General features: G+C 72.7%; 43 protein-coding genes and 1 pseudogene (2 of these 44 cut by a window edge). 22 read left to right on the forward strand and 22 right to left on the reverse strand.

All coding sequences use genetic code 11. The annotated features are described in order from the left end of the window. On the reverse strand, positions 1-1,137 hold the 5' portion of the coding sequence (bioA, locus tag CcI49_RS17915; protein WP_054570342.1) for an adenosylmethionine--8-amino-7-oxononanoate transaminase. 177 nt of this gene lie to the left of the window's left edge; the window shows 1,137 of its 1,314 coding nt (coding positions 1-1,137); it begins with the start codon at positions 1,135-1,137; the stop codon falls past the left edge of the window. Positions 1,138-1,282: 145 nt separating this feature from the next. On the opposite strand from bioA, the gene CcI49_RS17920 reads away from it, so the two are divergent. From CcI49_RS17920 to CcI49_RS17930, 3 genes are all read left to right on the forward strand, one after another. Next, the gene (locus CcI49_RS17920; protein WP_241840127.1) at positions 1,283-2,137 is read left to right on the forward strand and encodes a 4'-phosphopantetheinyl transferase superfamily protein; all 855 of its coding nucleotides are present in this window, start codon (positions 1,283-1,285) and stop codon (positions 2,135-2,137) included. A 141-nt stretch (positions 2,138-2,278) separates the two neighbouring features. Beyond that, positions 2,279-2,773, forward strand: a complete 495-nt coding sequence (locus CcI49_RS17925) for an SRPBCC family protein (protein ID WP_235498340.1) — start codon at positions 2,279-2,281, stop codon at positions 2,771-2,773. A 312-nt stretch (positions 2,774-3,085) separates the two neighbouring features. Continuing rightward, entirely contained in the window at positions 3,086-5,683 is a 2,598-nt protein-coding gene (locus tag CcI49_RS17930; RefSeq protein ID WP_241840131.1) for an AAA family ATPase, read from the forward strand. Between the two features lie 375 nt (positions 5,684-6,058). On the opposite strand, the gene CcI49_RS17935 is transcribed toward CcI49_RS17930, so the two are convergent. Then, a complete protein-coding gene (locus CcI49_RS17935; RefSeq protein ID WP_054570141.1) occupies positions 6,059-6,301 on the reverse strand; it encodes a hypothetical protein in 243 nt (80 codons plus the stop codon). 239 nt (positions 6,302-6,540) lie between these two features. Between CcI49_RS17935 and CcI49_RS17940 the strand changes: the two genes are divergently transcribed. From CcI49_RS17940 to CcI49_RS17955, 4 genes are all read left to right on the forward strand, one after another. After that, the gene (locus tag CcI49_RS17940; RefSeq protein WP_116437434.1) at positions 6,541-9,183 is read left to right on the forward strand and encodes a DEAD/DEAH box helicase; all 2,643 of its coding nucleotides are present in this window, start codon (positions 6,541-6,543) and stop codon (positions 9,181-9,183) included. A 932-nt stretch (positions 9,184-10,115) separates the two neighbouring features. Beyond that, positions 10,116-10,964: a LuxR C-terminal-related transcriptional regulator gene (locus CcI49_RS17945; RefSeq protein WP_076827901.1), complete on the forward strand. Its 849-nt coding sequence runs from the start codon at positions 10,116-10,118 to the stop codon at positions 10,962-10,964. A 748-nt stretch (positions 10,965-11,712) separates the two neighbouring features. Beyond that, on the forward strand, positions 11,713-14,949 hold the full coding sequence (locus CcI49_RS17950) for an MMPL family transporter (protein WP_241840128.1): 3,237 nt from the start codon (positions 11,713-11,715) through the stop codon (positions 14,947-14,949). 285 nt (positions 14,950-15,234) lie between these two features. After that, positions 15,235-16,056 (forward strand): acyl-CoA thioesterase domain-containing protein, encoded by an 822-nt coding sequence (locus CcI49_RS17955; RefSeq protein ID WP_054570142.1) that lies wholly within the window; start codon positions 15,235-15,237, stop codon positions 16,054-16,056. A 40-nt stretch (positions 16,057-16,096) separates the two neighbouring features. Here the strand turns inward: CcI49_RS17955 and nagA are convergent, their stop codons facing one another. Both nagA and CcI49_RS17965 read right to left on the reverse strand, forming a co-directional pair. Continuing rightward, a complete protein-coding gene (gene nagA / locus CcI49_RS17960) occupies positions 16,097-17,317 on the reverse strand; it encodes an N-acetylglucosamine-6-phosphate deacetylase (RefSeq protein ID WP_076827903.1) in 1,221 nt (406 codons plus the stop codon). A 46-nt stretch (positions 17,318-17,363) separates the two neighbouring features. After that, a complete protein-coding gene (locus CcI49_RS17965) occupies positions 17,364-17,792 on the reverse strand; it encodes a cold shock domain-containing protein (RefSeq protein ID WP_054570144.1) in 429 nt (142 codons plus the stop codon). 527 nt (positions 17,793-18,319) lie between these two features. On the opposite strand from CcI49_RS17965, the gene CcI49_RS17970 reads away from it, so the two are divergent. Beyond that, complete coding sequence (locus tag CcI49_RS17970) at positions 18,320-19,030, forward strand: SnoaL-like polyketide cyclase (protein ID WP_076827905.1); 711 nt, start codon at positions 18,320-18,322, stop codon at positions 19,028-19,030. A gap of 63 nt (positions 19,031-19,093) precedes the next feature. On the opposite strand, the gene CcI49_RS17975 is transcribed toward CcI49_RS17970, so the two are convergent. Continuing rightward, positions 19,094-21,502, reverse strand: a complete 2,409-nt coding sequence (locus CcI49_RS17975) for a PAS domain-containing protein (protein ID WP_076827907.1) — start codon at positions 21,500-21,502, stop codon at positions 19,094-19,096. 249 nt (positions 21,503-21,751) lie between these two features. Between CcI49_RS17975 and CcI49_RS17980 the strand changes: the two genes are divergently transcribed. Both CcI49_RS17980 and larC read left to right on the forward strand, forming a co-directional pair. Beyond that, positions 21,752-22,675 (forward strand): aminotransferase class IV, encoded by a 924-nt coding sequence (locus CcI49_RS17980; RefSeq protein WP_083749573.1) that lies wholly within the window; start codon positions 21,752-21,754, stop codon positions 22,673-22,675. An 83-nt stretch (positions 22,676-22,758) separates the two neighbouring features. Then, positions 22,759-24,039, forward strand: a complete 1,281-nt coding sequence (larC, locus tag CcI49_RS17985) for a nickel pincer cofactor biosynthesis protein LarC (protein ID WP_076827912.1) — start codon at positions 22,759-22,761, stop codon at positions 24,037-24,039. Between the two features lie 39 nt (positions 24,040-24,078). Here the strand turns inward: larC and CcI49_RS17990 are convergent, their stop codons facing one another. Next, complete coding sequence (locus tag CcI49_RS17990; protein ID WP_054570149.1) at positions 24,079-24,300, reverse strand: hypothetical protein; 222 nt, start codon at positions 24,298-24,300, stop codon at positions 24,079-24,081. 389 nt (positions 24,301-24,689) lie between these two features. Here CcI49_RS17990 and CcI49_RS17995 point away from each other — a divergent pair, with 389 nt between their 5' ends. Next, positions 24,690-26,267: an ABC transporter substrate-binding protein gene (locus tag CcI49_RS17995; protein WP_076827914.1), complete on the forward strand. Its 1,578-nt coding sequence runs from the start codon at positions 24,690-24,692 to the stop codon at positions 26,265-26,267. 72 nt (positions 26,268-26,339) lie between these two features. On the opposite strand, the gene CcI49_RS18000 is transcribed toward CcI49_RS17995, so the two are convergent. Further along, positions 26,340-27,332, reverse strand: coding sequence for a ParA family protein (locus CcI49_RS18000; protein WP_076827995.1), 993 nt, complete (start codon positions 27,330-27,332; stop codon positions 26,340-26,342). Between the two features lie 338 nt (positions 27,333-27,670). Here CcI49_RS18000 and CcI49_RS18005 point away from each other — a divergent pair, with 338 nt between their 5' ends. Further along, positions 27,671-28,786 (forward strand): DUF2637 domain-containing protein, encoded by a 1,116-nt coding sequence (locus CcI49_RS18005; RefSeq protein WP_241840129.1) that lies wholly within the window; start codon positions 27,671-27,673, stop codon positions 28,784-28,786. A gap of 24 nt (positions 28,787-28,810) precedes the next feature. Here CcI49_RS18005 and CcI49_RS18010 read toward each other — a convergent pair whose 3' ends face one another. Then, complete coding sequence (locus tag CcI49_RS18010; RefSeq protein WP_083749567.1) at positions 28,811-30,217, reverse strand: selenium-binding protein SBP56-related protein; 1,407 nt, start codon at positions 30,215-30,217, stop codon at positions 28,811-28,813. A gap of 260 nt (positions 30,218-30,477) precedes the next feature. Between CcI49_RS18010 and CcI49_RS18015 the strand changes: the two genes are divergently transcribed. Beyond that, the gene (locus CcI49_RS18015) at positions 30,478-31,914 is read left to right on the forward strand and encodes an FAD-binding oxidoreductase (RefSeq protein WP_076827920.1); all 1,437 of its coding nucleotides are present in this window, start codon (positions 30,478-30,480) and stop codon (positions 31,912-31,914) included. A gap of 40 nt (positions 31,915-31,954) precedes the next feature. Here the strand turns inward: CcI49_RS18015 and CcI49_RS18020 are convergent, their stop codons facing one another. The 3 genes from CcI49_RS18020 to CcI49_RS18030 form a co-directional block, all read right to left on the reverse strand. After that, on the reverse strand, positions 31,955-33,664 hold the full coding sequence (locus tag CcI49_RS18020) for an ABC transporter permease subunit (protein WP_076827922.1): 1,710 nt from the start codon (positions 33,662-33,664) through the stop codon (positions 31,955-31,957). Then, entirely contained in the window at positions 33,661-34,779 is a 1,119-nt protein-coding gene (locus tag CcI49_RS18025; RefSeq protein ID WP_076827924.1) for an ABC transporter substrate-binding protein, read from the reverse strand. Before CcI49_RS18025 ends, CcI49_RS18020 begins: the two co-directional genes overlap by 4 nt. Positions 34,780-34,986: 207 nt before the next feature. Then, positions 34,987-36,066 carry a 2-oxoglutarate and iron-dependent oxygenase domain-containing protein gene (locus CcI49_RS18030; RefSeq protein ID WP_076827926.1) on the reverse strand — a complete coding sequence of 360 codons (1,080 nt, stop codon included), beginning with the start codon at positions 36,064-36,066 and terminating at the stop codon, positions 34,987-34,989. A 322-nt stretch (positions 36,067-36,388) separates the two neighbouring features. Between CcI49_RS18030 and CcI49_RS18035 the strand changes: the two genes are divergently transcribed. The 3 genes from CcI49_RS18035 (at position 36,389) to CcI49_RS18045 (ending at position 40,025) form a co-directional block, all read left to right on the forward strand. Next, positions 36,389-37,165 carry an XRE family transcriptional regulator gene (locus CcI49_RS18035; protein WP_158230779.1) on the forward strand — a complete coding sequence of 259 codons (777 nt, stop codon included), beginning with the start codon at positions 36,389-36,391 and terminating at the stop codon, positions 37,163-37,165. 179 nt (positions 37,166-37,344) lie between these two features. Beyond that, positions 37,345-38,427, forward strand: coding sequence for a 2OG-Fe(II) oxygenase family protein (locus tag CcI49_RS18040; protein ID WP_198955559.1), 1,083 nt, complete (start codon positions 37,345-37,347; stop codon positions 38,425-38,427). A gap of 401 nt (positions 38,428-38,828) precedes the next feature. Further along, positions 38,829-40,025 carry an endonuclease/exonuclease/phosphatase family protein gene (locus CcI49_RS18045; RefSeq protein ID WP_347280129.1) on the forward strand — a complete coding sequence of 399 codons (1,197 nt, stop codon included), beginning with the start codon at positions 38,829-38,831 and terminating at the stop codon, positions 40,023-40,025. Positions 40,026-40,079: 54 nt separating this feature from the next. Here the strand turns inward: CcI49_RS18045 and CcI49_RS18050 are convergent, their stop codons facing one another. Continuing rightward, the gene (locus CcI49_RS18050; protein ID WP_347280127.1) at positions 40,080-41,024 is read right to left on the reverse strand and encodes an NAD(P)-dependent oxidoreductase; all 945 of its coding nucleotides are present in this window, start codon (positions 41,022-41,024) and stop codon (positions 40,080-40,082) included. 40 nt (positions 41,025-41,064) lie between these two features. Further along, a complete protein-coding gene (locus tag CcI49_RS18055) occupies positions 41,065-41,628 on the reverse strand; it encodes a MarR family transcriptional regulator (RefSeq protein ID WP_235498342.1) in 564 nt (187 codons plus the stop codon). Between the two features lie 126 nt (positions 41,629-41,754). On the opposite strand from CcI49_RS18055, the gene CcI49_RS18060 reads away from it, so the two are divergent. Continuing rightward, positions 41,755-43,269 carry an MFS transporter gene (locus CcI49_RS18060; RefSeq protein WP_076827928.1) on the forward strand — a complete coding sequence of 505 codons (1,515 nt, stop codon included), beginning with the start codon at positions 41,755-41,757 and terminating at the stop codon, positions 43,267-43,269. 231 nt (positions 43,270-43,500) lie between these two features. Here CcI49_RS18060 and CcI49_RS43385 read toward each other — a convergent pair whose 3' ends face one another. The 3 genes from CcI49_RS43385 to CcI49_RS18075 form a co-directional block, all read right to left on the reverse strand. Next, a complete protein-coding gene (locus tag CcI49_RS43385; protein ID WP_235498343.1) occupies positions 43,501-43,659 on the reverse strand; it encodes a hypothetical protein in 159 nt (52 codons plus the stop codon). 191 nt (positions 43,660-43,850) lie between these two features. Then, positions 43,851-44,258 carry a nuclear transport factor 2 family protein gene (locus CcI49_RS18070; protein WP_076827930.1) on the reverse strand — a complete coding sequence of 136 codons (408 nt, stop codon included), beginning with the start codon at positions 44,256-44,258 and terminating at the stop codon, positions 43,851-43,853. Between the two features lie 126 nt (positions 44,259-44,384). Further along, entirely contained in the window at positions 44,385-44,699 is a 315-nt protein-coding gene (locus CcI49_RS18075) for a hypothetical protein (protein WP_054570162.1), read from the reverse strand. 92 nt (positions 44,700-44,791) lie between these two features. Between CcI49_RS18075 and CcI49_RS18080 the strand changes: the two genes are divergently transcribed. The 4 genes from CcI49_RS18080 to CcI49_RS18095 all read left to right on the forward strand — a co-directional run bounded on the left by CcI49_RS18080 (position 44,792) and on the right by CcI49_RS18095 (position 50,087). Beyond that, complete coding sequence (locus CcI49_RS18080) at positions 44,792-46,006, forward strand: amidohydrolase family protein (protein WP_076827932.1); 1,215 nt, start codon at positions 44,792-44,794, stop codon at positions 46,004-46,006. Between the two features lie 7 nt (positions 46,007-46,013). Continuing rightward, on the forward strand, positions 46,014-46,469 hold the full coding sequence (locus CcI49_RS18085; RefSeq protein ID WP_076827934.1) for a zinc ribbon domain-containing protein: 456 nt from the start codon (positions 46,014-46,016) through the stop codon (positions 46,467-46,469). Beyond that, the gene (locus CcI49_RS18090) at positions 46,466-47,656 is read left to right on the forward strand and encodes a lipid-transfer protein (protein ID WP_083749569.1); all 1,191 of its coding nucleotides are present in this window, start codon (positions 46,466-46,468) and stop codon (positions 47,654-47,656) included. Before CcI49_RS18085 ends, CcI49_RS18090 begins: the two co-directional genes overlap by 4 nt. Positions 47,657-47,750: 94 nt before the next feature. Continuing rightward, on the forward strand, positions 47,751-50,087 hold the full coding sequence (locus tag CcI49_RS18095) for a CoA transferase (RefSeq protein ID WP_076828004.1): 2,337 nt from the start codon (positions 47,751-47,753) through the stop codon (positions 50,085-50,087). A 45-nt stretch (positions 50,088-50,132) separates the two neighbouring features. Here CcI49_RS18095 and CcI49_RS42595 read toward each other — a convergent pair whose 3' ends face one another. Both CcI49_RS42595 and CcI49_RS44185 read right to left on the reverse strand, forming a co-directional pair. Beyond that, entirely contained in the window at positions 50,133-50,264 is a 132-nt protein-coding gene (locus CcI49_RS42595) for an aldehyde dehydrogenase family protein (RefSeq protein WP_116437435.1), read from the reverse strand. A gap of 71 nt (positions 50,265-50,335) precedes the next feature. After that, positions 50,336-50,567 (reverse strand): annotated as a pseudogene (locus CcI49_RS44185) (aldehyde dehydrogenase family protein); the annotation flags it as partial. A 70-nt stretch (positions 50,568-50,637) separates the two neighbouring features. Here CcI49_RS44185 and CcI49_RS18105 point away from each other — a divergent pair. Then, entirely contained in the window at positions 50,638-51,762 is a 1,125-nt protein-coding gene (locus CcI49_RS18105; protein ID WP_076827938.1) for an NDMA-dependent alcohol dehydrogenase, read from the forward strand. 214 nt (positions 51,763-51,976) lie between these two features. Here the strand turns inward: CcI49_RS18105 and CcI49_RS18110 are convergent, their stop codons facing one another. From CcI49_RS18110 to CcI49_RS18125, 4 genes are all read right to left on the reverse strand, one after another. After that, positions 51,977-53,443, reverse strand: coding sequence for a histidine kinase dimerization/phosphoacceptor domain-containing protein (locus CcI49_RS18110; protein WP_076827940.1), 1,467 nt, complete (start codon positions 53,441-53,443; stop codon positions 51,977-51,979). Then, positions 53,440-55,368: a histidine kinase gene (locus tag CcI49_RS18115; protein WP_083749576.1), complete on the reverse strand. Its 1,929-nt coding sequence runs from the start codon at positions 55,366-55,368 to the stop codon at positions 53,440-53,442. Before CcI49_RS18115 ends, CcI49_RS18110 begins: the two co-directional genes overlap by 4 nt. 221 nt (positions 55,369-55,589) lie before the next feature. After that, positions 55,590-56,885 carry a homoserine O-acetyltransferase gene (locus tag CcI49_RS18120; protein ID WP_076827944.1) on the reverse strand — a complete coding sequence of 432 codons (1,296 nt, stop codon included), beginning with the start codon at positions 56,883-56,885 and terminating at the stop codon, positions 55,590-55,592. Further along, on the reverse strand, positions 56,882-57,671 hold the 3' portion of the coding sequence (locus tag CcI49_RS18125) for a bifunctional o-acetylhomoserine/o-acetylserine sulfhydrylase (RefSeq protein WP_054570354.1). 506 nt of this gene lie beyond the right edge of the window; only the last 790 of its 1,296 coding nucleotides appear in the window; its start codon lies beyond the right edge, outside the window; its stop codon occupies positions 56,882-56,884. The genes CcI49_RS18120 and CcI49_RS18125 overlap by 4 nt, the downstream gene beginning before the upstream one ends.

The following is a 57,671-nucleotide window of genomic DNA, read 5'->3' on the forward strand; positions in this document are numbered from 1 at the left end:
CGCCATGTCGACCGGTTCACGGGTCTCGATCACACCGATCGCGCCGAGGGTGCGTACCTCGGCCACCCCGGGCAGGTCGGCGGCCGCGGCGAGGCCGTCGGCCAGCGCGTCGTGCACCCCCCGCACCCGCTCCCGCCACGGCGAGGAGAGCAGAAGCTCGATGCTCGCCCGGGAGACGGCCGCCGCCAGCGGATTGCCCATGAAGGTCGGGCCATGCATGAACGCGCCCGCCGCGGAGGCGCACACCCCGTCGGCGACCTCCTCGGTGCACAGGGTGGCGCCCATGGTCAGGTAGCCGCCGGTCATGGCCTTGCCGACGCACATGATGTCCGGTGTGATCCCGGCATGGTCGCAGGCGAACAGCTCGCCGGTGCGCCCGAAGCCGGTCGCGATCTCGTCCGCGATCAGCAGGACCTGGTAGCGGTCGCACAGATCACGCACGCGCGTGAGCCAGCCGGGCGGGTAGAAGCGCATCGCCCCGGCCCCCTGCACGACCGGTTCGCAGATGACCGCGGCGAGCTCGCCGCGGTGGGCGGCGAGCAGCCGCTCCACGTCGGCGAGGTCGCTGTCGGTCACCGGGTCGCTGTAGCCACTGGTCGGGGCGGCGGCGAACAGGTGCTGGGCGAGCAGGCCGGTGAACAGGTGGTGCATGCCCGTGTCCGGGTCACACACCGACATCGCGCCGGAGGTGTCGCCGTGGTAGCCACGGCGGATCGTGAGCAGCCGGGTGCGCCCGGGCCGGCCCCGGCCGGCCTGGTACTGCAACGCCATCTTGATCGCGACCTCGACGGAGACCGAACCGGAGTCGCAGAAGAAGACCCGGTCCAGGCCCGGCGGGGTGATCCGGACGAGCAGCTCGGCCAGGGCCACCGCCGGCTCGTGCGTCAGCCCGCCGAACATCACGTGGGCCATCCGGTCCAGCTGGTCGCGCACGGCCTGGTCCAGGACCGGGTGGCGGTAGCCGTGGATCGCCGCCCACCACGACGACATTCCGTCCAGCAGCTCACGGCCGTCGGTCAGGGTCAGCCGCACGCCGCGGGCGGACGCGACGGCGAACAGCGGCGCATGGTCTCCCACCGAGCCGTAGGGATGCCAGACGACCGCACGGTCACGCGCGACGAGGTCTGAACCGTCCATGCCCTCACCCTCTCCCAGCAGGGGCATGATGTTGCCCGCAGGTGTCGCAAGAGCCACAGGTGTCACAGAAGCCACCAGCAGAAGCCACCACCGGCGACGTGTGTGCCACCGGTGACGCCCAGTGCAGCAGAGGAGTCGTGCGCCCATGCCGTCCACAGGCCGTAGCGACCGGGTAAGTGGCGCCGTCCCCCCCGCCGCCGCCATCGCCGGGGGGGCGGTGCTGCTGGGCGCGGTCCTGCCGGCGCCCGGGCCGTCGGCGGATTCAGCCGGCCCCGGCGACCCCGCGCTCGCCGCGGTGGAGAAGTACGACGACGACTTCGGGGGCGACCCGGACGCGGCGCTGTTCCCGACGGAGGCGGCCGTCCTGACCCGCGCCGTCGACAAGCGGCGCCGCGAGTTCACCACCGGGCGGATCTGCGCGCACCGGGCGCTGCGGGCGCTGGGAGAGGCCGCGGTGCCCATCCTTCCCGGTGAGCACCGCGAACCACGCTGGCCCGACGGGGTGGTCGGCAGCATCACCCACACCGCCGGATACCGGGCCGCGGTCGTGGCGCGGACGGTCGCGGGCCGGGCGGTCAGCGTGGGTATCGACGCCGAGCCGAACGAGGCGACCCCCGGCGGTGTCCTGCGGGAGATCTCACTGCCCGACGAACGGGACCGGCTCACCGAGCTGGGGCGGGCACATCCGGCGGTCGCCTGGGACCGGCTGCTGTTCAGCGCCAAGGAATCGGTCTACAAGGCCTGGTTCCCCCTCGCCCGCCGATGGCTGGGTTTCGCCGACGCCGACCTGACCCTCACCGTCGAGGGCGACCACAACCACGACGACGGCGGCCCGGGCTTCGGGGCCGGCGGCGACGGCCTGGTGGCGCGGGGCGGGTTCCAGGCCAGGCTGCTGGTCGCGGGCCCGGTGCTGCCCACCGGCGAGGAGCTGACCGGGTTCACCGGGCGGTGGGTCGTCGGCCGGGGTCTGCTGGTGACCGCCATCGCCCTCGGCTGCTGACACCTCCGGCTGCTGACCACGCCGGGCACAGCCGGGCTCGCCACCACCTCGATGGCCATACCGACGTTACGTCCACAGGTGGATGCGCAGGGTGCGGGCGGCGGATGAAGTTCGGGCGCACCCGGCCTACCGTGGGTAGGTGTGAGCGTGCTTTTCCTGGACGTGTCCGGGCCGGCGCCGCCGCAGGTGTGCTGGGAGCGGTATGCCGTGCCGGCGGCCTGGCCTACCTGGGCGCCGCAGATCCACACCGTCACGCTGGCGGACGTCCCCGTCGGCATGCGGCGCCGGACGGCCGTGCCGGTGGGCTCCGGCGCCGGTGGCGCTCCCTCTCCCCCGGGCTGGCCGGGCGCCCGGGGGGCGCCGGCCACCGAGGTCCGGATCTTCCCCGGGCTGCGTGGTCGGATCCGCGGGCTCTTCCCGCCGACGGTGCGGTTCGTCATCACCGCGGTCGACGAGACGGACCGCACCTGGAGCTGGCAGGTGGGAGTCGGCCCGCTGCGGCTCGAACTCGACCACGGCGTGGACGCCTGCCTGGACGGCGGGACCTCGGCGTGGCTGCGGATCACCGCGCCCGCGCTGGCGATCCGCGCCTACGCTCCGATCGCCCGCGCCGCACTGCGCCGCCTCGTGCGCTGAGACCACCGCCGCCCGGAGACCACCGCTGGTGGATCAGCCCGCGCGGGGCCGAGCGGCGGCCTGCCTGCGCGGGGTGTGGCTACGGGAAAAGAACGACCCTGGGCTAAGCTGAGAGCCGGGACGCGGGCGCACGAAAAAGAACGCGCCACGCGGGATAGTAACCGGAGAGGGCTGGGGTTGTCAAAGGAAACGGTGCCGGCCAGGTCGGCCGACTCACTCGAACCCCGCGACGAGCCCCGGGTGAACCACAACGAGACCCGGGTGGACCAGAAGGCGGATGACGAGCGGGCCCTGGAACAACGCTACCTGACCATGCTGCACGAACGGCTCGACGGCCTGCGCGCCACAGCCGCGGCCGGACTGGCCGAGGCGCTCCTGCGTGACGATCCCGAGCCCGGCGCCCGAGCCGACCGCGACGCGGTCGCCGCCCGCCACGCCGACCAGCTCACCCGGGTCGACGCCGTCCGCGACCGGCTGATGTTCGGCCGGCTCGACCTGGCCGACGGCGAGCGGCGCTACATCGGCCGGATGGGCCTGCTCGATCCCGACGCCGACTACGACCCGCTGCTCATCGACTGGCGCGCGCCGGCCGCGCGCCCGTTCTACCTGGCCACCGGCGCGACGCCGCTGGGTGTCGCCCGCCGGCGCCACATCCGCACGGTCGGGCGCCGGGTGACCCACCTCGACGACGAGACTCTCGACACCGGCGCGCTCGGCGACGGTGTCCTGGGCCTGCTCACCCTCGACGGCCTGGGCGCCGCCGAGGACACAGCCGAGGAGGCGGCCGAGGACAGGGAGGTGGCCTGGGCCACCGTGGCCGCGCCCCCCGCGACCGCACAGACCCCGTCCGGGGAGGTGGCCCGCGGCACCCTGGTCGGTGAGGCCGCGCTGCTGAACACCCTCGCCGCGCACCGCACCGGCCGGATGCGGGACATCGTCGCGACCATCCAGTCGGAGCAGGACCGCATCATCCGCTCCGACCAGGACGGAATCCTCGTCGTGGACGGCGGCCCGGGCACCGGGAAGACCACGGTCGCGCTGCACCGGGCCGCGTTCCTGCTCTACTCCCGCCGCGAGCACCTCGCCCGCCGCGGAGTGCTGATCATCGGACCGAACCCGGCGTTCCTGCGCTACATCGAGCACGTGCTGCCCTCGCTCGGCGAGACCGGGGTGCTGCTGTCGACGATCGGCGACCTGTTCCCCGGGGTCCGCGGCCGCCAGCCCGAGAGCACGCTCGCCGCGGCGGTCAAGGGCCGGTCGGCGATGGTGGACGTCCTGACCGCGGCGGTGCGCGACCGCCAGCGGCTGCCCGACATCCCGCTGGAGATCACCGTCGCGGACGGGATAGCGCGCCTCGACGAGACGATCGTCGTCCCGGCCCGCGCCGCGGCCCGGCTCACCGGGCGGCCGCACAACCTGGCCCGGCCGGTTTTCGTCCGCGAGGTGATCGCCGCGCTGACCCGCCAGATCGCCGACCGGTACGAGTCATCCATCGACGAGGTCGACATCCCGGACTTCGTCGACGACTTCATGCTCTGGCCGGACACCGACGCCGCCCGTGACAACCTCGACGACAGCGAGGCCAACGACGCCGACTGGGCGAGTGCGGCCCGGGCCGCGGCGACCGCGGCGGCCAGCCAGCCGGTCCTCGACGCCGCCGACCTCGCCGACCTGCGCCGCGACCTGAGCTCCGACCCGCGCCTGGCCGCTGCGATCGACGGCCTGTGGCCGCTGCTCACCCCGCAGGACCTGCTCACCGACCTGTTCGCCGACGACGACGCGCTGCGCCGTGCCGCGCCGGACCTGACCGACGCCGAGCGCGCGGCCCTGCGCCGCGAGCCGGGCGGCGGCTGGACGCCGGCGGACGCCCCGCTGCTCGACGAGGCCGCCGAGCTGCTCGGCGACGACCCCCGGCTGGCGATCGACGCCGCGGTGGCCGAACAGCTGGAACGGCGCGAACGGGCCGAGTACGCCGGCGGGGTCCTCGACATCCTCTCCCGCGGGGACACCGAGGACCCCGACAGCGAGGTCCTGATGGCCACCGACCTGATCGACGCTGACCGGTTCGGCGAACGCCACGCCGAGATCGACACCCGCAGCACCGCCGAGCGCGCCGCCGCCGACCGTGGCTGGACGTTCGGGCACGTCATCGTCGACGAGGCGCAGGAGCTGTCCGCGATGGCCTGGCGGATGGTGATGCGGCGCTGCCCGAGCCGGTCGATGACGATCGTCGGGGACGTCGCCCAGACCGGCGACGCGGCCGGGACGTCCTCGTGGGCACGGGTGCTCGCCCCCTACGTCGGCACGCGTTTCGCGCTGGAGCGGCTCACGGTGAACTACCGCACCGGCGCGGAGATCATGGCGGTGGCCGGCGACGTCCTGGCCATGCAGGGGCGGGGGCTGCGCGCGCCGCGATCGGTGCGCCGCTCCGGGCACGTCCCCTGGCGCCTCGCGGTCCCCGAGGCCGATCTGGAGCGGCGGCTGGCCCGGCTGGTGGCCGACGAGCACGCCGCGTGCGGCGGGGGGCGCCTGGCGGTGATCGTCCCGACCTCACGGCGGGAGCAGCTGGCCGGTGTGGCGGGGGTGGCGGGCGCCGCCTCGGCCAGCCCGGTTCGTGCCGTCGGGGAGCCGGGCACCGCTGCCGTAGCCGTAGCCGCAGACGCAGGCACCGGGGGCGCAGCCGGTGGGGACGCGGCCGCGGAGGACCCGGTGGTGGTGCTCACGGTGCGGGAGGCCAAGGGGCTGGAGTTCGACGCCGTCATCGTGGTGGAGCCCGAACGGATCCTCGCCGAGTCCCCGCGGGGAGCCGGCGACCTGTACGTGGCGCTCACCCGGCCGACGAACCAGCTCGGTGTGGTGCATGTCGAGGAGCTGCCGGCGGTACTCGACCGGCTGCGGCCCCGCGGCTGACCGCCACCGGCGGCCCGGCTGGCGAGTGGCAAGAGCGGAGGATTTTGGTCGTTCGAACGACCAAAATCCTTCTTCCTTGCGGGCCGCCAGGCGAAACGGCGCCCGTTTTGCGGTGACTTGGGGGGTGGCTCGCGGTGTGGGATCGCCAGTAGGTGGCTGTGCGGACGGGTTCGCGTCCACCCGGCCTCGACCCTGCGGGCTCCGGCAGATCCTCGCGCGCGTGGATCGGTCCGTCCCGGGGCGGGGCACCAGGGCCGCACCCCGGGACGGAGAGGAAAGTTCAAGATCATCTATGGTCACACGGCGGCGTCAACACCGTTGACTATCTTGTGCCGGGTGGACGCACCGGCGGCCGGACGGTCAGCCCACCGCCGATCACCCGCCCCGCACGGTCGAGGCGAGCAGGCGATGCCACCGGTCGGGCTCCAGGTTCAGCCACCGGTCGACGTCCTCACGCCACCAGATCCGGGTCCCGTTCCAGGCGGAGGTCCGGTTCACGACCCCCGCGGCCGCGGGCGCCGCCGGATCACTGCGCAAACGGTGATCGACAGCCTGTCGGGTCACGCCCAGCGCGCGGGCGATGTCACCCGACCCGACGAGCAGAGGGAGCTCATCCACCTCGCAGACGCTAACCGCAAACAGGACATAGCGGCCTGTCGTCGGACGCCGGTAGGTGGGGCGGCAATCTCACGCCAGGACCAACGGACGGTACACACCGAGACACAGACCCTGGTCGCCGGGGACCTCCGCCCGTAGCTGGGACGAGCGTGACGACTCCGTCACAGCCAACCCGTCCAGCGCCGGCAGGCACGCCGCCGCCCCGGCCAGCCGGTCCGTACGGCACGATCGAGAGCACCATGACGCAGCACAGCCAGCCACCCGTCGCCGCCTCGCCCGCCGCCTCGCCCGCGAGCGACCCGCCCGCCAGCACCTCGCCCGCCACAGAATCGACGGTCGCGGCGTCCACGACGCTGACCTCGCGCCTGCCGGCCGGTTGCGATGCCGACACGCCCGCGGACGCGGACGCGCTGTTCGACGCGTTCGGTGCCTGGGTGGCTGACCAGGGCCTGACCCTGTACCCGGCGCAGACCGAGGCGCTCATCGAGGTGGTCAGCGGCTCGAACGTCATCCTGGCGACACCGACCGGCAGCGGGAAGAGCCTGGTGGCGACCGGCGCGCATTTCGCCGCGCTCGGCTGGGGCCGGCGCACCTTCTACACGGCGCCGATCAAGGCGCTGGTGTCGGAGAAGTTCTTCGCGCTGTGCGCGGTGTTCGGCGCCGCCAGCGTCGGCATGATGACCGGCGACGCATCGGTCAACGAGACCGCGCCGATCATCTGCTGCACCGCCGAGATCCTGGCGAACATCGCCCTGCGCGACGGCGCGGAGGCGGACGTGGGTCAGGTCGTCATGGACGAGTTCCACTACTACGCCGACCCCGACCGGGGCTGGGCCTGGCAGGTGCCGCTGATCGAGCTGCCGCACACCCAGTTCCTGCTCATGTCGGCGACGCTGGGCGACGTCACCAGGTTCGAGGGGGACCTGACCCGGCGCACCGGCCGGCCGACGGCGGTCGTGCGCTCGGCGCAGCGGCCCGTCCCGCTGTTCCACCGGTATGTCACCACGCCGCTGCACGAGACGATCGAGGAGCTGCTCGAGACCCGGCAGGCCCCGGTCTACGTCGTGCACTTCACCCAGGCCTCGGCGCTGGAACGAGCCCAGTCGCTGATGAGCATCAACGTGTCGACCCGCGCCGAGAAGGACGCGATCGCGCAGATGATCGGCGGGTTCCGGTTCGCCTCCGGGTTCGGCAAGACGCTGTCCCGCCTGGTCCGGCATGGCATCGGCGTGCACCACGCCGGGATGCTGCCGAAGTACCGCCGGCTCGTCGAGCTGCTCGCGCAGGCGGGGCTGCTCAAGGTCATCTGTGGGACGGACACCCTCGGGGTCGGCATCAACGTCCCGATCCGGACCGTGGTGTTCACCGCGCTGTCGAAGTACGACGGCACCCGCACCCGGATCCTGACCGCGCGGGAGTTCCACCAGATCGCCGGGCGAGCCGGGCGGGCCGGTTTCGACACGGTCGGCAACGTCGTCGTGCAGGCCCCCGAGCATGTGGTGGAGAACGAGAAGGCGCTGGCGAAGGCCGGTGAGGATCCGAAGAAGCGGCGCAAGGTCGTGCGGCGCAAGCCACCGGAGGGGTTCGTCTCCTGGGGCGTCCCGACCTTCGACCGGCTCGTCGCCGCCGAGCCGGAGCCGCTGGTCTCCCAGTTCGCCGTCAGCCACTCGATGCTGCTCAACGTGGTCAGCCGGCCGGGTGACGCGTTCACCGCCATGCGCCATCTGCTCACCGACAACCACGAGCCGCGCCCGGCGCAGCGCCGGCACATCCACCGCGCGATCGCGATCTACCGGGCGCTGCTCGCCGCCGGGGTGGTGGAGAAGCTCGACACGCCGGACGAGACCGGCCGCACGGTTCGGCTCACCGGCGACCTGCAGCTGGACTTCGCGCTCAACCAGCCGCTGTCACCGTTCGCGCTGGCCGCGATCGAGCTGCTCGACCGCGACTCCCCCGGCTACGCCCTCGACGTCCTGAGCCTGCTCGAGTCGACGCTGGACAACCCGCGTCAGGTCCTGTCGGCCCAGCAGTTCCGGGCCCGCGGTGAGGCGGTGGCCGCGATGAAGGCCGAGGGCGTGGACTACGACCGGCGCATGGAGCTGCTCGACGAGGTCACCTGGCCGAAGCCCCTGGACGAGCTGCTGCACGCCGCGCTGGCCACCTACCGGCGCGGGCACCCGTGGGTGGACGACTACGAGCTGGCACCGAAGTCGGTCGCCCGGGACATCTTCGAACGGGCGATGACCTTCGCGGAGTACGTCGACTTCTACGGTCTGGCCCGCTCCGAGGGGCTGCTGCTGCGCTATCTGGCGGACGCGTTCAAGGCGCTGCGCCAGACGGTGCCCGAGGAGGCCCGCACCGAGGAGCTCGGTGACCTGACCGAGTGGCTCGGGGAGCTGGTGCGCCAGGTCGACTCCAGCCTGCTCGACGAGTGGGAGGCGCTGCGCGATCCGACCGCCGCCCCCGACGCCTCCGCCGGCGCGGCGATCGCGCTGGTGGAGCGCACCACGGCGGTCACGGCGAACCTCCGTGCGTTTCGGGTGCTGGTGCGCAACGCGCTGTTCCGCCGGGTGGAGCTGGCCGCGTTGCGCCGCCACGACCTGCTCGGCGAGCTCGACGCCGCCGCCGGTTTCGACGCCGACGCCTGGCAGGAGGCGTTGGAGCGCTACTACTCCGAGCACGACGAGATCGGCACGGGGCCGGACGCGCGTGGCCCGGGCCTGCTGCTCGTCACCACCGCCGCCGACCGCTGGACGGTTCGCCAGATCTTCGACGACCCGGCCGGTGACCACGACTGGGGAATCAGCGCCGAGGTGGATCTCGCCGCCTCCGACGAGGCGGGAACGGCCGTCGTGCGCGTGACGGCGGTCGACCAGTTGTAGACCTTCGGGTGCGCGGGCCCCGCGGGCCCCGCGGGCCCCGTGAACCCACGGGGTCAGCGCACCCCCATCTCGACAAAAGGCAAAACGGGCATGGCACCGAAGTGTTCACGCCCGTTTCGACCAGTCGATAACCGGCACTTTTGTTCCAGCCCTCCCGCGTAGGTCGCGCATTCGGCGTGTGTGCCCTGTGGGGTGGTGCGGTGACCGAGCGGAACGGACCGGCCGACCGGCAGGCCGGCGCACCCTCGCCCGCCTCGGCCGACGGACCGCACCGACGATCGCCCACCGGCGCCCACCCACGACCAGGGGTGACGACGACTACGTCGGCACCACCCCGGTCGCGGACACACCGAACCGGTTTTTACCCAACCGCACCGGCGCACATTCCCACACTTCGATCATCGGAAACACAACTGACGACCGCTCGACCCGCGAGAACGGCCATCGGCCGACGAGGGAGCGGATCAATATCAACGGAGGACGAACGTCCGATCATCGTCTTCCCGGTCCACCGGGAAGACGCGGCGACCGGGCGCGGCCCGATCCGCCGAACCACCACCGGCCGGCCACCGCCTCCGGCGCCACCCCCACCCGCCGGGTCACCACGGGTCAGCGCCACCGGGCCACCCCCTACACCCGCGGCCGATCACAACCCTCACTGCCCGCGTTCGGCACCACGGTGCACAATGCGCGGATTGCCGGGACGAAGATCCCCTTGCTAGTCTCAATTCCCGGCAAGGAGATTTGTCTGCCGTAAAGGGCCACGCCGACCCGGCTGCGTGGACACCGCACGGCACGACGCCGGTTTCGCTGTCCCGCCTTGCCTTCGGTCGTCTTCAGACCGCGGAAATCGGGCGGGCCGGCGGCACCATTTGCCGTTTCGGAGTTTTGTTCGTTCTTAGTCCGCGAGACCCCCGGACGAGAGGAAGACGATGACATCGGGCACTACCGATGGCTGCTCGGTCGAGGCGATGCTGCCTCGGGCCGTCACCCGGCTGCGCGCCCGTACCGGCGCCGATCTGGCCTATGGCGGATCGGTCGACCCCCGCTCGCGCTACCTGACCATCAGCGCGCTCGACGGGAACCGCACGAACGCGTTGCGCGGAATGTCCCTGCCGCCGGGCCACGGCGTGGGCGGACGGGTGGTGGCCCTGGGCCGGCCCGTCGTGATCGACGCGGGCACCCGCCCGCGCTACACCGAGGACCAGCGCGACTGGGCTGTCCTGGGTGAGGACATCTCCTCGGTGGTCGCCGTGCCGGTGCGCGCCGGCGGCATCGTGCACGCGGTGCTGTACTGCGGGGTGCGGGCCGACAATCCGGTGCCGCCGGCCGCGGTGGAGACCGCGCTCGGTGTCGCCCGCCGGTTCGAGGCCATGCTGGCCGATCGCACGACGACCGCCCGGGCGGACGGCGCCGCGGCCACCCCGGGCGCGTCCCGGCTGCGGGYGCTGTGCCGGGTCGACTCCGAGCTGGAGGAGCTGACCTACCAGACCAGCGACCAGGCGCTGCGGGAGCGGATCATCGCGGTACGCGACCTGTTGGAGGACCTGTTCCCCGACACCGCGCCGCCGACCCGCGCCCAGCCGTTCGGGCTGTCCCCGCGTGAGCTCGACGTCCTGCGGCTCGTCGCGGAGGGCATGTCCAACGCCGAGACGGCCCGCCGGCTCGCGGTCAGCCCGGAGACGGTGAAGGCGTATCTGCGCAGCATCATGAACAAGCTCGGTGTGCACAACCGCACCGCGGCGGTGAATGTCGCGCGCCGCTCCAGCCTGCTGCCGTGAGCACCGCCGCCGGACCAGCCACAGGCTTCTCCGGCGGCGCTCGCCCAAGCTTTCCCGGCCGTGCCGGCCGGCACCCGCGCGGGCGGCGCAGGAAACATCCGAAAATACCGACGGGGTGCGGGCGTGGAGATCGCCCGCACCCCGTTCTGGATTCGCGTGGTCGAAAGTTCCCGTGCAGCCCGGGACCGAATGCGCGCCGTCCCGGGACGGATATCACCGCCGATGTGTCGGCCTGGGGCAGAAGGTGCGCCCGACCGGTGCCCGCCGGGGGCTGGTCGCGGCCGCGCCCGGCGCGGGCAGCGCCAGCGGGCCGGTGGACGCCGGAGAGGCACCGCCGCCGGTCTCGGCCGCCCCAGACTGCTCCTGCCCTGGTGGCGGCGGCGATCCCGCCCCGCCACGGGACGATTCGCCCCCGGAACGCCCGCCGCCGGCGGCTGGGCCCGCAGGCCCGCCGGCCCCCTCGGAACCCTCCGGACGACCCGCCGACTCGGCCGGTCCACCCCCGCGTGGCTGTGCCCCGTACTGCGGCCGGGGGCACCTCTCCCGCTGCGATGGCGATCCGCCGTTGTTGTGCCGTTCGAACTTGTCTGTCACGACGAACTCCCCCTCCTCCGGATACCCGACTGGCGTGACTCACGACGTCATCGGGGTACTGGCGCCATCGGCGTGAACATTAAAGAGGTATTCACGACTTTGGTACCCCTCTACGGGGGTATCACCCAATCTTTCGCACTTCTACGTTGAAGGCATGTCATTTCCCGTCGAAGTCACGCGGCGGTTCAGGGGCTCGACGGGGCGCCCCGACAGCCACCGGTCACCCGCCCACGCGGGAACCGTGGCCGCGTCGGCGACGGTGTCGTCGCCGCCACTGAGCCCACGCGCGATGCCACCGCCCACCAACCGCCTGCTGCCGGCACCGCCGGAAATCCGCCCGAAAGGGCCAGCCGCGCTCCCGCCGGCCCGGGCCCGGCTGGTGCGGGCGAGCGCGGTCGCTCCCGCCGACGAGCAGGCGAGCCGCGTGCCGGGACATCCCGGTGACACCGGTAACACCGGTGGCGCGGGAAGCGCGGGCGGTATGGGTAACGCGCGCAACAGCGGAAACCGGGGAAACCCGGGAAACACCCCCAGCGCCGGAAACGCCGGGAACTACGGCAGCTCCGGGAACTCGGGCCGGCACGGCGGCACGGGTGGTTCGCCGGGGCCGGCCAGCATCCCCGCCGGCGGTCGCGGCGGGCTGTTCGCGCTGCTGGCCCGGATCGCGATCAATCGCCCGGGCCGGGTGCTGACCATCACCGGGCTGGTCATCGCCTGCCTGCTCCCCTGGGCCGGCGGGGTCTTCGACCGGCTCGCCACCGGCGGCTTCTACGCGGCCGGCGACTCGGCCACCCGCGCCGAGGCGATGCTCGACGCCGAGTTCCCCGGCGCGCCGCCCAACGTCGCCATCATGGTCACGGCGCCGGGCACCATCGACGGGCCCACCGCACGCCGCCTCGGCGAGCACGTCACCGGGGAGCTGCGCCGCGAACCGGGTGTCAGTGGAATCGTCTCCTACTGGTCCCAGGAGCCCACCGCGGGCCTGCTGCGCTCCGAGGACGGCCGCAGCGGTCTCGTGCTCTTCCGGCTCACCGGCACCGAGGACGCCATCGCCCGGCACATCGAGGCGCTGCACGACCGGTACGCCCACGACGGCCCGGGAGTCACGGTGCGCTTCGGCGGCGCACCGGCGGTCATGCGCGACGTCACCGAGCAGAGCCGCTCCGACCTCGAACGGGCCGAGCTGGTCACCGCGCCGCTGGTGTTCGTCGTGCTGCTGTTCGCGTTCGGGGGCGTGGCCGCGGCGCTGCTGCCGATCGTCGTCGGCGGCACCGCGGTCGTCGCGAGTCTCGCGCTGCTGCGCCTGCTCTCCGAGATCACGCACATCTCGGTGTTCTCACTCAACCTGACGACGGCGCTCGGCTTCGCCCTCGCCGTGGACTACTGCCTCTTCCTGCTGCGCCGGTTCCGGGAGGAACGGGCCGGCGGTGCGCCGGCTCCCGTCGCGCTGCGCACCAGCCTGCGCACCGCGGGCCGCACGGTGCTGTTCTCCGGCCTGACGGTCGCGCTGTCGCTGACCGGTGCGCTGCTGTTCCCGCTGCCCTACCTGCGTTCCTACGCCTACGCGGGTATCGCGGTGGTGATCACTTCGGAGCTGGCGGCGCTGCTGGTGCTGCCGGCGGCGATCATGCTCCTGGGCGAACGGGTCGAGCGTGGCCGCCGGTGGTCACCACGCCGGCGCCCGGCACGCCCGCGCACATCGCACCAGCGCACAGCGGACCAGCGGACGTCAGGAAAGCAGCCGGCGGGCCGGCGGCCGGCGTGGCGGCGCGAGCCGGGAGCGGCGTGGATGGGCCTGGCACGGCGGGTGATGGCCCATCCGGTGCTGTTCGGCGGGGCCGCGGTCGCGCTGATGGTGCTGCTGGCGCTGCCGCTGGGCAACCTGCGCGTCGCCCTCGCCGACGACACCGTGCTGCCGACCACCGCGGACTCGCATCTGGTGAACGACGCCATGCGCGACGACTTCACCGTCTGCCTGCCCTGCCAGATCCCCGTCGTGGTACCCGGGGTGGACGCCCGGGAGCCCGCGGTGGTCGCCGAGCTCGGCGGGTACGCCGCCCGGCTGTCGCGGGTGCCCGGAATGGCACGGGTGGACACCGTGGCCGGCAGCTACACCGACGGCGCGCTCGTCGCCGCCGTGTCCGCCGAGGCCGGCCAGCAGTTCGTCGGGACCCACGGCGGCGCCTGGCTGTCGCTGTGGCCGACCGAGCCCGACCCGATCTCGAGCGCGACCCAGCGCACGGTGAACCTGGTGCGCGACATCCCCACCCCGTACCCGGTCGAGATCGGCGGGCTGGCGCCGCATCTGGTGGAGACCCGTGACACCGTCCTGCGCGGCCTGCCGGGGGCGATCGCCGTCGTRGTGACCGCCACGTTCGTCCTGCTGTTCCTGTTCACCGGCAGCATCCTGCTGCCGCTCAAGGCGCTGGTGCTCAACGCGCTCAACCTGGCCGCGGTGATGGGCGTGATGGTGTTCGTCTTCCAGAACGGGCACCTGCAGAACCTGGTCGGGCACTTCCAGGTCTCCGGGACGGTCGAGCTGACCAGCCCGGTGCTGATGTTCTGCATCGCCTTCGGCCTCAGCATGGACTACGAGATCTTCCTGCTCGCCCGCATCCGGGAGGAGCACCTGCGCGGGTCCGRCAACCGCCGTGCCGTCGCTCGCGGGCTCGCCGCGACCGGCCCGCTGCTGACCTGCGCCGCGCTCGCCCTGATCGTGGTCATGGTCGGGGTGGCTACGTCCGGCATCAGCCTCATCAAGATGATCGGGGTCGGACTGGCGCTGGCCGTGCTGCTCGACGTCACCGTGGTCCGCGCCGTGCTGGTGCCCGCGTTCATGGCCCTGGCGGGCCGCTACAACTGGTGGGCGCCCGGGCCGCTGCGCGCGGTGCACGAACGCCTCGGCCTGCGCGAGGCCGGCGGGGAGGCGGCGGGCGAGCCCGCGGACGCGCTGGCCGTCCCCCGCGGGGTCTTCCCGGCCGTGCTTCCGGTGACGTCGGGACGGCTGGGGGTTCCCGTGCGGCCCGACGCGACGCCGGTGCGGCCCGACCTCGGACCGCCCCGGACAACCCCGGCCGGCCCCCGCACCGGTGCGCCGAAGGCCCTCTTCTCCGCCAGCACCTACGGCCGCGCGGAGGACGGGCTGTTCGATCCGGACGGCTACGGGCCCCCCGCCACCACCACGCCTGCCTCAACCCCGCTGCCGGCGTCAGCGGGTCCGCACCCGGACCCCGACGGCGCCCACGACCCGGCCGACACCGTGGACGGATCCGCCGGTCATCATCTGCCCACTCTCGGCGAACGACAGCCCGTCGACGGCGGCTGGTCACCGGACGCCTGGTTCTCCCCGCACGGCGACACCCGCCGCGACGACCCCCACCGGGACGGCTGACGCAACACCGCCGGGACGGCTGGCGGGACGGCTGGCGAAAGGTGTGCTGGGGCACACCACGGGGTGCCGGGCCGAGCAATGCAGTATCCCGGATCTGCGGCGGGCACAGCGCCGCGATCAGGGCAGTCCCGCCGCGCCGGGGCCCGGCGGGACCGGGAGCGCGGGCGGGCACGGGTCCGGGTCGGGGCGACCCGGACCCGCGGCGGAGGGCGAGGGCGGAGCATGCGACCAACAGCCGACAGCAGGTCGGTCAGCGATTTCAGACCGGCAAGCGACATCAGGCCGGTGAGCGTCGATCCGGCCGGGTCCACGCTCCTGGGTCTGCTGGACCTGGAGGAGATCGACCGCGACCTGTTCCGGGTCCGGCAGGTGTTCGACGACCGCTACGCCCTCTACGGCGGCCAGGTCGCGGCCCAGGCGCTGCTCGCCGCCGGGCGCACCGTCGCCGAGGGCCGGGTGCCGCACTCGCTGCACGGCTACTACCTGCGCCTGGGCGACGCGTCCCGACCGACCGTGTTCCGGGTCGACCGCGACCGCGACGGCCGGTCGTTCTCCGCCCGCCGGGTCGTCGCCGTACAGGGCGGCAAGGTGATCTTCAACATGTCGGCGTCGTTCCAGGTACCGGAGCCGGGGGTGGACCTCACCAGCGATCCGATGCCACCGCTGGCGGCCCCCGAGGGCCTCGACGAGTTCGTTCTCGCGCGCCCGATCTCCTTCGAGGCGCGCGCCGAGCCGCTCGCGGCCGGCACGGACTTCCCGATCCGGCTGTGGGCCCGGTGCACCGACCCGCTGCCCGACGACCCGCTGGTCCACGCGGTCGTCCTGACCTACCTGTCGGACGGGCTCGCGGGCCTCGCGCCGTACCACACCGCGCAGGCCCGGTCAGGTTCCAGCCTGGACCACGCCGTCTGGTTCCACCGGCACATCCGCCTGGACGAATGGGTGCTGATGGATCATGTTCCGCGCACCGTCGCGGGCGGCCGGGGCTGGTACACCGGCACCATCCACGCCCGCGACGGCCGCCTCGGCGCGAGCCTGGTCCAGGAGGCGCTGTTCCGCCCACCGCTGGATCACCCACGCCGCCTCCCCGGCGAGAACGAGGCCTGACGGGCGTCTCACGGCACCGGACGTCACCCGGCAGCGGACGTCACCCGGTGCCGGGCGGCCCGGCACCGGCCCACCGCCCGCCCGCCAGGACGCCGGTGACGGCCAGGTCGGCGTCGAGCACCACCAGGTCGGCTGCCAGACCGGGCTCGATCGCCCCGCAGCTGCCCCGCAGGCCCAGGACCCGGGCCGGGGTGGTCGCCGCGGCGGCGACGGCGGTCTCGATCGGCAGACCGGCCCGGACGGCACGGCGCACCGCGGCGTCCATCGTCAGGGTGCTCCCCGCGAGCGCGCCGTCGGCGGCCAGCCGGGCCTCGCCGCCGCGGACCCGGACCGGCTGGCCGCCGAGCCGGTAGTCCCCGTCGCCCACCCCGGCCGCGTCGACCGCGTCGGTGACCAGCACGAGCCGGTCCGGCTGGGCGGCGACGAACCGCAGCAGCGCCGGGTGCACGTGCACACCGTCGTTGATGAGCTCGCAGACGACCCCGGCGTCGAGCGCCGCGCCGGCGGCCCCGGGCTCGCGGTGATGCAGCGGACGCATGCCGTTGAACAGGTGCGTCGTGAGCGTCATACCGGCCGCGAAGGCATCGGTGGCCTGGTCGTAGGTCGCGTCGGTGTGGCCGACCGCGGCGATCACGCCGTCGGCGAGCGCGGCGGCGACGACGTCACCGGCGCCGGGCAGCTCGGGGGCGACGGTGACAACCCGCAGCGTTCCGGCCGCCGCGGCGGCCAGCTCCGCGTACACCCCCCGGTCGGGCCGGCGCAGGTGCTCGGCCGGCTGGGCGCCGCGGCGGGCCGCGGCGAGGAACGGGCCCTCCAGATGCGCGCCCACGACATGGCCACCCGGGCCGGGTCCCGCCGCGGCGAGGGCGGCGATCCAGCCGAGCTGCTCGGCGAGGCGCGCCACCGGCGCCGTCACGAGGGAGACCAGCGTGCGGGTCGTCCCGTGGGCGCGGTGGAAGGCTACCGCTGCCGCCAGGTCCGCCGGGGAGGCGGTGACGTCGTGGCCGCCGCCCCCGTGCACGTGCAGGTCGATGAAGCCGGGTACGAGCCATGCCCCGCCCAGGTCGACGACCTCGGTGGGCACGGCCGCCGCCGCGGCGGCGACCTCGGCGTGCACCTCGACCCGCCCCCGCCCGACACCGGCGATCAGGCCGCCGCGGACCCGCACCCAGCCGGGGTCGAGGATCCCGGCCGGGGTGATCACCCGGGCGCCGGTCAGCACGGTCACCGCCTGCTCACCGGCCGAAAGTCCGGACGCCATGCCTGTCGAGGGCCCTGGTTCCCCGCCTGCCCGGTGCGCGGCCGGGCTAGTTCTCGACCCAGCCGTACTTGCGCGCGAAGCTGGCGAGCTGGCGACGCACGTGCAGGATCTGCGTGCCGGTCAGCGGCGGCTCGGTCTGCAGCAGCACCTCGGTGACCTCCTGCGTGAACTCCTCCACCGGCAGGACGTCACACAGCCCGTCGCCGCCGTCGTCCGCCCTCGCGGACACCGGCCCCGGACCCGCCACCGGCGACGGCCCGACGGGGGCCGAGCCCCGCACGATCCGGGCCGACGACGCCTTGCGCCCCCGGTCGCTGTCCTCGACGTCGAACTCCATCAACACGCCCGGCACCACCAGGCTCTTCTCGACGAGGAGGTCGTTCGCGTGCAGGAAGACGTCCTCGCCGCCGTCACTCGGCGCGATGAACCCATAGCCACGGACATGATCGAAACGAAGAACTTTACCCGTGCTCACAACTCACCCACAACCCCTGAGGAACCCAAGATCCGACCCGCTGCCGAGCGGGCCCGTCCGTCACCGCGGGAGGGGACCGTGGCAGTCGCCCGACATCTTAGGCAAGCCGCGGCGGCATGGCCGGGTTTCGGTCGTCTCCGCTCACGGACGGGCGACATCGCGGGCCGCCCTGGTCCGGTTCTCGTGCGGTCCTGGCGCCGTCCCGGCCATCCGCGCCGGATAATTCAGGTCACCCCTGGGCTACCCTTCGACCCCCGACGGCGGCAGATGTACCTGTCCCATAGGGACTTTCGACGTTCCTCCGGGGACGAACGGTGTGGGCCTGGCAGGTTGTTCCGCGACCAGACTCGTGAAGTACCCCGTTACGTCGCAAATGACGCATTCCGGCACCCGACCGGACCGTCGAGACGACCACCCGGGGAACACCGATCGAGGTCTGCGTCAGCCCCTCCCTGGCCGACGCATCAGTCCGCCAGAACCAGCCAGACCGTCAGAGCCAGACAGCCAGACCTCCGGAGGACGACACGGTGACCGACAACGGCCCGACCGGCACGACTCCGCTGCATCTACAGGGCCGCGAGGCGGTCCTCGCCGCCGCGACGGCGGCGGCGGCGGACACGCAATGGCGCCACGGCGCCCCGCCGGACTACCACTTCTCCCGCGAGGTGATGCCCGGCGAACGGACCACCCGGCACGAGCCGGGCTCGCTCGCCGACATCGTCGAGAACCTCGTGCAGGTCTTCGAGATGGAGCTGTCCCACAAGGCCGACCCGGCTCAGTGGGTCAGCATGGTCGTCGACCGGATCAAGGTGAGCCTCAACGGCGGCGCGCCCGCGGGCAGCGCCGAGCTCGCCGAGCGCGGCAGCTACAACATCCTGATCGGGGAGAATCCCTACTACAAGGCGAGCGAGGAGACGTTCGAGTCCTCGCACGAGGTCTTCCACACGGCCTTCCCGGGCGGTTTCTTCTGGGAGGTCCTCGAGGTGTACTCGCCGCCGCCCGTCATCTCCTTCAAATGGCGGCACTGGGGCAGCTTCACCGGCCCCTACAAGGGCAACGCCCCCACCGGCGAGCGGATCGAGCTGTTCGGCGTCACCGTCGCCCGGGTCTCCGAGGACCTGAAGCTGATGGAAACCGAACATTTCTACGACAACAGCCTCTTCCTCGGGCAGCTTGTCGGCACCGGTGCGACCGGGTCGGATGAGCCGGGCAGCCCCGGCTGCCCGGCCGGCGCCTGACCGCGGGCCCCCAGGCGCCGGGAAGGTGGGGGCAGGCCCGGATCCGGGCCTGCCCCCTTCGTCTCAGGCGCCGACCGGCGTCGGCTGAAGCCTGAAGATCGTGCGCCGGATGTCCTCGATGCTCGAATCAAGACCGTTGATGGCCGCGTTGAGCCGCGCGGCCGTCACGTCACCGACGGCCCGGGTGAGCGACTGCAGGTGCAGCCCGATGGCGAAAAGCCGCTGGATGACGAGGTCATGCAGGTCACGGGCGATGCGCTCACGGTCCTCGAACACCGCGAACCGGGCCCGCTCGCGCTGCGCCTCGGCCAGCTGGATCGCCATCGCGGCGTCGTTCGCGAAGACCCCCACGAGCTCCGGGTCGTCGGCGGCGAACGGAACGCCGTCCGGAGCGTTGCCCAGCACCAGCGCACCCAGCTGCTCGCCGGCGGCGGTCAGCGGGACGACCAGCGCGTCGCGCAGCCGCGGTCCCGGCGGAATCGGCGGGACCGGCACCGCCACCAGCAGGTCGCCCGCCCCGTCCACCCCGCCGTGGACCGATCCGGCGTCCCGCTCGCTCCCCGGCTCCAACGACGGATCCGACGAAGCCGCCAGATCCGACGAAGCCGCCACCGCCTCCGCGAGCGGCGCCAGGGCGATCGGGCCACTCCAGGCATCGGAATCGTCCAGGCCGTCGACGAGGACCGGACGACCGGCGAGGAACTCGGACCGGCTCTCGGCCGCCTCCAGCGCCAGCGCGAGGCTGTGCAGGGTCTCCGGGTCGGAATGCCGGTGGCCGGCGGAGTCCACCTCGGTGGCGACCAGGTTGCCGGCCTCGTCGGGCAGCGCGACCGCACCGACGTCCGCGGAGGTGACCGCCCGCGCCAGCGACGCCAGCAACATGCGCGCCTGCTGCGACTGGCCGGCTACCATCGCACCGGCGGTGATCTCGGCGCTGGCCGCGAGCCACGCCCGGCCCCGCTGCGCCGCCTCGTACCGTGCCCGGGCGCGGCGCTCGGACCGTTCCCGGTCGATGGCCGCGCCGAGGGTGTTCGCGACGGCCTGGACGAAGCGCGCCTCGTCGCCGGTGAACCGGCGCGGCAGCAGGCTGGCCACGGCGAGCACCCCGTACGGGGAACCGGCGCTGCCCACCCGGGACGCCAGCGCGGCCTGCGCGCCGCCCGCGTCCGACCAGCCGCTGCGCAGGTGCGGGCAGGCGTCCAGGTTGTTCGCCACCACCGGCTCGTCGACGTCGAACGCGAGATGGACCAGCGACCGCGCCTCGATCGCGAGCGGCCCGGTGAGATAGATCGGGCCGACACCGAGCGCCGTGGGTGCCGTCGGCGCCGCCGGGTCGGTCAGCGCCGCGGTGGCCGCCGCCGGGTCGGTCAGGAACACCCCGGGGTCGGTGGGCGCCGCGTCCCGCCGGCCGGCCGGATCCCGGTCCGGCCCCGGTCCGGGCCCCCCGTCCAGCTCGCCGTCCAGCTCGTGGTCCAGCTCACGGCCGTCCACGTCCCGCTGGATCACCTCGCAGACGGCCACCTCGAGTGCCCCGGCGACCAGCTCGACCGCCTCCGTCAGCAGGGTCGGCAGGTCGACACCGGCCAGTGCCCGCTGGCCGAGCCGGGCGAGCCCGGCCTGCTGCCGCTCGGCGCGGCGCAGGTCGGTGATGTCGGACAGCACCAGCGCCGCCAGCTCCTCGCCGCCCTGCTGGAACGGAATGACGGTCGCCCGCACGGAGCGGGCCGACCCGCCCTCGACGTCGAGCTCCAGATCTCCGAGCTGGCTGCGGCCCGTCCGCAGCGCGACCGGGACCAGGCCCCACTCACCGCCGAGGGAGCGCGAGCGCCAGTCGGCCGGCCGGACCCGCTCGACGAGCCGATCCAGCGGCTCACCGACCCGCAGCGCGGCGCCGACCATCCGGTCGACGGCGCTCGAGGAGCGGCGCACCCGCAGCTCACGGTCGTAGACGGCGACACCGGTCGGCAGGTCCTCGAAGGCGCTCCCGGTGCCGACCGACTCCAGCAGGGCGGACTGCTCGCCGACGACCTGGGCGTGCGAGCGCGACCCGGAGACGTCGACGATCGTCCCCGAGTTGCCGACGACCTCCCCGGCGGGCCCGCGCAGCACGCTGGCGCGGATCTGGACCCGCAGGTAGCCACCGTGACGGGTCCGGCAGCGCGCCTCGTGCACACACTGGTCCGTGCCGGCCCGCGCCATGTCGGCGAACACCGTCGCCGCGTACTCCACCTCGTCGGGGTGGACGTAGTCGAGGAAGCGGGCGCCCAGGCTCGGGCCGACCTCGTAGCCGGTCAGCGTCGTCCAGGCCCGGTTCAGGTAGGTCCAGCGTCCGTCCGTGTCGGTCCGGAACACGACCTCGCTCAGGGTGTCCAGCAGGCTGACCGCGGAGGTCTCCGCGGTCGCCGCCCGGCCCAGCCCGCCGCGCGACCAGGGCCGGYCCGCCGCCTCCACGTGCCTCGTCTCGGACGTCACCGAAGACCCCCATTCGTTCACGGCCCGCAGTCGTCGCCCGCGCCCGGCCAGGGTGACGGGAGATCTTCGTCGCGACGACACCGTACGCGCTACCGGAATTCGCCGCTGGCGGAACAACATCCTCCCCCGCGAACATCACGGGCCCACCGGCGGGGGCGGACGAATCGGGCCTTCACCTGTGTCGGCCCGGCCGGACCGGCCGCCCGGAAACGGTCACCATGACGCGGATGCGGCACTACGGTGGACGCCGTGGAGACGCCGTCGCCGCACGTCGAGGTCGACGCCCGCCCGGCCGGCCCGGCCGATCTGCGCCGGCTGGCGCTGACCAACGACGGGCATGTCACGACCATGCAGGTCCGGGCCGGCCGGGTCCGCGGGCTCGCGCTGCACCTGCGCCGCCTGGACCAGGCGAACCAGGAGCTCTACGGAACCGGCCTGGACCCGGACCTGCTGCGCGACCGGATCCGACACGCCCTCGCCACGACACCGACACCGACGCCGGCACCGACAACACCGGCGAACGCTGCGACTGCGACTGCGACGCAGGGTCCGGAGCGCCGCGGTGACGCGACCGTACGGGTGGTGGTCTTTCCGGGCGCGAACGGGGCGGTCCATGTCCTGGTCTCCGTCGGCGCACCGGCGGAACCGGCCGTCACCCCGCTGCGGCTGAGCTCGCTGTGCGCTCCGCGGCCGTTCCCACACCTCAAGCATGTCGGGACCTTCGGGCAGCTGCACAGCGCCCGGCTCGCCCGCCGCCGCGGGTTCGACGACGCGCTGCTCGTCACCGCGGACGGGCTGGTGTGCGAGACCACCGTCGCCAACATCGGCTTCCTGACGACCGGCGACCGGACCGGCGACGCGGCTGGCGACGCGGCAGGCGGGGCGGCTGGCGGCGCGGCTGGCGAGAACGTGGCCGGGCCGGCCACGGTGATCTGGCCGCAGGCCCCGATGCTGACCGGCGTCACGATGACGCTGCTCGACGAGCGGCTGCCGGGCTGCCGGCGGGAACCGGTGCCGCTGGCGGGCCTCGGCCGGTTCCAGGCCGCCTTCGTGGCGAACGGGCGCGGCCTCGCGCCGGTGGGGCGGATCGACACGACGACGTTCCCGGCCGCGCCGGCGGCCGTCGCCGCCCTGGCCCAGGTGTACGCCGCGGTGCCCTGGGACGAGATCTGACCGACGCCGGAGCCGGACCTGACCGGGACCTGCTCGGGTGGGTGGATCGCCGGCCGCCGGCCGCGGCCGGCGATGATGGGGCCATGGCGGGCGAGACGATCTCTGCGGACAATGTCGGCTGGCTCGACGCGACCGGCGGCATCAGCGGGGACATGCTCCTCGGCGCCTGTGTGGACGCCGGGGCTCCCCTGGACGCCCTGCGCGCCGCCGTGGCCGCGCTGGGCCTGGCCGACGACGTGGAGCTGGCGGCGCGGACCGTCACCCGCCGCGGGCTGCGGGCGACCCAGGTGCTGGTGCGCTGCGCGCCGAACCAGCCGGCCCGGGGGCTGCGCGACATTCTGGGGCTGCTGGAGTCGTCCACGCTCGCCCCGGTGGTTCGCGGGCGTGCCGCGGATGTGTTCCGCACCCTCGGTGCCGCCGAGGCGGCGGTGCACGGCCGCCCGATCGAACAGGTCCACTTCCACGAGGTCGGTGCGCTCGACAGCATCGCCGACGTCGTCTGTGCCATCGTCGGGCTGCACGCGCTGGGCGTCGGGCGGCTGGTGTGCAGCCCGATCTCGCTGGGGGGCGGGCGGGTCCACGCCGCGCACGGGGCGATCCCGCTGCCGGGGCCGGCCGTGCTGGAGCTGCTGCGGGCGAGCGGGGCACCCGGGGCGGGCGGCCCGGTCGACGTGGAGCTCGCGACACCGACCGGCGTCGCGCTCGCCGTCACCCTCGCGGAGAGCTTCGGCGCCATGCCACTGATGCGCACGACCGCGGTCGGGCTCGGCGCGGGCGGGCGGGATCTCACCGAGCACCCGAACGTGACCCGCCTCGTCGTCGGTCAGGAGAACCTGGCCGGTGCGGCGGTGGCACACGGTGCCCGGCACGGCGAGAACGTCGTGCTGGAGGCGAACGTCGACGATCTGGATCCACGGCTGTGGCCGTCGACACTGGCGGCGCTGCTCGCGGGTGGCGCGCTCGACGCCTGGCTCACGCCGATCCTGATGAAGAAGGGCCGGCCGGCGCACACCGTCTGCGCGCTGTGCGCCCCCGCCGACACCGACCGTGTGCGTGACGTGCTGTTCCGCCACACGTCATCGATCGGGGTCCGCGAGTACGTCGTCACGAAGACGGCGCTGGCCCGCCGGGAGCTGCGGGTGCCCGTCGCGGGTGGGCAGGTCCGGGTGAAGGTCGCCTCGTCGCGCGGCGAGGTCGTCAACGCCTCCGTCGAGCACGAGGACGTGCTCGCGGTCGCCGCCGCCCGGGGTCTGGCGCCGAAGGTCGTGCTGGAGCTGGCGCGGGCCGCGGCGGCGGAGCACCTGGGCACACCGGCGGCACCGGGCACACCGACAGCGCAGCCGGACCAGCCTGAGCACACCTGAGGCCGCGCGCCGGAGGCGGGCTGGGCGCGGCCCGAGCCGTCAGAGGTGCGACATGCCCTCGAACGGACTCGCGATGCGTTTCTGGCTTGACCCGAAATCCACCAGGACGGCATGGGGGCCCTCGACCCGGGTGACCCGGCCAAGCCCGAAGGCGTCGTGGACGACCCGGTCGCCCTCGACGAACTCGGGGGTCGGCACGATGACGGGCGCCTTGAAGGGGCTGGTCGGCAGGTGACGTCTGGGAACCGATGACTGGCTCATCGCCGTCAGTATGCAACGTGGTGGCTCCGGGCCCACGCAGGGGCCCACCGTGGCGCCCGCGGCCGCGACGGTGCCGACCCGTCCGGTGGCTGCGCGCCGACCGCGCACCGGCCCGGTAATCGGGCGAAAACGCCAGCTCGGAGTTGCGCAAACCGTGAACAACACCGCGAGAAGCTCGCTATCTTCTCGTGAAAGACAGCTGTCTCACCACGCGAGAACGTGCCTACCGGCACCGCTCCGCGGGCCGGCCGACGCCGGTACGTCGACCGACGGCAGCGGGAGCTCGACCAGATGGCAGCGCGCCGGCCCGGGCGCCCGCCAGCGCCAGCTCGGACGCGGGCGCACGCCCGGACCCGCGGGCTGCCGCGACACCGACGAGGGGACGACTCATGGCTCGGCGAGCACGATTACTGACCACCGCCATCGCCTGTTGCGCGGCACTCACCCTGGGTGCCGCCTGTGGCGGTGGCGACGACACCGGTGCGGGTCCGACGGCCAGCGGGCCCACCGGTGCGCCGGTGCAGGGCGGCACGGCGCAGGTCCTGCAGATCCGGGAGCCGAGCTCGATGGACCCGGTGACCATGACGAACGCCTGGCAGATCAGCGGGTTCGTCGGCAACGCCCTGTACGGCACCCTGATGGTCAACGACGAGAAGACCGACGAGCTCAGCTACACGATGGCCGAGTCGTTCGACACCACCGACAAGGGTGCCACGTTCACCCTGAAGCTGCGGCCCGGCCTGCTCTTCTCCGACGGCACCCCGCTCGACGCCGAGGCCGTCAAGGTCAACTGGGATCGCCACCGCGACCCGGCCAACGCCTCGCCGTACCTGTCCGAGGCCTCCCTGGTCGCCACCACCGAGGTCGTGGACGCCACCACCCTCACGGTGCGGATGAAGGCGCCGACGCCGAGCTTCCCGCGGGCGATGCTCACGACGTCCATGAACTGGATCGCCTCGCCCGCCGCGCTGGCGAAGGGCAGGGACTCCTTCGACCGCAACCCCGTCGGGGCCGGTCCGTACACGCTGAGGAGCTGGACCCGCCAGGACCGCATCGAGCTCACCCGCAACACCCGCTACCACGACGCGCCGCGGCCCTACCTCGACGCCATCACCGTCCGCACCTCGAACGACGCGAGCCAGCGCTACAACACCCTCGTCAGCGGCGGGGCCGACGTGGTCATCGAGACGAACGCGGACAGCCTCGACAGGGCCGCCGACGCGGGCTACACCACCGATGTCACCCCGCTCAACGGCGGGCTGTTCCTGGCGATGAACATGCGCAGGGCGCCGTTCGACGACCTGCGCGCCCGGCAGGCGATCGCCGCCGCGATCGACATGGACACCCTCAACCTCGCCGTCTACAACGGCGCCGGGAAAACCGTCGACACCCTCTTCTCCGACTCCTCCCCCCTCTACGTCGACGAGCCGTTGCGCAGGACCGACAAGGCCACCGCGCAGCGGCTGTTCGACGAGCTGGCCGCCGAGGGAAAACCGGTCGAGTTCACCTTCACCGCCTACACCACGTCCGAGATGAAGGACACCGCGGAGAACATCCAGGCGCAGCTCAGCGCCTACAAGAACGTCAAGGTCGACATCCGCGTGGTCGACTTCCCGGAGGCCACCAAGATGGGCATGGCCGGCGACTTCGACATGCTCGTGTGGTCGTCGAGCTTCGTCGACCCGGACCCGCGGGTGTGGACCGCGTTCCGCAGCGACTCCCGCGGCAACTTCCCCGGCGTCGACGACCCACAGCTCGACGAGGCGCTCGCGACCGGCCGCACCGCCACCGACACGGCCACCCGCAAGGCCGCCTACGAGACGTTCCAGCAGCGGCTGACCGCGCTCGTGCCGGGTGTGTTCACCGTCCGGGCGAACCCGGGCCTGATGGCGGCCAAGGACGTCGGCGGCGTCACCCAGTACGGTCTCGGCTCGCTGCTGCCCGACCAGCTGTGGATCAGGAAGTAACCGAGGTAACCGCCCCACCCGACCACGCCACGGCCGGTGGGACGCGCACGCGTCCCACCGCGCCGGGTCCGGTCACCGCTTCCAGTCGGACGTCACGGGCACGGCGTCGTCGCACACCCGGGCGGCGCCGCGGCCGGCCGCACCCATCCGCAGCAGGAACTCCTCGACCAGGTCGAGCAGCTCGCGGGCCAGCTCCGGGGTGAGATCCGGGGAGAGCACCGCCGGCAGCGGGGTGCCCGCCACACCGGCGAACCCGCGGTTGTTCACCCGCAGCATCGACGAGAAGATCGGGATCCCCAGCCCCTCGGCCCGCTCGATGTGCGGGCGCAGGAAGCTCGTCGGTGAGCCCCGGTAGTACTGCACCATCGTCAGGACGACGCCCAGCAGCCGCGGCTCGAGCGGCTTCACCGCCTGGTGGATGCCGGACTGCAGCTCGGCGACCCGGTTGTACTCCCAGACGAAGCGCCCCAGCCGCGCCATCAGGTGCTCGACCCCCACCGTCGACTGGTTGTCCGGCCGTGACGGGATGAGCAGGTAGTCGCAGGCGGCCACCGCGGCCCGGGTGATGACCCCGAAATGCGACGGGCAGTCGATGAGGACGAGGTCGTAGTCCGTCGGGGACAGCGCGGCGAGCCCCGCCGCGAGCTGCTGGTACACCTCGAAGTAGTAGCGGGTGGACCGGTGCGCCTGCGCCCCGCCGAGATGGCCGACGAGCGCCATCTCGATGTCGCCGAGCGCGAGATGGGAGGCGAGCAGGTCCAGGGTGCCCCCGCCCTCGGCCACCACCGCCTGGGCGACGGGGGGGCTCGTGACGTACCCGGCCAGCGGCGGCGGCGGGGTGCCCGGCCGCCAGGACTCGAACCAGGCCTTCACCGTCCTGCGCTGGTCGGCGAGATCCCGGCGCCACTGGTCGGCGCCGTAGAAGTTGAAGGTCAGGTTCGTCTGCGGGTCGAGGTCGATGAGCAGGACGCGCCGGCCGAGGCGCGCTATGGCCGCTCCGAGGTTCGCGGTCAACGTGGTCTTGCCGACACCGCCCTTGTAGCTGGCGATCGTCACGACCTTCACGGCATCCTCGCTCCCCGGTCGCGCGCCGGCCTCGCGGAGGACGGGCACCCTACGCCCTCCGGACATCCCGTGCACCCTTATGCCCCGTAGACAAGAAGACTACGGCCGAATCAGGATTCATCCCGTATTTGGGCACTGGACGCTCTTCGCGTCGCGCACCGCTCCCCCCGCCACACCCTCGCAACACCGCCGCAACACCCCCGGACGGACGCGGCTGGCACGAGAGTGTCGAGCGAACGGACCCGGATTTCGCAAAATCCACACTTCATGCCATGGTTTGCCCAAAGTTGTTCCCGGTACGGACGATCCAGACCGCCGGGACCGGGCCCGGAGACTGGGTGAGCGGTGTGGTGGACGAACAGGCGACGACGGGACCTCCGCGGGCGGGCGCGCGGTCCGAACGGGCGATCCGGATCACGACGGTCATCGCGGTGGCCACGGTCGCCACGGTCGCGGCCTTCGTCTCCTACCGGCACATGCGCGGTGTCGCCCTGCAGTACGGCGAGGACCCCATGACGGCGACCGTCCTGCCGTTCAGCGTGGACGGCCTGATCGTGGCGGCGTCCATGGCCATGCTCGGTGACCGGCGCGCGGGGCGGCGCCGGTCCTGGCTGTCGGGGGGCCTGCTGGCCGCCGGAGCCTGTGCCTCCCTGGCCGCGAACGTGCTGCACGCGGACCCCACCATCAGCGCCCGCGTCATCGCCGGCTGGCCGCCGCTGGCTCTGCTCGGCTCGTACGAGCTGCTCATGCGCCAGATCCATCCCGACCGGCGGCTCGCGGCCCCGCCTGCCCAGGCACCGGCAGACCCGACAGCGACGCCCGCCCTCTCCGTGGCACCACCCGAGGCCACGGGCCCGCGACCCGCGCAACCGCCGGCGCCGGCGCCGGCACCGATGCCGATGCCGATGCCGGTGCCGGTGCCGGTGCCGGTGGCGACGGCGGCCACGCCACCGGCGACCTCGACAGCAGACGCCGGGACGTCGAACTCGTCCGCCGGTCCGGACGGTCCGGCGGAAAGTGACCAGCCCACCGCGGCCGGTCCCTCCGCCAGCACCGGCCAGCTCAGGTCCACGGCGGCCGCCGTACGCCAGCCAGCACCCGGCAGGCTCGGCGCCCGGACCGGACCAGCGCCGCTGACCGGCCTCGACGCGACGGACCCGTCGGTGAAGCGCGCGGCGATCATCCGCGCCCTCGACGAGTCCGGCGGCTCGGCCACGGCCGCTGTGGCCCTGCTCGCGCGATGGGGCGTCACCGTCAGCAAGAGCTGGGTCTACCAGGTCCGCAAGGAGACCCGCTACGCCGGTCTGGCCACCGGCCCGCTGCCTGTCGCCGTCCCCACGCCCCGCGCCGCGGACCCGGGCGCCAGCACCGGAGCCGGCGCCGGCGCCGGATCGTCAGGACGGCGCCGCGGCATGGCCACCCCCGGCCCCTCCCTGACGCTACCGATCCGCTGACAGCACAGCTCATCCGGCACCGCGTCAGGCGAAGCAGTAGGAGTCGGACGAGGCGTCGCCGGCCTCCAGCCGGATCTGGTGCACGCGTCGGCCGCGGAAGTCGGCGCCGTGGGGGAAGAAGCGGACGTCCGGGCTGATCCCGCCCGCGTCCACGTCCGCATCGAGGCGCGCCATCCACGCGCCGACGCCGTCCGGGTAGAACTGGTCGTCCCACGCCGAGTACAGCGAGTTCGTCAGGTAGACCCGACGTCCGTCCCGGCTGATCTCGACCATCTGCGGCCCGCCTGCGAGCGGCTCGTCCGGGGCGGCCGGATGAGGGGTGCGGCGCGTGATCCCACCGAGGCGCACCGACCCGACCTCCCGGGGTGAGAACGGGTCCCGAACGTCGAACTGCTTGAGCTCTCCGGTTCCCCAGCAGGACACGTAGAGCCAACGGTCGTCGACGGACAGGTCGATGTCGGTCACCAGGGCGGGGACCGCGCCGAACGGACGAATGACCGGTGGCAGATCAGCCGGGTCCGCGGGTTCGGGCGGAATCGTGATGACCTTCCGCGCGGCCCACCCGTCACCGTCTCGGTACCACAGCCACACCGACGCGGAAAGATCCGTGACGTTGGTGACGACGCCGGCGAAGCCGTGGGAGGCGCGCGGATCGTGGGCCGGGCGCACCTCCAGCACCATCTGGTTGTCGTGCCCCAGATCGACGGTCTGCAGGTGCTTACCGCTGCCGAGGTCCCAGAAGTGCAGAGCGTGGCCGTACTTCCGGCCGAGCAGGAGCTCGGCGTTGACCCCGTCCTCGATCATTGACGGCGTCCCCCACTCGGAGGTGACCGCCACCCCCTGCGTGAGATGCCACCACAGGTCGTACGCCAGGTACTGCGGGCCGCGGTCCTGTTCCCAGGGGCCGACCACCTCGAACGTGTCATGATCGAGCAGCGCCACCCCGCCGGGCCCGTCGGCGCCGTCCGCCCCGCCCAGCGCCGACAGGTACAGACCATGCGGCCCGCAGTGGACGGTGTGCGGCCGGGAGTAGCCGGCCCTGGCGGCGAGCTCGGCCGCCTCGATCGTGTGCACCAGGCGCGGGCTGCGTGGATCCGGCCGGGTGTCCAGTACATGGATCCGGGAGGACCGCAGCCCCGGCACGACGAGATAACGTCGCTCCAGGCCGCCGTCATGCCCGTGGTGCTCGTGGCAGAGCGCGCTGCTGCACGCGTTCCAGCCGAAGTGGTGCAACTCGTCGCGGAGCCCCGGCAGGTCGGCCCAACCGACGATCTGGCCGTAGGACGACGAGGTGGAATCAACGTCGACCACGGTCATTGCATCCGATATGGCTCCTTCCGGATCGAATGCCGCGACATAGGCCAGATGTTCCGGCGGGGCCGCCGCAGCATCGCCCGGCGAGCGGTAGAAGGTCGGATCCGGGTTGCTCACAGCCACTCCTCGATCAGGACAACGGGGCGGTCCAGCTCGTCAGGCCAGCTCGTCAGATCGTTCGATCACATCCGTCCGCGGTTCGAGATCGGCCCATCCAGCTACCTCATTGCCCCGTCTGAAATACCGAAACCGGTGACTGGACCTGACGTGCCGGCACGCTTTGCGACCATCCGGCCGTGGCGCGAGTCTGGAGGGGTGGGTGACGCAGACCGGTGCTTACCGGTGAGCACCGGTAAGCACGAGGGGAGGGACGCGCCATGTCGGCACAGGTGCTTACGCTGGAAGGCGAGCGGCAGACGCTTTCGGACGAGACGGTCGAGGAGATCCGCGCGATCTTCCGCGGGGAGGTTCTGACCGCGGGCGACGCCGGATACGACGACGTGCGGGTCATCCAGAACGCCATGCTCGACCGCAGACCAGGGCTGATCATCCGGTGCACCGGGACCGCTGACGTCGTCGACGCCGTCCGTCTCGCCGCAACGCGAAACCTGCTCGTCGCCGTCCGCGGCGGCGGCCACAGCATCGCCGGTACCTCCACGGCCGACGACAGCCTGATGATCGACCTGTCGGCGATGCGGGGTGTCTGGGTCGACCCGCAGCAGCGGCGGGTGCGGGTGGCTGGTGGTGCCACCTGGGGCGATGTCGACCGTGAGACGCAGCTGCACAGGCTCGCGGTACCCGGTGGGGTCGTGTCGACCACGGGGGTGGCCGGCCTGACGCTCGGGGGCGGAATCGGCTGGTTGCACCGCAGGTACGGGCTGGCCTGCGATGCGCTGCGTGCGGCCGAGGTCGTGACGGCCAGCGGCGACGTCGTGCGGTGCAGCGCCTCCGAGMACGAGGACCTGTTCTGGGCGCTGCGCGGCGGGGGCGGCAACTTCGGCGTGGTGGCGTCCTTCGAGTTCGAGGCCTACCCGCTCGGCCCGGTCGTCTGGAACGGCATGGTCGCCTACCCGATCGAAGACGCCGCCGAGATGCTCCCCCGCTGGCGGGACTGGACGTCCACCGTCCCCGACGAGGTCACCAGCCGTGCCATGCTGTGGTCACTGCCGGCGGCGCCCGCGCTGCCGCCCGCCGTGCACAACCGCGACGTGTTCATCGTGGCCGCCGTGTACGCGGGCGATCCGGACGAGGGCCGGCGGGCGTGTCGGGCGCTCGCCGAGTTCGGCCCGCCGCTCGCCGACATGAGCCAGGCCCTGCCCTACCGGGCAGCGCAGTCCTCCCTCGACGCCTTCTTCCCGAAGGGCGGGTTGCAGAGCTACTGGAAGTCCGTCTACCTGGACCGCCTCGACGAGGACGCGACCGCGTTCGTGGCCCGCGTCGGCCAGGACCGCCCGCATCCGATGACCATGGTCCACGCGCCTCTCCTGGGCGGCGCCATGGCGCGGGTCGGGCCGGCGGAGACCGCGTTCGGCGATCGCAGCGCCCGGTACATGCTGAGCCTCGACGGAAACTGGCTGGACCCGGCCGACGACGGCGCGAACATCCGTTGGGTGCGCGATGCCTACGACGATGCCGTCAGGCTTCGGGCCGCGTCGGGCACCTACCTCAACTTCGGCGGTGACGCCGACCTCGACGACGCCGCCCGGGCACGGGCCTGGGGAAGCAACGTCGAGCGCCTTCGACAGGTCAAGCGCCGTTACGACCCGGAGAACCGCTTCCGGCTCAACCCCAACATCCCGCCTGCCGAGAGCTGAGCCGACGCGCTGTCTCGTGAGCCTCTCACCCGCGATGCCGTCAGGAGATGCCGAGGCGGCGGTGGCTGAGGCGTTCGAGGCTGGTGACGGCCGCGTTGGCGAGCACCATGACGAACGTGGTCAGCACCACGGCCGACCACAGCTGGTCGTACTTGTAGGTCGCCGTCGAGCGCAGCATCAGGAAGCCGATGCCGCGCCCGGTGGCCAGCCACTCGGCGACGAGCGCGCCGATCAGTGCCCGCGGTGCCGAGATCCGGGCCGCGCTGAGCAGCGCGGGCACCGACGTCGGCAGCTGGGCCTTCACCAGGATCGCGAACCGGCCACCGCCGGACGCACGGATCAGGTCCACCATCGGTCTGGGCGTTCCGCGCACCGCGTCGAGCACGGTCACCAGCGTCGGGAAGAACACGATGATGCCGGCGATGACCACGGTGGCGGTCAGGCCGCTGCCGAACATCGTCAGCATCAGCGGGGTGAACACGGTCAGCGGCACCGACTGCAGCAGGATCGTGGCCGGCATCAGGGCCTGGCTCGCGGCCGGCCACAGTGCCAGCAGCGTCACCAGCGCCATCGCGATGGCGGTTCCGGCGACGAAGCCGATCGCCGCCTCCTGCAGGGTCGTCCCCAGCGCGCTGAACAGCTCGGAGCGGTGCTCCCCGGCCTTCGGCGCGCTGACCATGTACTCCCAGACGTCCACGGGAGTCTTGGCGACCAGGTCGGAGAGGTCGAAGACGGTGATCAGACCCCACCACAGGCCCACGACGGCGGCGGCGGAGGTGACCGCGGCGCCGGCGGTGCGGGCCCAGCGCAGCGGCGCCGGCCGGTCGGCGTTGCGCCGGCGCGCGTCGGCGTCCGGGTCCAGCGACGGGGTCAGGTCCACCGTCTCACCCGCCCACGGGGCGACGAGCCGGCCGACCAGTCCGGTCAGGACGTAGCCCGCGCCGGCGATCACGGTCGCGACCAGGGCCAGCGCCCAGGTGAGCGCGAGGTCCATCTGCTGCTGGGTGGTGATGATCGCGTTGCCCAGGCCGCGGTCCGCGCCGAGGTACTCGCCGAGGATCGCGCCGAGCATGGCCGCCGGTGCCGCGATGCGCAGGCCGGCGAACAGGCTCGGCAGTGACGCGCGCAGCCGCACCCGCAGGGTCTGGGTGACCGGGCGCCCGCCCGCCGCGTGCACCACGTCGAGCGCGGCGCGCGGAGCGGTGCGGACACCGAGCACCCCGGCCAGCAGCGTGTTGAAGAAGACGCTGAGCGCGGCGATCGCGACCGAGGCGCCGTTGCCGGGCAGCAGTGCCTGCAGCACCGGCCCGATCGCCATCGCCGGCAGGCAGTAGACGACGACCGAGATCCGCAGGATGGGCCGTTCGGTGCGGGGCAGGAACGCCCCGAGGAGCACGAGGGCGACCGCGGCCGCGTTACCCCACAGCCATCCCTTGAACGCGCCGGACAGGGTCGCGCTCGCGTTCGAGCGGACCATGTCCCCGTTGTCGGCGAGCGCGGTCACGACGGCGCGTGGGCCGGGCACGTAGGCGGGCTGCCAGGCACCGACCAGCGCCCACAGCGCGACGACACCGACGAGTGTCAGCGTCGGCGCGAGCAGTCGGGCCCGGACGGTCCGCCCGACGGTGCCAAGCCACTGGGTCGCTGCCGAACCGCTGCCGGGGCTGCCGCTGCCGGGCCTGCCGGGGCGTGTGGGGCGGCTGGGGCTGGGGCCAGGGCCGCTGGACGTGGCCGCGCTCGCGACGGTCACGAGGCGGGGACCGCCGGCAGCCCGGAGATCAGCTCGGGGGACTCCTGGTAGATCTCGTCGAGCAGCGACAGGTCGAACAGGTCGGCGGCGTCGATCTCGTACCCGGAGGCGGCCAGCGTCCTGATGTTGGTGTCGACCAGCGCGTCGCTGACCGTCAGCAGTCCGGCGGTCTTCGTGCCCGCGGTCAGGATCAGGCCGTTCTGGACGTCCGCGACCTTGGTGACGACGTCCTTGTTGAGGCCGGCGTCCTTGGCGTAGGTCTGCAGGGTCAGGTCGACGCCGCGGCTCGGCGTGGTCGCCTGGGTGACCCAGCCGGAGATCTCCGCCTTCAGCGCGGCCTTGAGCTCGTCGCGCTTGTCGGAGATGGAGGAGTCCTGCGCGATGTAGACCTGCGCGACGAGCGGGTAGCCGTTGTCGGCCAGCAGCATCGTGGTCACCTGGTGGCCCTTGGCCGCGAGCGTGATCGGCTCGTTGGTGACGTAGGAGAACCAGCCGTCGACCTCGCCGGTGGTCAGCGGCGTCGGGTCGTACTGGACGGGCACGGCCGTGACGTCATCGGCGTCGATGCCGGCCGCCGCCAGGAACGCCTCCCAGACGGTGGTGTTCACGGCCTGCACACCGATCTTCCTGCCGACCATGTCGGCCGGCCTGCTGATCGGCGCGGAGGTGAGCGAGGTGATCGCGTAGCTGTTCTTCTGGTAGAGCGCGCCCACGATCTTGACCTTGGCGCCGTTGTTGAGCCGGGCGGCCGCGACCTGGTCGGGGGTGGAGGCCACACCGAGGAACGCCTTGCCGGTGCCGACGTCGGTCGGTGACGGGGTTGCCGACGGGCCGCCGGGGATCAGCGTGACATCACCGAAGCCCTGCTTGCCGTACAGGCCATCGCTCACAGCAATATAGGTGCCCGCGAACGCGACGCCCTGGGTGTAGGAGAGCCGGAAGCTGATGTCGCCGTAGTCCGCCGGGCCGGCGGTCGCGGCCGAGCCGGTCGAGGTGGTGGCGGTGTCGGAGTCGTCATCCGAACAGGCGCTCAGCACGGTGGGAACTGCCAGGCCAAACGCCGCAAGACCCACCCCACGGCGGAGGAAGGCGCGGCGGTCGGACAGCGTCGACATGGGTTCTCCTGGGAGAGGTGATGGGGCGTCCGGGATGAGATCGGCGCCACGGGACGAGCGGGCGTGGTGTCGACGGGTCGGCGCGGACGTGTGTCCCGTCGGCCCTACACCTGCCCAGCTCATTGCATGAAGCAATATTAAGGAGGCCTGTTTCCGGATCGGTCCCCGGTCGTTGCCGGCCGGTTTCCGTCTGTGTGGGCCGCCGGCTCAGCGGGTGAGCGCGCCCGTTCGGTCACCGAGCGTGGACGTCGCCGTCGTCGGGCGGTGCAGCCGCGGGGCGGCGAACTTCGCGGCCAGGTGCTCGCCGGCGACCACCGGCGGGTACTTCGGCGGGTCGTCGGCGCCGGTGCAGGTGGTCAGGCACTCGACCCGGGCGTCGTAGTTGCCGTCGTGGAAGAACGCGATCGAGCGCCGCCGGGCCACCCTGTCGGCCCGCGGGACGGGCAGCACCACCCGGTGCACGGTGGAGGCCCAGTGGTCGTTGGTCCACTGTGCGAGCAGGTCACCGAGGTTGACCAGGAAGGCCCCGGGCCTGGGGATGACCGGGTGCCACCCGCCGTCCGGGCCGACGATCTCCAGGCCGGGCACCTGGTCGCCGTAGAGCACGGTCAGGATGCCGTAGTCGGTGTGCGCACCCATCCTGGCCGGCTCACCGGCCGCCGCATCCGCATCCGCGGGCGCGTCGCCGGCCGTGACGTTCCCGCCGCGCGGGGCGGTGCGGTAGAGCAGCGCGCGCAGGGTGTCGGTGGAGTGGTCGGTGAACGCGTCGAAGTAGTTCTCGGGCAGGCCGAGCGCCACCGCGAAGATCGCGGTGAGCCGCCGGGCCAGCCCGGAGACGGCGGCGAAGTACGCGGTGAGTGCGGGACGCAGGCCCGGCGGGTCGGTGGGCCACAGGTTCGCGGCGAACACCCCGTCGCGTTCCCGCTCGTACACGGGGTCACCAGCGGGCCAGCCCTCCGGGCCGATGTTGAACGCCTCGAAGGTGTCCGGCTCGGCGTTCACACCGAGGCTGTAGGCCAGCGACTCCGCTTTCGGCGGGCTGTACCCGCGGTTGGTCATGACGTCCGCGGGGACGTAGCCCAGCTTCGTCTCGGCCGGCAGCGCCCAGAACGCGTCGAGCTCGCGCAGCGCCGAGTCGATCACCACCGGCTCGACCCCGTGCCCGACGATCTCCAGGAACCCCACCCGGCGGCATCCGTCGTCGATCGCGGACGCGATCTCCCGGCGCCGGCGCGGGTCACCGTCGTGCAGCCCGCCGATGTCCACCACCGGGACCAGCTCGGTCATGCGACGCTCCCTCTCCTGGTCGGTGGATGTCACCGCACCAGCGGGAGTGAATATAGGCCACACCTATAACAATCGTGAGAATTTCTTGTCACATCGATCAGATCAAGGTGGAGCCGCCACCTACCATCAGTAGCCAGCTGCCAGGCTGGCTGGCGCTCCCCGGGCCGCCCGCTCTCCCGGGCGGGTCCTGCGCCGCCCGCTCCGGCGGCGGGCTCCGGCGGGGGGCCCGTCCAACCGGCGGCCCCGTCCGGCATGGCACGATCGTGATCACGCCCGGGTCGCATTCCCGGCATCCGACCCGGCTCGTCTGGAGGACACCCGCATGGCCGCACGCCCACGCCCCTCGGCGTCGGCCCCGCCCCCACGCCACAACCCCACCACCAGTGCCACCACCAGCGAAAACGCCGGCGACGACACTACCGGCGCCATCCCCGCCCAGGCGGCTCCGGGTGCGGCAGCTGCGGCGGCGGGCGCTGCGGCGGCGGGCGCTGCGGCGGCGGGCGCGGGCGGGTCGGCGGGAGGCGGGCCGCAGCCGGCCATGCGCGCCATCGGCACGGCGATCCGGGCAGCCCGCCGGCGGGCCGGGATGCCGATGACCGTGCTGGCCGAACGGGCCGGCGTCAGCCAGCCCTACCTGAGCCAGCTGGAGAACGGGCGCAACAACCCGAGCATCCAGACGCTCTACCGGATCGCGAACGCCCTGGAGCTCTCCCCGCAGGACCTGCTCCCCTCGGACGCCGACGATGTGGTCGTGACCAGGGCGGGAACGGCGGCCGGCACGACGATCGAGGACCGGCCGGACGCGGCCTTCGCGCGGGTGCTGGTCGGCGCGCCCAGCAAGCTCATCCAGGTCCAGGAGGTCACCGTCCGGGCCGGCGGCTTCCTCGGGGACTGGTTCGAGCACGACGGCGAGGAGTTCGTCTACCTGCTCGAAGGCGAGGTCGTCATCGAGCTCCAGGCCGACCGGACCGAGCACCTGCGGCCGGGCGACGCGATCTGGTACGCCGCGACGACCCCGCACCGGTGGCGCTCGGTCGGTGCCGGCGCGGCCCGGATCCTGGTCATGTCCGCCGCCGTCCCGCGCGGCCGCCCGCACTGACTGGCCGCCCGCACCGAGAAATCCGCCCGTTCGTAACGGTCCGGTGAAATCCCGCACCGTTGCTTGCCCTCGAGCCCGCCCAGGGCGTGTATTGCACTGAGCAATGGCGCGGAGCGGGCGTCAACCCCCGGCCGACCCGTCGGCCGGGTAGGGGTAGCCAGGCGGAGCAGGAGGCTTCAGTGTCCGAGGCAGTGACCGCACCCAGTACGACCGACGCGGTCGTGGTGCCCGGGTACGTCCCGGTGATCGACTTTTCCGGGGCGACCAGCTCGGACCCGGCACGGCGGGCGGCGGTGGGCGCGGCGCTCGACGAGGCCTGCCGGACGTCCGGCTTCTTCACGGTGGTCGGCCACGGCATCGACCCGACGCTGATGGAGACCGCGATCGACGAGGTCCGCACGTTCTTCGAGCTGCCGATGGCGGCCAAGGAGCGCTACCTGGCGGCCAAGGGCGACCCGACGCTGCGCGGCCTGCGGGTCTGGCACAACCAGGGCGCCGGCTACGACCTGGACACGATCAACCTGGAGGGGTTCGTCGAGGACCCCGACTCGCAGGAGTACGCCCGGGCGCGGCGCCCCGACATCTGCGAGCTGTTCACGATGAACCGCCTCGGTGAGCCCGGCGTCGCCGAGGGCGCGGGGCTCGGCGAGCACTTCGACGTCTGGTCGAAGCCGAACGTCTGGCCGACGGAGGTCGAGGCGATGCGCCCGGCCTGGCTCGCGCTCTACACCGAGCTGGAGCGGTTCGCCCAGACCACGATGCGGATGTTCGCCCTCGGCCTCGGGCTGGCCGAGACGCACTTCGACGGCATCATCGACGAGCACCTGACCAACCTCTGCGCGAACTACTACCCGGCGGTCCGCGGCGAGGTCGGCCCGGAGCAGTTCCGCAAGATGCCGCACACCGACTCGGGCACCGTGACCATCCTCTACCAGGACGTCCGCGGCCTGCAGGTGATCGACCGCCGCAGCGGTGAATGGGTGGACGTGCCGTACGTCCCCGGCTCCTACGTGGTGAACATCGGCGACCTGATGGCGCTGTGGACCAACGACCGGTGGGTCTCGACGATGCACCGGGTGCTGGTGCCGCCGCCCGCCGACCGGTCCGTCCCGCGCATCTCGATGCCGTTCTTCCACCAGCCGAACTGGAACGCGCTCATCGAGTGCCTGCCGACCTGCCGGGTGGACGGCGAGGCGCCGAAGCACGCCCCGGTGCTGTCCGGCGAGTACCTCGAGTACAAGGTCATGCCGCTGGCCGCCTGAGCGCCGGGGCCCGGCCGCAGGCGCGACGCCGCGTTGGCGCCCGGCCTGGGGGTGGCCCCGCAACGCACGGCGAGCCTGCCGAACCTGGTGGCCACGGCCCCGGGCCGATCGCCGAGGCGTAAGCATCCTGGTTTCTCACGGTCCGTGGCAGTTCATCTTCGCTACCTAGGCTACGCAGCGCGCAGCACCGGCTGCGCAACGACTCGTGGCCGGGCTCCGACGTCCCTCAGCGCACCTGATGGTGTTCACCGGCCTGCCCAAGGTATGGAAAGGGCTCCGTGAACCGGCATCATCGCAGGATCATCCGTGCCGTGACCGCCGCCGCGGCCGGTGCACTCGTCGTCGGCGCGCTGGGCACCGTGGCGGGAGCCAGCGCGGCGGGGGCCTCCTCCCCCACGTCCATCGGCGGCGCGTTCACCGGCGGAGCGTCCGCCGACAGGGCGGGCAGCGGCGCGACCCTGCGCGTCGCCACCTTCAACGCCTCGCTCAACCGGGCCGCGGCCGGCCAGCTGCGGACGGACCTGTCCACCCCGGACAACGCCCAGGCGAGGACGGTCGCCGAGATCATCCAGCGGACCCGCCCCGACGTCCTGCTCATCAACGAGTTCGACCACGACCCGGTGGCCGCGCGGCTGTTCAACGACAACTACCTGGGCCGCGGTCAGGGCGGCGCCCAGGCGCTGCGCTATCCGTACTGGTACATCGCCCCGAGCAACACCGGCGTCGCCTCCGGCTTCGACCTGAACAACGACGGCCAGGTCGTGACGACCCCGGGCGCCGCCGGCTACGGCGACGACTCCCTCGGCTTCGGCGCCTTCCCCGGGCAGTACGGCATGGTCGTCTACTCCCGGTTCCCGATCGACACCGGCGCGGTCCGGACCTTCCAGAACTTCCGCTGGAAGGACATGCCGGGCGCGCTGCTGCCCGACGACCCGGCCACGGCGGCACCCGCCGACTGGTACTCGCCGCAGGAGCTCGCGGCCTTCCGGCTCTCCTCGAAGAGCCACTGGGACGTCCCGATCCGGGTCGGGCGCGAGACCGTGCACCTGCTGGCGAGCCATCCCACCCCGCCGACGTTCGACGGGCCGGAGGACCGCAACGGACGGCGCAACCACGACGAGATCCGGCTCTGGGCCGACTACATCCGCCCGGGTGCGGCCTCCTACCTCTACGACGACCGGGGCCGTCGCGGCGGGCTGAAGCCGGGAGAGCGCTTCGTCATCGCCGGGGACATGAACGCCGACCCCCTCGACGGGGACAGCGTGGCCTCCGCCGCCACCCAGCTGCTCGACAGCCGCTGGGTGAACAGCACGGTCATCCCGACGAGCACCGGCGCCGTCGAGGCCGCGGCCCTGCAGGGCGGTGCCAACACCACCCACCGCGGCGACCCGGCCCAGGACACCGCCGACTTCGCGGACACGGCGCCGGGCAACCTGCGGGCCGACTACGTCCTCCCGTCACGGACCCTCGCCGTCACGGGTGCGGGCGTGTTCTGGCCGCCGTCGTCGGACCCGCTGTCCCGGCTGACCGGCACTTACCCGTTCCCCAGCTCCGACCACCGGCTGGTCTGGCTGGACGTCCGCACCCCCCGCCACTGACCGCGAGGACCCACGGCCCGGCCCGGCCCGGATCCCAGCTCCCGGCTCCGTCCGTCAGTCGGCGGCGGGGCCGGGGTCGGCCCGGGGCGTCTCGGCCCGGCGAAGGCGGATGACGGCGGTGGCGTCGAGGCCGCCGTCGCCGCGCTGCTGGGCTGCCGCGTAGTCGGCCTCAGCCCGGGTCGCGAACGGTAGCGGGATATCCCGGCGGGCCGCCTCGGCCAGGCAGATGCGCAGGTCCTTGCGCATCCAGTCGACGGCGAAGCCGAAGTCGAACTCGTCGCGGACCATGGTGTGGCCGCGGTTGTTCAGGTACCAGGAGCTGGCCGCGCCGCCGCCGACCGCGGCCAGCACGAGATCGGTGTCGAGGCCGGCCGCCATCGCGAAGTTGAGGGCCTCCGCGGCGCCGGCGATCGCCGAGGCGACCAGGATCTGGTTGACCATCTTCGTCAGCTGGCCGCTGCCGACCGGGCCGATGCGGGTGATGGTGGCCCCGTAGGCGGCGAGCACCGGCCGGACGGTCTCCAGCACGGCCGGGTCGGCGCCGCACATGATGCTCAGCCGGCCGGCCTCGGCGCCCGCCTGCCCGCCGGAGACGGGGGCGTCGACGAAGCCGACACCGGCCTCCGCGGCCCGGCCCGCGATCTCCACCGCCAGCTCGGCGGAGGTGGTCGAATGATCGACGATGGTGGCGCCGGGCCGCAGCGCCGCCAGCGCACCGGCCGGCCCGGTGAGCACCTCGCGGACGTCGTCGTCGGCGCCGACACAGACGCAGACGACGTCCGCGCCGGTCGCGGCCTCGGCGGGGGTGGGTGCGGAGCTGCCCGGGTACCGCTCCACCCACCGGCGGGCGGTCGCCTCGGTGCGGTTGTGGACGACGGTGCTGAAACCGGCCCCGGTCAGGTGCCCGGCCATGGGGAAGCCCATGGTGCCCAGGCCGATGAAGGCCACCTTCATGTCCGCGCGCTCCTGTCCGTCCCCGTCACCCGTCCGCCCCGTCACCTGTCAGCACGTGCCCCGATGCCGACCGCACCGGATGTGTTCACAGTGCGCGCAGCAGGGTCCGCAGGATGTCGTCGAGATTCTCGCGCTGCTCGGCGGTCAGCGTGTTCGCCAGCCGGGTGAAGTTCGCGATGTGCTCGGCGAACGCGGCGTCGATGGCGACGCGCCCGCTGTCCGTGAGGCCCACCCGGAAGCTGCGCCGGTCGGCCGGGTCCAGCCGGCGTTCCACCAGGCCGGCGGTCTCCAGGCGGTCGAGGCGGCTGGTGATGCCGGCCCGCGACATCATCAGCTGCTCGGAGAGCTGGGAGGGGATCAGCACACACGGCGGACCGGACGCCCGCAACGCGCCAAGCACCTCGAAGTCACCGAGCGTGAGGCCGTGCTCCTCGAGCGGGCGGTTCATGGCCGTCGCCAGGGCGCCGACGAAGACCTTCATGCGCGCGAAGAGCGCCATCGCGCTCAGATCCAGATCCGGACGCTCGCGCTGCCACTGCTCGACGAAGTCGTCGACCTTGTCGGGCGTCGGCCCGCCAGCGCATACGTCCGTCGGCTCCCCAGGGCATATGTCCCACCCAGCGTCCACGACACGAGTGTATTTGATCACCGCCTGCCCGCCTAGAAATTAGTTTGGTCCGGTACTATTCGGTGACGTACTGTTCGGCTGCCAAGCATCCCGGCCGCCTCGGTGGCCACTCCGACAGATCACCCCCAGACATCAGGAGAGATCTTCGTGACCGCATCCACCGACGTCGCCGGCGGCGGCTCCTCGACCGCCGCGGTCGGGTCACCAGAGCCGGGGGCGCACCTCGACCCCCGCCGCTGGGTCGCGCTCAGCGTGATCGCCGTCGCCCAGCTGATGGTCGTGCTGGACGCCTCGATCGTGACCATCGCGCTCCCGCACGCGCAGGCCGACCTGGGAATCTCCACCGCCGACCGGCAGTGGGTCATGACCGCCTACACGCTGGCCTTCGGCGGCCTGCTGCTGCTCGGCGGCCGGATCGCCGACTTCCTCGGCCGCAAGCGGATCTTCATCTGGGGCCTGATCGGGTTCGCCGGCGCCTCGGCGCTCGGTGGCGCGGCCCCGAACGCCGAGCTGCTGTTCGCGGCGCGGGCCCTGCAGGGAGCCTGCGCCGCACTGCTCGCGCCGGCGGCGCTGTCGCTCATCACGGTGACCTTCACCGAGGGCAAGGAGCGCGCCCGCGCGTTCGGTGTCTACGGCGCGATCTCCGGCGGCGGTGCCGCGATCGGCCTCATCGTCGGCGGGCTGCTGACCGAGTACACGTCGTGGCGGTGGTGCCTGCTCGTCAACGTCCCGATCGCGCTGGCCGCCGCGGCCGCGGCGCTGCCCATCGTGCGGGAGAGCAAGGCCGAGGGCACGCCCAGCTACGACATCCCGGGCACCGTGACGGTGACCGGCGGTCTGCTCGCCCTGGTCTACGGCTTCACCGTCGCCGCCGACGACGGCTGGGGATCGGGCAAGACGATCGGCCTGCTCGTCGGCGCGTTCGTGCTGATCGCCGCGTTCGTCGTGATCGAGGCCCGGACCGCCAACCCGCTGCTGCCGCTGCGGGTGCCGCTGGAGCGCAACCGCGGCGGCTCCTTCCTCGCCTCGATGCTGATCGGTGGCGGGCTGTTCGCGATGTTCCTGTTCCTCACCTTCTACTTCCAGCAGACACTGGGCTACAGCGCGCTGCGCAGCGGCTTCGCCTTCCTGCCCTTCAGCGCCGGCATCATCTTCTCCGCCGGGATCGCCAGCCAGCTCCTGCCCCGGACTGGCCCCAAGATCCTGATGGTCCTCGGCAGCGCGCTCGCCGTCGGCGGCCTGGTGCTGCTGACCCAGATCGGCGTCGACACCGGCTACGCCAGCCACGTTCTCCCGGCCGAGCTCTTGATCAGCTTCGGGATGGGCCTCGCCTTCGTGCCGATGTCGAGCGTGTCGCTGCTCGGTGTCGCCGAGCATGACGCCGGTGTGGCCAGCGCACTGGTGAACACCACCCAGCAGGTCGGCGGGTCCCTCGGTGTGGCGCTGCTGAACACCGTCTACGCGACGGCGGTGACCGACTACCTCACCAGTCACGGCACCGGGCCGGCCGCGCAGGCGCAGGCGGCGGTCGAGGGCTACACCACCTCGTTCGTCTGGAGCGCGGTGATGATCGGGCTCGCCCTGATCACCGTCCTCTTCCTCGTCCGGGCAGGCCGGGACGACATCCCGCAGGGCGAGGGGGTCCCGATTCACGCCGGCTGAGCGGCAGCCGGAAGGCCCTCCGCGGCCCCGGGCCGGGCGACCTGCAGGTCGCCCGGCCCGGGGCCGCGGCCGTACGCGCTGCCTGTGCGGCCGGTTCCGCGGAACCGGCCACCGGCCACCGGCGGCACTGCCCCGCAACTGACCCCGCATCTGTTCATCTCGTCGTTCGCGCAGGCCCACTTCGCGCCGGCCCACCGAGTCCGCTCGCGACCCGCTCCGCGGACCGTGCCCTCAGGACCTGTAACGACGCGGGTTGCTCGTGCCGCAGACCAGGCACACCAGCCAGTCCCGGCGCCAGCCGTCGCTGTCGTCCGACGGTGCGCTGACGACGTTGGCCTCCTCCTCACCGCAGAAGAAGCAGGTTCCCTCCTCACCCACGAGACGTCGCATCGCGGTCAGCGCTCCGCCTGCCCGGGGCTGGTAACCGACCCAGTCGCAGTGCCGGCACTCCCACCACCGTTCGGCCCTCGGTCGCGGCGCGAAGCCACCCCAGTTGCTGCGCTGGTGAACAACCTCCAGCCAGGTCAGCGTCCGGGAGCACCGCGGGCACCCCGGACCGCTCCCCGCACCCGGCTTCCCGTTCAGTCCTGGATCAGACTGTCGAGAGCGGCCGGATTGAACGAGTAATGGCAGCGCCACTCGACGATCTTGCCGTCTCGATCCAGTCGGATCGAGTCAGCGCCTGCCTTGACCTGGCCGTCCGTGAAGCTGCAGGTGTAGACGAACACGACCGTCTGAGTACTGACGAAGGACGACTGGATCGCGTAACGGATGTCCGGGACGCGACGCATCGAGTCGTCGATGTATGCCCGGAAGGCCTCGTAGCCCTGGATCGTCACCTTCTCGGGGTCGCCCGTCAGGYGGGGCACGAACGGCGAACTGAACACGATGTCCGCGGCGACCGGCGCCATGACGAGGTCGAGGTCGTACTGGTTGAACCCGTCCTCCCAGTGCCGCTGGAGTTCCACCACAACCTTGTCTTCGACCATGCCGGCACGCTAATACCCGCGAGGCAGGCGCACAAGAGATGAGTGAATGTTCGCTCCGGCTGGAATGATGCCCGACCTGACGGGGATGCCGGCCGCGCTTGCCAGCCCAGGGCGGGCAGCAGTGAGTTAGTGGCCGCAGAGCAGTCGCATGTTCTCGTAGGCGAAGATCATGATGTCGTTCGGGTTGTCCACGGCGGCGTCCTGGTCGACGATCTCGTCCCAGTGGTCGATGACGTCCTCCGCAGTCGGCGGTTCCTTCGAGATCCAGCCCTGGGCAGTGGTGATGGTGGACCGGGCGAACCGGCCGCCCCAGGCACCCAGAATCTGGCCGGTGCAGGGGCAGGTGCGGTGCGCGAGTACGGCCACCATCGGGCCGACTACCTTCGCGAGGAGATCGAGCGCCATCGCCGCGAGCGGCCGGATGATCTGCTCACGCCCCACTGACCCTTGACAATAAAGTGAGCATATACTCACCATGTCGCTATCGGAAGGGGTTCCGCAGTCGCAAGGTCAGCCCGCGTGAGGAGCAACGCATGAGCATCGACGCCGCGCAGACCCGCCCGGACCCGGGCTACCAGCTCATCGACGCCGACAACCACTACTACGAGCCGTACGACTGCTTCACCCGCTTCATCGAGCCGTCGTTCGCCGACCGTGCGATCAACGTGCGGGTCGATGCCAGAGGTCGCGGCAAGCTGTACTTCGGAGAGCGCCAGTTCCGCTTCATGCGGGTGATCCAGACCGACTACATCGGTGCGCCCGGGTCGCTGCGCTCGATGCTGGACGACCCAGACAGCAAGGAGGGCTTCGTCCACCACGAGGTCATCCGCGGCTGGGACTATCCGGACATGATGCTGCGCGATGCGCGGATCGCGAAGATGGACGAGCAGGGCGTTCAGGCCGGGCTGATGCTCGGGACGGCGATGCTGCAGGCCGAGAACGAGCTACACGACGACATTCCGGCGTTGTACGCGAACATCCGCGCCTACAACCGTTGGCTGGACGAGGAGTGGGGCTTCGACCGGGACAACCGGATCATCACCGCGCCGATGATCTCCCTGATGGACCCCGAGCGGGCCATCACGGAGCTCGACAAGGTGATCGCCGCGGGAGCCCGGGCCGTCGTCATGAAGCCCGGTCCGCTGTGGGGGCGCTCGCCGGTCGACCCCAGCTACGACGGGTTCTGGGCCCGGCTGCAGGACGCGGGGGTCAAGCTCGTCTTCCACAGCACCGACCCGCGGTATCTGGCCACCCTCGGCGTCCAGTTCGGGGAGTCGCCGACGCCGCCGCTGCAGGGGCAGACGCCGTTCCAGTGGTACCTCGTCTCCGGTAAGCCGGTTGCCGACACGCTGGCGTCCTACGTCCTGAACAACCTGTTCGGGCGGTTCCCCGGGTTGACCATCGTCGCGTTGGAGTGCGGGATCAACTGGGTTGTCCCGTTGCTGCACGACGTCGACCACGCCGCCCACATGGGGCGCAAGGGGTTCTGGCCGGGCGGCGAGGTGACCGGGCGACCGAGCGAGGTCCTGATGGAGCACCTCTACGTATCGCCGTTCTACGAGGAGGACGTCGTCGGTCTTGTCGAGGCGATCGGGCCGGACCGGGTCCTGTTCGGTTCCGACTACCCGCATCCCGAGGGTGTGCTGTGGCCCACGGAGTGGCTGAACAAGCTGGACGGACTGAGCCCCGAGGCCATCCGCATGATCCTGCGCGGGAACGCCGCGCGCCTGCTCGGTCTGCAGGACTGACCGCGCGGTGGTCGAAGAGGTCAACCGGCCGGTAGGGATGCCCGACCCCGTGGTGGCCCCGGTCAATGAGCAGCTGTGGCGCGCGGCCGCGGCCGGCCGGCTGGAGGTGCAGCGCTGCACCGGCTGCGGCGCGCACCGCTACCCGCCCACCGACGGCTGTTATCGCTGTACCTCGCGGCAGTGGGGATGGTCCACGCTGCCCGGCACCGGCACCGTCTACTCCTACATCTGGGTGCCCGACCGGGCCCGGTCGGCTGGCCGCGATGAGCCGGTGCTCTACAACGTCGCGGTCGTCACGCTGGATGCGACGCAGGGAGATCCCGTGCGCATCCTGAGCAACGTGATCGATGCCTGGCAGCAGGCTGACCTGCAGGTCGGCCAGCGGGTGACCTTCGCGTCCGTGCCCTTCACCGCGGCCGAGGCAGCGGAGATGGCACTACCCTGCTTCCGGATCCTGCGGTGAGCGGCTTCCTCCGGGATGCCGCCTGCATCGTGGGGATCGGACACTCGCGTTACGGCAAGGCCGGCGAGCTGGCGCCGCTCGGACTCACCCGCATCGCGCTCGACGCCGTGCACGAGGCCTGCGCGGACGCCGGGCTCGATGTCCGCGACATCGACGGGTTCGCCGGCTACTGCGACGACCCGACCATGCCGTCCGATCTGGCGGTCGCACTCGGCACACGGGAACTGCGCTACGCCGGGATGACCTGGGGCGGGCGCGGGTCGGGGCTGCCGGGAGCGGTCGCGGGGGCCTACGCGGCAATCGCCACCGGTCTCGCGGACTACGTCGTCGTCCTGCGATCGATCATTCAGACTGCCCGGCTGGGTCGATCGGTTGCCGCCGGTGTGCAGCCGGGGCAGGCGATCCCGCTGTCGGCGTCCTACAGCGCGCCGTTCGGCATGGCGCTTCCAGCGGCGATCTACGCGATGAAGGCCCGCCGGCACATGTCCCTGTACGGCACCACCACCGAGCATTTCGCGCAGGTCAGTGTCAACGCGCGGCGCAACGCGGCGAACAACCCCGAGGCCCGCTTCCGCAAGGAGATCACCGTTGCCGAGCACCAGGCGTCCCGGCTGATCTGCGACCCGCTGCGGCTGCTGGACTGCTGCATGGAGTCCGACGGTGCCGCGGCGGTCATTCTCACCACCCCGGAACGGGCCCGGGACCTGCGCCAGCCGGCGGTCGTGGTCAGCGCGGTCGCGGCAACGGGCGAGTACAAATGGGCCACCGCGTCGTTCAACACCATCGACGAGGACTTCGTCAGCACAGGTCACCGCCGCGCCGCCCGCGACCTGTACGCCCGCGCGGGGCTAGGGCCGGCGGACGTTGACGTCGCGCTCATCTACGACGGGTTCACACCCTCAGTGATCATGAGTCTGGAGGACTGGGGCTTCTGCCCCGTCGGGGAGGGCGGTCCGTTCGTCGAGGACGGCGGGATCTTCCGGGAGGGCAGGCTACCGGTCAACCCCCATGGCGGGAACCTCGCCGAGGTGTACCTGCAGGGCATCACCCACGTTCTGGAGGGCGTCCGCCAGCTGCGCGGGACGGCCGTCAACCAACTTCCCGATGCCGAGGTCGCGCTCTACGCGTCCGGTGTCGGCGCCTCGCCGGGCGGCGGGATCCTGCTGCGCGCCGGACAGGGCGGATGACCCYCGCGGTCCCACCACGTCCGGCAGAGTAAGTGAGCGTTTTCCAGCTTCGCGACGTCCGTCGCGGTAGCTGAGGTGACTGATCGGAGTGGCGATGGAGTTGCGACCGATCGACGACGCGGCCGCGTTGTCCGGGCTACGTGTGGTGGACATCTCGCTGGGGACCAGCGCGGTCGGATCAGGCCTGGCCAGCAACCTGCCCGGAGTGCTCCTGCGTGACCTGGGCGCGGAGGTGACGCGGGTGCGGTCGGCGCACCGCTCGACTCTGGACACGGGCGTCGACTTCGAACGGGTCTGGCAGCGCGGCACCACGGTGATCGAGGTCGATCACGAGTCTCCGGAGGCCGCACCGAGAATCCTCGCGCTGGCGGCCGAGGCCGACGTGGTGTTCCTCTCCGGCCCGGAGGAACTGCTGGAGGGGCGCGGGATCGGCTACGCCGAACTGGCCGCCCGCAACCCGCGGACCGTCGTCGGTCGCGTCCGGCCGACGCACACCGCGCGCGGGCCACTGCCCGACCTGGAACTGCTGGTCGCGGCCCGCGCCGGGCTGCCGACCCAGATCCGCGGGCACCGGGGCGGGCCGGCGTTTCCCGACCTCGCCGTGGCCAGTGCCGGCGCCGGACTGGCGGTCACCGTGGGGGCGCTGGCGACACTGTACGAACGGGAGACGACCGGTGTCGGCGGGTGGGTCGAGACATCCCTGGCCGACGGGCTGCGCGCCATCCTTCCGATGATCATCGGACGGGTCGAGGTGCCCTCGCCCGCGACCGACCTGCTGTGGCGCGACCAGGGCCCGGCGGACGGCTTCGCCTACCGGTGCGCCGACGGCGAGTACATCCAGCTGTGGTTCGGGGCCAAAGGCGCCTACGAGGCGTTCCTTCAGGAGGTCGGCGACGAGCCCAGCGAGAAGGGCTACACCGCGGACCTGGTCAGCGGTGCACTCACCGAACGCGGCCGGCGCTGGGCGGCGACGTTCGCCACCGCGGAACGGGCTGACTGGCTGGACCGGCTGTCCCGGGCCGGGATCCGCTGTGAACCGGTCCTGCGGCCGGGCGAGGCCCTGACCGACCCGCATGTACGGGAGACCGGCCTGAGCGTCACCGCGGAGAACCCCGACCTGGGACCGGTCACCGTGCTCGGGCCGGTGGCCCGCGTCACCGCGACGTCCACCCTCACAGCGGCTCCCGCCGATGCTGCCTACACCGGCGGCGTCGCCGACACCGGCGCCAGGCCCGGCGCGAGCACGCGCCTGCTGTCCGGAGTGCGGGTACTGGACCTTGCCGCCTACCTCGCCGGCCCGGTGACCGCGCAGATACTCGGCGACCTCGGCGCCGACGTGGTGAAGGTCGAGCCGATGTCGGGCGACGTCCATCGCAGCATGGAACCGATGTTCGCCGCCGGTCAGCGCGGCAAGCGGGCCGTGGCCGTCGATCTCAAGGCCCCCGGGGCGGCACAGGTCCTTGCCGGGCTGTTCCGGTGGAGCGACGTCGTCCACCACAACGCGCGGGTCGGCCTCGCCGACCGTCTCGGCTACGACGAAGCCACCGTGCGGACGGCCAATCCCGATGTCGTCTACGGCCATTCCAGCGGGTTCGGGCCGACGGGACCGCGAGCACTGCTACCGGCGAACGACCATCTGATGCAGGCGTTGTCCGGCGTCGAGGCGGGCCAGGGCGGCGCGGACAGCCCGCCGACCTTCATGGCCTGGGGCGCGATCGACGTCACGGGCGGCTGGCTTTCCGCGTGCGCGGTGATCGCCGCTCTGTACGCCCGGAAGCGCTCCGGGGCGGGGCAGTCGGTGTCCACCTCGCTGCTGGGTTCCGCGCTCACCCTGAAGTCCGGTGCCTATGTGCGCGGCGGCACCGCCGTCGGCGGTCCGGTGCTGGATGGGGAACAGACCGGCTACGGCGCCGCCTATCGGCTCTACCAGGCCGGTGACGGGGAATGGTTCGCGCTGGCCGTGCCGGATGCCGGTGCCTGGGAGCGGCTACGGCAGGTGGTCGCGATCTCCGGACTGCCGGACGCGCCACCGCCGCTGCGGCGGGCCGGCGAGGGGCGACAGGACGCCGAACGCCTTTTGGAGGAGGTGTTCCAGGCGGAACCCGCGGAGGCCTGGGTGCGCAGACTCACCGCGGCTGACGTGCCCGTCGAGGCGGTCGCGCAGGTGGACCGGCGTGGTTTCGTCGCCCGGGTCCTGGACGATCCGCTCACCCGGCAGTCCGGCCGGGTCGCCAGCTTCGACTGGGGCGCGCGCGGTCGCACCGAGACGCCGGGCTGCCAGTTCGGTGTCGGGCCGACGCCACGCCCGACAGGACGCCCGGGAATTCCCGGGCTCGGCGAGCACACCGCCGAGGTGCTCGCCGAGCTGGGCTTCGACGCCGACGCGCGGGCGGCACTGGCAGCCTCACGCACAGTGCGGTCCGATGGCTGAGCCGGGATCCGCTGAGGGCGCCGGCCCGCCCCGGCTGTCGGGCGTTCAGTGACTGATGTAGACGGCCTTGGTGGTGAGGTAGGCCTCGATGCCCTTCCAGCCCCGCTCGCCGCCCCAGCCGGACTCCTTGTGGCCGGAGATCGGCATCGCCGGGTCCGCCGCGATCGAACAGTTCAACCCAGACCTGACCGGCGCGCAACTCGTCCGCGAACCAGTGGGCGCGGCCGAGTTTCTCGGTCCAGAGGGACCGCGACTCCCATCTCGTCGACGGTGATCTGCGGTGATGTCGGCGGAGTGCTCGCGCAGCGCGTCGGCCATCCGGGCGAGCGCGTCGGCGCGCTCGCCCGGGCCCAGACGCGGCCAGGGACCGTGGTCGAAAGCGGCGCGCGCCGCAGCGACGGCCCGGTCCATGTCGGCCTCGGTGACGAGAGGGACCTCGCCGACCGGCGCCTCGGTGGACGGTGAGATGACCGTGAACAGGTCGGTGTTCGCGGCCTAGGGTGAGTGAGCGTTCTTTTATGAAGGGCGTCGGCGGCGGTGGGAGGGCACGGTGAAGACCAAAGCGGCGGTGCTGATGCAGCAGCCCGGCGAGTGGGAGGTCGTCGAGACTGACCTCGACGGGCCCAGGGACGGCGAGGTGCTGGTCCGGATGGTCGCAGCCGGACTCTGCCACTCTGACGATCACGTCGCCAAGGCTGACGGCAAGATCCAGCATTTCCCTTACTGCGGCGGGCATGAGGGGGCCGGTGTGGTGGAGGACGTCGGGCCGGGCGTACGCAGCCTGAAGCCCGGCGACCACATCGTCACGTCGTTCATCCCCGGCTGCGGCCGCTGCGCCTTCTGCGCGAGCGGCCACCAGAACCTCTGTCAGTACGGTGCGCTCATCATGCACGGCTCGCAGCTCGACGGCACCTACCGCACGCGCTACCAGGGCCAGGACGTCGCACGGTCCTCGCTGATCGGAGCGTTCGCCGAGTACAGCGTCATGTCGGAGTGGTCTGCCGTCCGGATTCCGGACCATGTTCCGCTGCGCTCAGCCGCGATGCTTGGCTGCGGTGTCCCGACCGGCTGGGGATCCGCGGTGAACGCAGCCCAGGTAACGCCGGGACAGGTCGTGATCGTCATGGGCGTGGGCGGTATCGGCATCAACGCCGTCCAAGGCGCCGCACACGCCGGGGCAGGCCACGTGATCGCCGTCGATCCTGTGCCCCTGAAACGCGAGACGGCCTTGAAGCTGGGTGCCACAGGAGCATTCAGCTCGATCGAGGAAGCGGCCGAGTTCGCCCGGTCAATCACCAACGGCCAGGGGGCGGACTCGACCGTCGTTACCGTCGGCGTGCTCAATGGTGAGCACCTGGGGCAGGCGTTCGATTCGGTGCGCAAGGGGGGCGTCGTCGTGGTGACCGCGGTCGCGCCCATGACAGTGGGCAGCATCCCGGTCAGCCCGTTCATGCTCGCCATGTTCGAGAAGCGCCTGCAGGGCTGCCTCTACGGCAGCATGTCACCCTCGGGCGACATCCCGCGGCTGCTGGCGATGTATGAGAACGGCCAGCTGAAGCTGGACGAGCTTGTCACGACTACCTACTCACTCGACGAGATCAATGTCGGTTACCGGGACATGCATGCGGGCAGGAACATCCGCGGCCTGATCGAGTTTCCGGTCCTGCCGCGGTAGCGGTGGAGGGCGGCGACGGTGGGTCTTTCCAGATGACGCTTCGACCGGGCCGGCGTGACCGCGGTGATGCCACGTCCAGGTGGACCGAGATGGCTGGCCAGCGGTGCGCTCCRTCGCCGGTCAACACCTGGTTGGGGAACTCGTCGTTGGTTGCGGAGTTCTGCCCCACCAGGTCACCCTGACAGCCTCACCCTGAGTAATTTTCGACTCAGTACTAGGAGGTCGGGCCGCCGGGCACGGCGTCGGCGGCGCGCAGTCCGCGGCTGAGGTCACGGACCTCCTGGTTCGCGGCGAGCAGCCCCTCGTGCAGGTGCCGCAGCAGCAGGCGGGTCTCGGCGGGGTCGGCGTCCGGGGCCCGCGACGCGACGCGCGCGAGGTCCGTGAGCCGTCGCTGCATGCCGTCGCCCAGGTCGTGTGCCATGCGCCGGCGCTGCGCGGCGCTCGCGCCGGCGACCCGCAGGTGGGCCGCGTGCGTCTCGACCAGCTGTGCCCGCACCGCCACCTGCAGCTGCGCGTTCTCCAGTGCGAGCCGCCCGGCGCGCAACGCGGCGTCGGTGAAGGCACGGTGCTGGCCGAGGGCGGGATCACCGGTCACCACCGCGAGCGGAGCCCCGTCCCGCGTCAGCACCTCCCGGGTCCACCGAGCGCCGGACGCGGGTTCGGGCGCACGGCCGGCCTCGGCGGTGCTGCCGGCGGCGGCCGCACGGCCGATGTCCATCGAACCACCGAGATCCGCCGAACCGCCGACATCCGCCGGGCGGCCGTCGACGTCGACATAGCACCGCAGGTCGGGCAGCCAGAACCGGAGCTCCACGGTGGGATCGTTCAGCACGGTCCGCAGGGCGTCACGCACGCTGGCGATCGTCGCGGGGTCCGCGAGGCGCAGCACCCGGTCGGCGGCGGTGGCCACCCCCAGCGCCCGCCGGGCGGCGGCGATCCCCAACGCCACCGGGAGCAGGGCGAGGACGACGCTCTGCGCCTCGATGCCGCGCATCACGCCGTCCAGGTCGTCGACGTCGATGGGCGGCGCCACCAGGGCCACGCCGATGCCAGCGACCGCGACCGCACCGAGGACCAGCGACGCCGCGGCCCGCTCCGGGCCGCGCAGCGCGCGCACCCGGCGGACCAGCCCGAACGCGAACCCGCAGGCGAGCAACGGGTTGATGACCTGGTAGACGTCACTGATCGTCTGGAACGTGGGCAGGTCCGCGAACCAGCCGGGCCACCACACATCCGGCCCGTAGCCGTTCCACTCCGGCCGCGACGTCAGCACGCTGACCACCATCAACGGCCCGAAGGCGAGGCCGGCCAGCGCGACGACCACGCGGTCCGCCAGGCCGGACAGCCGCCCGTGGGGGTAGCCGAGCAGCCCGACGCCGAACAGGACGTAGAAGGAGCAGTTCCCGGCGATCCCCAGCAGCGGCAGAAGCGTGTGGTTCCAGCTCATCGCCCAGGTCGCGACCCAGGCCACGCCGGCGGCGAGCAGCGGGGCGCCCGCGCGCCGTGTCGGCGACGAGGCCATCAGCGCCGTGCCGGCCGTCGCGAGCCCACCGGAGATGAGGACGTTCACCACGGCCAGCGCCGGGGCGCCGTGCAGGTACGGCCAGCCGGCGCCCAGCACCGCCACCCCGACCACGCCGCCGACGGCGAACGCCCGCGGCAGCACCCGCCCGGCCCTCATGACGCCACGCCCGTGGGCACGATGACCATGACGGTGGTCGGGCCACCGGCCGGGCTGGACAGGTGCACCTCACCGCCGGCCGCCGCCACCCGGTCACGCAGGCCGGCCAGCCCGCCGGCCGGGTGCTCCACCGCGCCGCCGCACCCGTTGTCACTGACCTCGGCGACCAGCCCACCCGATCGCTCGGTGAGCCGCACCCTGGCGGTCGTCGCCCGTGCGTGCTTGACCACGTTGGCCAGTGCCTCCGACACCGCGAAGTAGACCGTGCGCTCGGCGACGTCCCCAAACGGCCCGCCGCGCCCGAGCGCGACGTCGACCTCCACCGGCAGCGCCAGCCTGGCCGCGGCCTGCCGTACCGCCGCCACCAGGCCGGCGGTACGCAGGGTCTCCGGGTCGAGACCGCGGGCGATGGTGCGGACCTCGTCGTTCGCCGCGAGCAGGCCGGCCCGGATGTCCCCGAACATCGCGGCGGCGGCCGCCGGGTCGTCAGCGGACCACTCGGCGACGCTCACCAGCATCGCCAGCGCGAGCAGCCGCTGCTGCACGCCGTCGTGCAGGTCGCGCGCGATGCGGCTGCGTTCGGCGGCCTCCGCCTCCTCGACCCGCCGCCGCGCCGCCCGCGTCTCGACGAGCTGCGCCTGGATGGTCACCTGCAGATGGGCGTTCTGCAGCGAGAGCCGAGCGGTCCGCAGCGCCGCCCCGGTGAACGCGCCGTGCCGACGCAGCACCGGCGACCGGCCCGTGACCAGGGCGAACAGCTCACCCGACGGCGCGATCACGGGCTGGGACCACAGCGCCGGCGCGCCACGGCGCACAGGCACCGGCGCTCCCGAGCCAGGCACGGCGCCCGGAGCGGGTACTGCGCCCGGACCGGGTACCGCACCCGGCTCGGGAGCACCGCTGGCCGGCTGCCCGGCGATGTCGACGAAACGCCGCTCGTCGGCGAGCCAGAAGTACACCTCGACAGTGTCGTCACGCAGGGCGCGGCGCAGTGCGTCGCGGACCACGGTCACCGTCGCGGCACCGCCGCCGCTGGAGCGCAGCATCCGGTCCGCCGCGGTCGCGACCGCCACCGCGCGCCACAGCTCGCAGCTCACCAGCACCAGCGGGAGCACCGCGAGGGCGACGCCCTGCCAGGCGACGCCCTCCGCCACATGACCCGGTTCCCGGTTGTACAGCGTCGGCGACAGGGCGGCCAGGCAGAGCGCGACCACGCCGAGCGTGCCGAGCGCGGGCGCGACGACGGACCGTTCCAGTCCGTAGAGCCTGCTCCACCGGCGCGCGAGCAGCACCACGAAGGCCATCGCCAGGGCCACGTTGATCACCACGTACAGCCCGGAGACGAACCCGAAGAAGGCCTGGCCGGCCCACAGCGTCGGCCAGGACGCCTGCGCCGAGAAGCCGTTCCACTCCGGCTCGGACACCACCATCGACAACGCCACGAGCGGGCCGTAGGCGATGGTGGTGAGGGTACCGACGACCCGGTCGGCCCGCCCGGTGAGGCAGCCGTCCGGGTAGAGCAGCACGCCCCAGGCGAAGGTGACGAAGAACAGCGCGTTGGTGAACAGGCCCAGCGCCGGGCGCGGCCCGCTCTCCCGGCACAACAGCCAGGTGAGGGCCCAGCAGACGCCGGAGGCCAGCACGAGAACCCCGGTACGGCGCAGCAGCGGGATGTCGACGAGGAGCACCCCGGAGCTGACGAACGCGCCGGCGACGAAGGCGTTGACGGCCGCAAGCGCGGGTTCGCCGCGCCAGAACGGCCAGCCGGCGGCCAGCGCGAGCACCGCGGTCAGCGCGCCGCAGGCCACCGCGGCCGCCGGAAGCCGAAACCGTGCCCAGGCCTGCGGCCGGGCGCCCATCGCACGGGCGGTCATACGACCGGGTCGCACCGGCGCGGACGCCGTCAACGCGCTGCCTTCTGCCACGGTCCCTTCCACGCCACCGTCGCCGGCCACCGCCGGCGAGCCACCGCACCTCCACAGGCGCGGGACGAACGCTCGGTGCCCCGGGTTCGCCGCCACGCGGGACGATCGTCCCACGCAGATGACCGCCATCCGCCGCGAGACCACATCAGGACATCTACTGACACCGGGATTTCCGGCCCTCCCTGCCGACCTCAGCCGAAAGCAGTCGATCTCACTCGATCTCAGCCGGTCGATCCGAGCGCCGTGGCCACGATCCGGCCGACCGCGGCCGACTCCAGCAGGAAACCGTCGTGGCCGAACTCGGACCGGACCATGACCGCCTGTGTGCCGAGGTGCCGGGCGAGCTCGGCCTGCAGCCGGGGCGGGTAGAGGCGGTCGCTGTCGATACCCGCCACGGTCACCGGGACGGTGACGCCGCGCAGCGCCGCGGCGATCCCGCCCCGGCCGCGGCCGACGTCCTGGCTCATCATCGCCAGGGTCAGCGTCACGTAGGTTCCGGCGTCGAAGCGGCGGACCAGCTTGTGCCCGTGGTGCTCGACGTAGCTGGCGGCGGCGTAGCGGCCGTCCGGCTGGACCCGCTGGCCGAAGCGGTGCGCGAGCTCGGCCTCACTGCGGTAGCTGACCTGGCCCATCTGCCGGGCCAGTGCCAGTCCGGTCCGCGGGCCGAGGCCGGCCGGGAGGTGGTGGTAGTCGCCGCCGTGCCAGTGCTGGTCGGCGCGGATCACCGCCAGCTGGGTGGCGTACAGCGCGATCTGCTCGGCCGTCGCCGCCGCGCCGCAGGAGAGCACGACCGCGCGGGCGACGCGCTCGGGCCGGCCCACCGCCCACTCCAGCGCCCGCATGCCCCCCATCGAGCCGCCGACGACCGCGGCCCAGCGGGTTATCCCGAGCGCGTCCGCCAGCCCCTCCTCGGCGCGGACCTGGTCACCGACCGTGATCTCCGGCCAGCGGCTGCCCCACGGCCGGCCGTCGGGGGCGGCGGACGCCGGCCCGGTCGTGCCCTGGCAGCCGCCCAGCACGTTCGGGCAGACGACGAACCAGCGATCGGTGTCGAGAGCGGCGCCCGGTCCGACCAGCGCTCCCCACCAGCCCGCGGTGGGATGCCCTGGGCCGGCCGGGCCGGCGACATGGCTGTCCCCGGTGAGCGCGTGCAGCACCAGCACGGCGTTCGACCGGTCCGGGGCGAGGCGGCCCCACGTCTCGTAGGCGACGGTCACCTCGGGCAGCACGCCGCCGCGCTCCAGGTCCAGCGGCCGTGCCAGCCGGGCGAACCGGCGACGTCCCACCGGATCACCGGGCTGCCAGCCGGCGCGAGCCGGGCGGGCGCCGTCCCGGTCCGGGTCCGGACCGGCGTCCGCACCGGCGTCCGGATCAGCCTGCTCCGGGCGCGCGGCGGCGGATGCGGCCTCGTCGCACCGGGCCTCGTCGGGACGGGCATGGTCGGGTCGGGCATGGTCGGGACGGGCATGGTCGGGTCGGACGTCGAGCGCCGGGGGCTGTTGGGGCTGGGCTGTCATCCGGACTTCGCGGCCCGGAAACCGGCGTCGAGATCGGCGAGGATGTCGTCGATGCCCTCGATGCCCACCGACAGCCGGATCAGGTCCGGGGTCACCCCGGTGGCCGCCTGCTCGGCCTCGGTGAGCTGCGAGTGGGTGGTCGTCGCCGGATGGATCACCAGTGAGCGGACGTCGCCGATGTTGGCGAGGTGGCTGAACAGCTCGAGGCCCTCGACGAACTTCCGGCCGGCCTGGGCCCCGCCGGCGATCCCGAACGCCAGCACCGCGCCGGCGCCGAGCGGGAGCACCTCGTTCGCCCGCTGGTACCACGGCGACGTCGGCAGCTTGGGGTAGGCGACCCAGCTGACCTCGTCACGGTCCTGCAGCCACCGCGCAACCCGCAGCGCGTTCGCGCTGTGCCGGTCCATCCGCAGCGACAGCGTCTCCAGGCCCTGCAGGAACAGGAACGAGTTCAGCGGCGCGACGGCCGGGCCGAGGTCGCGCAGCAGCTGCACCCGGGCCTTGGCGATGTAGCTGCCGTGGCCGAGCGCGTCCCAGTAGACGAGGCCGTGGTAGCTGGGGTCGGGCGTGGTGAAGTTGGCGAAGCGCCCGCTGGCGCCGTAGTCGAACCGGCCGCCGTCGACGATGATCCCGCCGATGGACGTCCCGTGCCCGCCGATGAACTTCGTCGCCGAGTGGACGACGATGTCGGCTCCGTGCTCGAACGGCCGGTACAGGTACGGGGTCGCCAGGGTGTTGTCGACGATCAGCGGCACGCCGACCTCGTGGGCGACCGCGGCGACGCCG

The organism is Frankia sp. CcI49 (genome assembly GCF_001983215.1).
Lineage (GTDB): Bacteria > Actinomycetota > Actinomycetes > Frankiales > Frankiaceae > Parafrankia > Parafrankia irregularis.

Excerpts from the sequence above, each read along its gene's own strand:
- CcI49_RS17920 (WP_241840127.1), top strand. The coding sequence starts at position 1,283 with ATGCCGTCCACAGGCCGTAGCGACCGGGTAAGTGGCGCCGTCCCCCCC.
- CcI49_RS17930 (WP_241840131.1), top strand. The coding sequence starts at position 3,086 with ATGCTGCACGAACGGCTCGACGGCCTGCGCGCCACAGCCGCGGCCGGA.
- CcI49_RS17940 (WP_116437434.1), top strand. The coding sequence starts at position 6,541 with ATGACGCAGCACAGCCAGCCACCCGTCGCCGCCTCGCCCGCCGCCTCG.
- nagA (WP_076827903.1), bottom strand. The coding sequence starts at position 17,317 with ATGGCGTCCGGACTTTCGGCCGGTGAGCAGGCGGTGACCGTGCTGACC.
- larC (WP_076827912.1), top strand. The coding sequence starts at position 22,759 with ATGGCGGGCGAGACGATCTCTGCGGACAATGTCGGCTGGCTCGACGCG.
- CcI49_RS17990 (WP_054570149.1), bottom strand. The coding sequence starts at position 24,300 with ATGAGCCAGTCATCGGTTCCCAGACGTCACCTGCCGACCAGCCCCTTC.
- CcI49_RS17995 (WP_076827914.1), top strand. The coding sequence starts at position 24,690 with ATGGCTCGGCGAGCACGATTACTGACCACCGCCATCGCCTGTTGCGCG.
- CcI49_RS18025 (WP_076827924.1), bottom strand. The coding sequence starts at position 34,779 with ATGTCGACGCTGTCCGACCGCCGCGCCTTCCTCCGCCGTGGGGTGGGT.
- CcI49_RS18030 (WP_076827926.1), bottom strand. The coding sequence starts at position 36,066 with ATGACCGAGCTGGTCCCGGTGGTGGACATCGGCGGGCTGCACGACGGT.
- CcI49_RS18035 (WP_158230779.1), top strand. The coding sequence starts at position 36,389 with ATGGCCGCACGCCCACGCCCCTCGGCGTCGGCCCCGCCCCCACGCCAC.
- CcI49_RS43385 (WP_235498343.1), bottom strand. The coding sequence starts at position 43,659 with ATGCGACGTCTCGTGGGTGAGGAGGGAACCTGCTTCTTCTGCGGTGAG.
- CcI49_RS18080 (WP_076827932.1), top strand. The coding sequence starts at position 44,792 with ATGAGCATCGACGCCGCGCAGACCCGCCCGGACCCGGGCTACCAGCTC.
- CcI49_RS18095 (WP_076828004.1), top strand. The coding sequence starts at position 47,751 with ATGGAGTTGCGACCGATCGACGACGCGGCCGCGTTGTCCGGGCTACGT.
- CcI49_RS18110 (WP_076827940.1), bottom strand. The coding sequence starts at position 53,443 with ATGAGGGCCGGGCGGGTGCTGCCGCGGGCGTTCGCCGTCGGCGGCGTG.
- CcI49_RS18120 (WP_076827944.1), bottom strand. The coding sequence starts at position 56,885 with ATGACAGCCCAGCCCCAACAGCCCCCGGCGCTCGACGTCCGACCCGAC.